This window comes from Pseudonocardia sp. DR1-2, assembly GCF_023717215.1.
GTDB lineage: Bacteria > Actinomycetota > Actinomycetes > Mycobacteriales > Pseudonocardiaceae > Pseudonocardia > Pseudonocardia alni.
Genome location: NZ_JAMQOF010000004.1, coordinates 398,736 through 455,958, shown reverse-complemented (window position 1 = coordinate 455,958; position 57,223 = coordinate 398,736). Strand labels below are relative to the sequence as shown.

The window sequence follows — 57,223 nt, the reverse complement described above, 5'->3', positions numbered from 1 at the left end:
GGCGGTCAACCAGTACCCGATCGTCGTCCTGACGAACACGAGGAACGCCGAGCTGGCGCAGAAGTGGGTGCAGTTCGTGAACGGCGACGAGGGCCGTCAGGTCCTCGGGGCGGCCGGCTTCGGCGCCCCCTGACCCCGGGTCAGGGCGCGGGGTCCGACACCCGTCCCACGAGCCAGGGGTAGGAGTCCGACAGCGCCTGGGAGAACAGGTCGAAGTCGTGCCCGCCCCCGGGCACGATCACCAGCCGGTTCTCGACACCGGCCCGGGTCGCCACCGCCGAGAGTGCGCGCGCGGCGGCGGCCGGGTCGGTGTCGGCGTCACCCGCCTCGAACCAGCCGGCGATCCCGGGGACCCGATTCGCGGCCAGCAGCGTCGCCGGGTCGTGTGCGGCGAACGCGGCCTGCGACCCGCCGAACAGCCCGGCGACGGTGTCCGGGACCCCGCCGTTCGAGTCCCCGACCCGCGGACCGAGCAGTCCGGCGTAGTCACCGAACGTGGCGAACACCGTGGGGTGGCGCAGCGCCAGCATCGCCGCGCAGCTGCCGCCCTCGGACAACCCCGCCACGGCCCACGACGGCCCCGGCGGCCGCGTCCCCAGCAGCCTGCTCACCACCCGGGGCACGTCGCGGGTCAGGTAGGTCTCGACCTTCGCGGTCGGGGTGTCGACGCACTCGGAGTCCGCGGTGTAGGTGCCGTTGACGTCGGGCATCACCAGGATCGGTGCCACCCCGTGGTGCTGGGCGGCCCAGGCGTTCGCGACGTCGGCGGCGCCCCCGGAGTCCACCCAGTCGACCGGACGGCCGGGGGTCCCGTGCAGCAGCACGATCACCGGCAGCTGCGGCCGGGGCCGCTCGTACCAGGCGGGCGGCACCCACACGACCGCGGGCCGGGCCGCGAAGTGCGACGCCGTGCCCGGGATCGGGATCTGCACGACCTGACCGGTGGCCGGGACCTTCCGGCTCAGCAGCAGCTGGGCGACCCCGATCCCCTCCACCGGCCCGGTCCCGGCCACGTCGCCGACGGTCCGCAGGTAGTCCAGCCCGGCGTTCACCCCGACCAGGACGTTCGCCGGCAGCACCACCGCGACGACACCCGTCGCGCCCAGCCGCGCGAGGATCCGCAGCGACCGGTGCCGGGACCGCCCGGCCCGCCGCACCCCCAGGACGGTCAGCACGAGGACCACCACACCGGCGAGGACGAACCCCGTCACGAACTGCCACGTGGTGATCGGGACCGCGTCGATCCCGGTGGTGCCGGCGTCCATGGACCGTTCTCCTCGTGTCGTGCCCGCGAGATCATCCCCTGCCGCTGTGAGGCCCGGGTGAGAACCCGGTGAGGATCTGCTGAGTTCACTGTCCGGAGGGGTGACGCCGGTCCTAGCGTCGCCGGTGTGGAGTCGACGATCGCCGGGCTGCCGGCGCACATCCTGCTGGTGCACGGCGTCGTGGTGCTGGTCCCGCTGACCGCCCTCGGGCTGGTGCTGGTCGCCGTCTGGCCCGCGGCGCGGGTGCGTCTGGTCTGGCCGACCGTGGTGCTCGCCGCGGTCACCCTGGCCCTGGTCCCGGTGACCACCGAGGCGGGGGAGTGGCTGGAGCACCGACTGCCGCGGACCCCGCTCATCCGGGCCCACACCGAGCTGGGCGACGGGCTGCTGCCGTGGGCCGCCGGGCTGGCCGTGGTCGCCGTCGTGGTCGCGGTGCGCCACGTCGTGGCGGTCCGGGCCGCGCGCCGCGTCCCCGCGACGGCCGGCGGCGGAGCCCCGGAGGTCCCGGCCGGGCCGGCGCCCGGCGGGACCGTCGCGACGGTGGTCGTGGCCGTGCTCGCCGTCGTCGTCGCGGTCGGGGCGGTGGTGACGACGGTGCGGATCGGGGACTCCGGGGCGCGTGCCGCGTGGACCGGTCAGGTCGCCGAGCAGCCGCTGGGCGGGTCGCAGGGGGAGACGGACCGCGGCTGACCGCCCGCGCCCATCGACGCCCCGGCACCGCCCTCAGCGCGGCGCGCCGTGCCAGCGCCACCGGACCGGCGCGGGCACACCGCGCCACGACGCCCGGCCGGTGTGGTGCAGCAGCGCCCCGGCCGGGTCGTCGCCCGCGTCGACGTCCGGCCACAGCCGGGCGAGCACGCCCCGGCACGGCGCCGCCGGCAACGTCCACGCCGGGTCGGTGGCCCGGGTGATGTCGTGGGTGTGCACCAGGACCTCGGTGACGCCCATCGCGGCGAACCCGGCGGCGTCGGCGTCGCCGTAGGGGTGCCAGCCGCGCACCCCCGCGGGTGCGGTCCGGACGGCGGCGGCGAGCATCGCCCCGCCGGTCGCGACGACCTGCAGCAGACCGGCGGTGCCGACGCCGCCGGGCACCACGACCTCGAACGGCGGGTAGTCGTCGGGCGGGGCGAGCGCCACCTGGGCGGCGTAGCCGAACAGGTCGTCCGCGACGTGCACCACGGTGTCGCGGCACGACCAGTCGAGCGGTCCGGCCGGGGCGGACCAGCCGTCGTCGGGCACCGTCCCCAGGGCTCCGACGATCATCGTCACCGCGTCCTCGACGTCCTCCGCGCGCATCGGTGCACCGTGCCCTGCGGGCGGGCGTCCGGGCCAGCGCATTAGGCTTCCGCGGTGGCCCACGAGGACGAACGCATCGCACTGCTGCTCGACTACGAGAATCTCGCGATCGGCGCCCGCGACGGGCTCGGGGTCGTCCCCTTCGACTTCGGCCCGGTGGCCGACGCGCTCGCCGAACGCGGGCGGGTCGTGGTCCGCCGCGCCTACGCCGACTGGTCCTCCTTCGACGAGGACCGCCGCCTAATGGCCCGCGCCCAGGTGGAGCTCATCGAGATCCCGCAGCGGATCGGCGGCTCCCGCAAGAACGCGGCCGACATCAAGCTCGCCGTCGACGCGATCGAGCTCGCCTACGAGCGGGAGTTCATCACCACCTTCGCCATCGGCACCGGCGACTCCGACTTCACCCCGCTCATGCACAAGCTGCGCGAGCTGGACAAACGCGTGATCGGGATCGGGGTGCAGTCCTCGACCTCGGCGCTGCTGCCGCCCGCCTGCGACGAGTTCCTGTTCTACGACCGGCTCCCGGGTGTCGAGCCGACCCAGGCGCCCGCGCCGCCGCGTCGTCGCCGGGGGAGTCCCCGCCCGGCCCCGGCCGTGGGACAGGTGTCGACGCCCGCCCCGGTCGCGGTCCCGGCGCCGGAGCCGGAACCGGCCCCGACCGTCCCGCCGGACCCGTTCGACGTGACCTTCTCCGACGGCAGCGACGACACCGCCACCACCGGCGCCGAGGAGCGCGACGTCGCGGGGCTCGTCGTCAGCACCCTGGGCGGTCTCGCCCGGCAGGCCGACGGCACCGTGCTGGCGTCGCGGCTCAAGCGCGCGATCCTGCGCAAGGACCCCACGTTCGACGAGGCCGACCACGGCTTCCGCGGTTTCGGCGAGCTGCTGCGCCACCTGCAGGACCGCGGTGCGGTCACGCTGACCACCGGTGCGGCGCAGGGCGACCCCGAGGTGGCGCTGCCCGACGACCCGGACGCCGACCACGACGCGTTCGCGCTGCTGGTCGACGTGGTGCGCGGGATCGCCGCGGCCGGGGACCCGCCGCAGCTGTCCGGGCTGAAGAACCAGCTCCGCAAGCGGGTGCCCGACTTCTCCGAGAAGCGCTACGGCTTCGGCAGCTTCCTGTCCTTCGCGAAGGCGGCCCGCGCCCGGGACCTCATCGCGATGGAGTGGAGCGACGACACCGGCGACTACGTGCTGCGCCCGACGTCCTGACCGCAGACGACCGCGCCCCCGCCGACGGGGTCGGCGGGGGCGCGGTCGCGGTACGACGGGGACTCAGCGGCCTGCGGCCTTGCGGGTCCCGCGCTGGAACAGCTTGCCCGCGCGCGAGGTGACCGCACCGGTCACCCCGAACGCGGTGGCGACCGCCCCGGCGGCGACGCGGCTGGTGAACCGGATCGGGTTCAGCGGCTTGTAGACGCGCAGGGCGAAGTCGTCCAGCTGCGAGGCGGCACGCTCGCCGTTCTCGTAGAGCCGGCGGGCCAGGCGGGCCCCGGTGTCGTCGAGGTCGTCCTCGACGCGGGCGCTCACGCGCGCGGCCCGGTCCGCGGTGCGCACCGCGGAGTCGGCACCCTGCTCGGCGACGGCCTTGACGGTGGCGGCGGACCGCTCCGCGGACGCCGACACCTCGCCGGCGACCTGCTTGCCGGTGCGCTGGGCGTTCCCGGCCAGCTGCTCGCCGGTGGCCTTCGCGGCCTCGGCGGCGGCCTTGCCCGCCTTCTTCGGGTCCTTGCCCTGGTCGTTGACCTTGCGGGCCTCGGCGGCGACCTTGTCGGCGCCCTTCTTGACGGTCTCGCCGGCCTTCGCCGCACTGTCACCGGTCTCGCCGGCGACCTTCTTGGCGGTGGTCCTCGTGTCGGCACCGATCTTGTCGGCGGCCTTGCCGGTGGTCTCGGCGGCCTTCGACGCGGTGTCGCCGGCCCCGGTGGCGGTGGCGCTCGCGACGGCCTTCGTGGCGGTGCCGCCGTCGGCGTCGGAGTCGATGGAGCGGCGTTCGCGCACCGAGCCGTCGGTGCCGTACACGACGAGGTTGCCGCCGCCGTCGTTGGCGATGATCTCCACCGCCCGGGTGATGGCCTCGGCCTGGGTGCTCGTACGGGCACTCGGGCGCTGGGCGTCTTCCTTCTCGACGGTCCAGCCGTCGTCGACCGGCTTGACGTGGCGGTCGGCCATGGCGGGTTCCTCCCCCTTGCGGGACTGACTCGGGCGAACCGGGGTATCCGGATCGGTCTTCTCTCCCTGGAGATGCCCGATGATCGCTGTGCGTAAACGCAGGTCAGCGAGGCGTGGCGAGCGTCTCGTTCCGTCGCGCGACCGCGATCACGGCGGCCAGGGCGCCCAGGACCAGCGGCGTGACGACCAGGGCCCCGCCGTGCAGGACGAATGCCTGGGTGAGCGCCGCACCGATCATCAGCAGGACGAGCCCGGAGGCGGCCGGGGCGGCGAGGCGCCGGGTGCACAGGCCGATCCCGCCGGCCAGCTCGAGGAACCCGACGACGTAGCGCAGCCACTGTCCGAGGCCGATCCCGTCGAAGATCGCGACGGCGAACGGGTCGCCCCAGAACTTCGGCAGCGCCGAGGCCAGGACGAAGAACAGGCCGAGCAGGATCTGCAGCACCCACAGCGCACGGTGTGCGGCGACCGGCATGCGACGGGTGGGGGAGGGGGCGGTCATGGTGGCCTCCGCGGGCACGGCCCCGGCGGTTCCGGGGCACTCACCGCCTATGACCGGCGGGCCCCGGAGAACTCATCGCCTCGCGCGGCGACCGGCGCGGGATACACCACCGGGCATCGGGCCCGCGGCGCGTGGCCGCGGTACCCGATGACCCGATGGTGCCCGGCATCGACAGGGGCTCCCGGTTCTGCAGATGCCGGTCACGGGGTTCAACGCCCGACCCGCCGTCGGGTTGTGGGTGCAGTGGCCCCTGTCTCGCCCGCCACCGTGAGCGGCATCGCCCCCGCGACGGGCGGGAGCGGATCGCGGTGTGCGTCCGGTGGGGAGCATTCCGTCACGATCGCCGGTAGAAGACCGGCGACGGACGGAGAGATCCGGGCCATACTCGTCGCATGCGCGGTGAGCGGTGGCGGGTCGAGGTCGGTACGGAGAACGCGACGTGGCTGGCGACGCAGTGCCGCACCGCCATGCTGGCCCGGGAGTACCGGCCGGTCGACGTGGGTGACGGCGTCGTGGAGTTCGACCGGCTCGCCCTCGGCGCGATCCGCGAGCTCGGCGAGGAGGAGGACGGCTACATCTCCGACGACGCCGAGGGCGTGCGGATCTGGATCGGCGACGACGCGTACGAGCTGGAACGCGTGGACTGACCCCGACACACGAGAGGGGCCCGGCCTGTGCGGCCGGGCCCCTCGTGCGCGTGTACGAGGTCAGGCGATCTGGCGGTCGCCCGGGTCGATCGGGCGGGGCAACACCGAGCGGCCGGTGAGCCACTCGTCCACACCGGCGGCCGCGGAGCGGCCTTCGGCGATGGCCCACACGATCAGCGACTGGCCGCGGCCGATGTCACCGGCGACGAACACACCGTCGACCGAGGACATGTAGCGGTCGTCGCGGGCGACGTTGCCGCGCTCGTCGAGGTCGACCTCGAGGTCGTTCAGCAGGGCGCCCTTCTCCGGGCCGACGAAGCCCATCGCGAGGAGCACCAGCTGGGCCGGGAGCTCCTTCTCGGTGCCCTCGACCGGCTCGAAGCCCTTCTCGCCGCGCGTGACCTCGACGATCCGGATGCCGGCGAGCTTGCCGTCGGCGTCCTTCACGAACTCGGTCGTGTTGACCGAGAACAGGCGTTCGCCGCCCTCCTCGTGGGCCGAGGAGACGCGGTAGACCATCGGGTAGGTCGGCCAGGGCATGCCGTCGGTGCGGTGCTCCGGCGGGGTCGGCATGATCTCCAGCTGGGTCACCGACTTCGCGCCCTGACGGTGCGAGGTGCCCAGGCAGTCGGCGCCGGTGTCACCGCCGCCGATGATCACGACGTCCTTGCCCTCGGCGGAGATGGGCGGCGCGTCCATGTCGCCCTGCTGCACGTGGTTGGCCCACGGCAGGAACTCCATCGCCTGGTAGACGCCCTCGGCGTCGCGGCCGTCGGCGGGCAGGTCGCGCCACGCCGTCGCGCCACCGGCGAGGACCACCGCGTCGAAGTCGGCCCGCAGCTGCTCGACGGTGATGTCGGTGCCGACGTCGACCGAGGCCCGGAAGTGGGTGCCCTCGGCGACCATCTGCTCCAGGCGCCGGTCCAGGCGCGCCTTCTCCATCTTGAACTCGGGGATGCCGTAGCGCAGCAGCCCGCCGATGCGGTCGGCCCGCTCGAACACGACGACGTCGTGCCCCACCCGGGTCAGCTGCTGGGCGGCGGCCAGCCCGGCCGGACCCGACCCGACGACGGCGACCTTCTTGCCGGTCTTCACCTCGGGCACCTGCGGGCCGACCCAGCCCTCGTCCCAGGCCTTGTCGATGATCTCGATCTCGACCTGCTTGATCGTGACCGCGTCGTCGTTGATGGCCAGCACGCACGCCGCCTCGCACGGGGCGGGGCACAGCGTCCCGGTGAACTCCGGGAAGTTGTTCGTGGCGTGCAGCCGCTCGATAGCCTCCCGCCAGTCGTGGCGGTAGACCAGGTCGTTCCACTCGGGGATGAGGTTCCCGAGCGGACAGCCCTGGTGGCAGAACGGGATGCCGCAGTTCATGCAGCGCCCGGCCTGGGACTCCAGGGTCGTGGTCGGGAAGTCCTCGTAGACCTCGCGCCAGTCCATCAGCCGCAGGTCCACCGGCCGCCGGGTGGGCGTCTGCCGAGGAGTGGTCATGAAGCCCTTGGGGTCACCCATGAGCAGCCTCCATGATCGCCTGGTTGACATCGCGGCCCTCGCGCTCGGCGTTCTCCGTCGCGAGCAGCACGCGCTTGTAGTCCTTGGGCATGACCTTGCCGAACCGCTCGACCGCGTTGTCCCAGTCGGTGAGCAGCGCGTGCGCCACCGCGGAGCCGGTCTCGGAGTGGTGCCGCTCGACGAGGTCGTGCACGATCGAGCGGTCCTCGTCCGACAGCGGGTCGAGGTCGACCATCTCCGGGTTGACCCGGTTCTTGTCGATGTCGAGCAGGTAGGCGACGCCACCGGACATGCCGGCCGCGAAGTTGCGCCCGGTCCGCCCGAGGACGACGACCCGGCCACCGGTCATGTACTCGCAACCGTGGTCACCGACGCCCTCGACGACGGCCACCGCGCCCGAGTTCCGGACGCAGAACCGCTCGCCGACGACACCGCGGATGAACATCTCGCCCGAGGTCGCGCCGTAGCCGATCACGTTGCCGGCGATGACGTTCTCCTCGGCGGCGAACGGCGACGACGGGTCCGGCCGCAGGGTCAGCCGGCCACCGGACAGGCCCTTGCCGAAGTAGTCGTTGGTGTCGCCGACCAGCCGCAGCGTGATGCCCTTGGGCACGAACGCACCGAAGCTCTGCCCGGCCGCGCCGGTGAACGTGATGTCGATCGTGTCGTCGGGCAGGCCCTTGCCACCGTGCGCCCGGGTCAGCTCGGACCCGAGCATGGTCCCGACCGTGCGGTTGACGTTGCGCACCGGCAGGTCCAGGCGGACCCGGTCACCGTTGCGCAGCGCGCCCTCGGCCAGCTGGATCATGGTGTTGTCCAGCGCCTTGTCCAGGCCGTGGTCCTGCTCGCGGGTCCGCTTGCGCGGCGCGTCGTCCGGCACGTCGGCGATCCGGAAGATCGGCGAGAGGTCCAGGTGCTTGGACTTCCAGTGCTGGGCGGCGGAGTCGACGTCGAGCACGTCGGCCCGGCCGATCGCCTCGTCGAGCGAGCGGAAGCCCAGCTCGGCGAGGATCTCGCGGACCTCCTGCGCCACGAACCTCATGAAGTTCACGACGTACTCGGCCTTGCCGTTGAACTTCTTGCGGAGCTCCGGGTTCTGCGTCGCGACGCCCACCGGACAGGTGTCCAGGTGGCAGACGCGCATCATGATGCAGCCCGAGACCACCAGCGGGGCGGTGGCGAAGCCGTACTCCTCGGCGCCGAGCAGCGCCGCGATGACGACGTCACGACCGGTCTTGAGCTGGCCGTCGGCCTGGACCGTGATCCGGTCGCGCAGCCCGTTGGCCATCAGCGTCTGCTGGGTCTCGGCCAGGCCGAGCTCCCAGGGACCACCCGCGTGCTTGATCGAGGACAGCGGCGAGGCGCCGGTGCCGCCGTCGTGGCCCGAGATGAGCACGACGTCGGAGTGCGCCTTGGACACGCCGGCCGCCACGGTCCCGACGCCGACCTGGGACACCAGCTTCACGTGGATGCGGGCCCGCGGGTTGGCGTTCTTCAGGTCGTGGATGAGCTGCTTGATGTCCTCGATCGAGTAGATGTCGTGGTGCGGCGGCGGCGAGATGAGGCCGACACCCGGCGTCGAGTACCGGGTGGTCGCGATCCACGGGTAGACCTTGCCGCCGGGCAGCTGACCGCCCTCACCGGGCTTGGCACCCTGGGCGATCTTGATCTGGATGTCGTCGGCGTTGACCAGGTACTCGCTGGTGACGCCGAACCGGCCGGACGCCGCCTGCTTGACCGCGCTGCGGCGCGAGTCCCCGTTCGGGTCCGGGGTGAAGCGGTCCGGGTCCTCGCCGCCCTCACCGGTGTTCGAGCGGCCGCCGATGCGGTTCATCGCGATCGCCAGGGTCTCGTGCATCTCCTGGGAGATGGAGCCGTAGGAGATCGCGCCGGTCGCGAACCGGGTCATGATCGACTCGACGGACTCGACCTCGTCGATCGAGACCGGCTCGCGCAGGCCGTCCTTGAACCGGAACAGGCCGCGCAGCGTCATCAGCCGCTTCGCCTGCTCGTCGACGGCCTTCGTGTACTCCTTGAAGACCTCGTACTTCCCGGCCCGCGTGGAGTGCTGCAGCTTGAAGACGGTCTGCGGGTTGAACAGGTGCAGCTCGCCCTCGCGGCGCCACTGGTACTCGCCGCCGACCGGCAGCGCCCGGTGCGAGGCACGGACGTCGTCGGCGGGGTAGGCGCGGCGGTGGTGGGCCAGGACCTCCTCGGCGAGGACGTCGAAGCCGACGCCGCCGATCCGCGACGCGGTGCCCCGGAAGGCCGCGTCGATGACCTCGGAGCCCAGCCCGACGGCCTCGAAGATCTGCGCGCCGGTGTAGGACGCGACCGTCGAGACACCCATCTTCGACATGGTCTTGCGGACGCCCTTGCCGAGCGCCTTGACCAGGTTCTTCGCCGCGGTCCGGCCGTCGACGCCGGGGACGTCGCCGCGCTCGGCGAGGTCCTCGACAGTGGCCATCGCCAGGTACGGGTTCACCGCGGAGGCGCCGTAGCCGAGCAGCAGCGCGATGTGGTGCACCTCGCGGGCGTCCGCGGACTCCACGACCAGCCCGACGCGGGTGCGCGAGCGCTCCCGGACGAGGTGGTGGTGCACGGTGCCGGTGAGCAGCAGCGACGGGATCGGCGCATGCTCGGCGTCCACCCCGCGCTGGGACAGCACGATCAGGCGGGCCCCGTTCTCGATCGCGCGGGACACCTCCTGCTTGATCTCGGCCAGCCGCGAGAGCATGCCCTTGCCGCCGTCGCGGGCGGTGAACGTGCCGCGGACGACGTGCGAGGCGAAGCCGGGGAACTCCCCGTCGTCGTTGATGTGGACGATCTTCGCCAGGTCGTCGTTGGTCAGCACCGGGAACGGCACGACGATCGTCCGGCAGTGCGCCGGCGTCGCGTCGAGCAGGTTCTGCTCCGGCCCGAGCTGGCTGAACAGCGAGGTGACGAGCTCCTCGCGGATCGCGTCCAGCGGCGGGTTGGTGACCTGGGCGAACAGCTGGATGAAGTAGTCGTAGAGCTGGCGCGGGCGCTCGGCGATCGCGGCGATCGGCGCGTCGTTGCCCATCGAGCCGATCGGCTCCGCCCCGGTGACCGCCATCGGGCGGAGCAGGACGTTGAGCTCCTCCTCGGTGTAGCCGAGGGCCTGCTGACGCAGGTTGAGCGTCTCGTGGGTCGGGGTCTCGCGGGTACGCGCGGGCAGGTCGTCGAGCCGGATCAGTCCGGCGTGCAGCCAGTCGGCGTACGGCTGCTCGGCGGCCAGCGCGCCCTTGACCTCGTCGTCGTCGACGATCTTGCCGCGCTCGGTGTCGATGAGGAACATGCGGCCCGGCTCGAGGCGGCCCTTGCGGACGACCTTGTCGGGCGCGACGTCCAGCACGCCGACCTCGGAGGCGAGCACGACCAGGCCGTCCTCGGTGACCCAGTAGCGGGCCGGGCGCAGACCGTTGCGGTCCAGCACCGCGCCGATCCGGGTGCCGTCGGTGAACGCCACCAGGGCCGGTCCGTCCCACGGCTCCATCAGCGTGGAGTGGTACTCGTAGAACGCCCGCCGGGCGGGGTCCATCTCGGTGTTGTGCTCCCAGGCCTCCGGGATCATCATCAGCACCGCGTGCGGCAGGCTGCGCCCGGACAGGTGCAGCAGCTCCAGGACCTCGTCGAAGGTGGCCGAGTCCGACGCGTCCGGGGTGACGATCGGGGTCAGCCGCGACAGGTCGCCGGGCAGGTTCGCGGACTCCAGCAGCGACTCGCGGGCCGCCATCCAGTTCCGGTTGCCGCGCAGCGTGTTGATCTCACCGTTGTGCGCCACGTAGCGGAACGGGTGCGCCAGCGGCCACGCCGGGAACGTGTTCGTGGAGAAGCGCGAGTGCACGATCGCGAGCGCCGAGGTGACGCGCTCGTCGTTCAGGTCCGGGTAGAACGCCGCGACCTGGGGCTCGGCGAGCATGCCCTTGTAGATGACGGTGCGCGGCGAGAGCGACGGGAAGTAGGTCTCGGTGTCGTGCTCGACCCGCTTGCGGAAGCAGAACGCCCGACGCTCCAGGTCGATGCCGGCCGGGGCGGTGCCGGGGGAGTCCCCGGCCAGCTCCACGCCGCCGACGAACAGCTGACGGAACCCGGGCATCGCGTCCCGGGCGATCGAGCCCAGGTCCGCGGCGTCGGGGTCGGTGGGCAGCTCGCGCCACCCCAGGACGGTGAGGTCCTCCTCGGCGGCGAGTTCGCCGATCCGCTCGATCGCCGCGGCGGCCTCGGCCTCGTCACGCGGCAGCATCGCGATGCCGGTGGCGTAGGCGCCCTCCGCGGGCAGGTCGAAGTCGGTGACCTCGCGGTAGAACGCGTCCGGGACCTGGATCAGGATCCCGGCACCGTCACCGGTGTTGTACTCGGCGCCACGCGCACCGCGGTGCTCCAGTCGCAGCAGGGCCTCGATGGCCTTCTGCACGATGGCATGGCTGCGCTTGCCGGTGACGTCGGCCAACATGGCCACACCGCAGGCGTCGTGCTCGTGATCGGCGGCGTACAGCCCACCGGGCGAGGGGCGACGCGTCTGGTCACTGATCGCGGCCAACTGCTCCTCCTGTCGTCTCGGTGCACCTGGAGTCACCCGCATCGGACGACCCGGACCGGGCAGCTCGCTGCGGTCCGAAGAAAGTTCTCAGGATACAGCGCGCAGCCCGAGTGGGACGTGCGACGAGGGCCGTTCAGGTGCACCGTGCCGCCGGGTGGGTGACCGGCGGACGGAATCTTCCTCCGGGCACGCCGAGCGGCCGGGCGCTGACTTCCAGTACCCGGCCATTCCTGCGGCACGGTTCGACCGCACACCCCGGCGAGTGCGGTCTGGCGAGTGCACAGAGTCGCACGTCGCCACCGGGGTGCGCTACTGAGAGCGGCCCACCGGTCCCGTGATGTGGATCGCTGACCATGCGAGCAGGTCAACGTTGCCGTCCCGTGTCCGGACGGTGAGCGAGGCGTGACCATCCGTCGGGACCGGCCTTCTACTGCATGGGATCGCCGGGGGCGTCCGGACCGTTACGCAGCGCGTCCCCGGGTCGGGCAGACTGGCCCCCCGTGAACGTGCCCCCGATCCGCGTCGCCACACCCGGGCGGCCGCCCGCTTCACCCGGGCGGGTGACCGACGGCCGGGTGGCGGAGGTCCTCGCCGACGTCGCGACGATCGGTCCCTGGTTCGCGGTGGCGACCCCCGCCGCCTCCGGGACCGTCCGGTGGGACGACCTCCACACCGCGCCGGTCCCCGGCGGCCCGGACCCGCTCGGCCGGCGGATCGACGAGGTCACCACCGCGCTCGGCGGGGACCGGCGGATCGGGGCCTCGGTGGCGGTGATGGGGCTCGCGGCGCGGATCGTGTCGATGCCCTTCGCGGCCGTGGCCCTGCACGGTGTGCTCCCGTCGCTCGGGGAGCTGCGCCGCGACCCCGGCGCCGACGACCCGTGGGCGCCGAGCCTGCCCGCCGGGTCCACCGGCGTCGCCACCCCGGACGTCGCCGACGACCCGGCCGGCGCCGCGGACCTGCTCGCCCGCGAGCTCGCCGCCACCCACCTCGATCCGCTGTACGCCGCCGTCGCGGCCCGGGCCGTGGTGTCGCCGCGGGTGCTGCGCGGCAACGTCGTGTCCTCGATCGGCGGGGCGGCACGGGTCATGGAGGCCGTGCGACGCCCGGACCGGCGCCGCTACCTGGCCCTGCTCGACGCGCTCGCCGACCACCCGGTGCTGCGCGGGCCGCTGCCGCCGGGTGCCACCGGCCGGCTGCTCCGCCTCGACGACACCGACCCGGACACCGAGTGGGCGTTCCGGCGCCGTTCCTGCTGCCTCTACGTCCGCGCCCCCGGCGGCGGGACCTGCGGCGACTGCGTGCTCGCCGGCCGGGCCTGACCCGCTCCCCGCGCGCGGGGAGAGAAGGGACCGCGGCTCAGGCCGGCAGCGCGATGTCGGCGACGGTCACCCGCACCCGGGCGTCGAGGCCGCACACCGTCGCGACCTCCTCGGTCACCTCCCGGCGCACCCGCTCGACCAGCTCGGCGCAGTTCGTGCCGAACCGCACCCCGACCGTCACCCGGATCTCGGCCTCGTGCCCGTGCACCGACGCGACCAGGCCCTGCACCCGCAGCTCCTCGGGGACCGGGTCGCGGGGCAGCCAGTCCGCGGCCAGCCCCAGCAGGGTCTGCGTGACGTCGCCCATCAGCGCCGCCACCCCCGGCACCCGCCGGACCCGCCGCGCCGCCACCCGTGCGACGGCCAGGTCGGAGACGGTGACCGTCGTACGCCCGCTCATGCCGGTTCCTCCCACAGGTCCTCGACCAGGATGTCGACCCCGGCGATCGGCACGCCGAGCGTGCGGTCCCCTGCCGAGATCATCATCTGCCGGACGCGCGCGGTGACCGAGGCGAGGTCGACCCCGAACCGGGCCGCGACGGTCACCCGCACCCACACCGCGGCCGGGCCGTCCCCGGAACCGTCCGGGGCGCGCAGCTGCTCGATCCGGCACCGGCGGGCCCGCAGCCCGTCCATCGTGTCCACGACGTGCCGCAGCGCCGCCTCCGCGGTCGGCCTGCCCAGCCAGGCGTCCGGCCCCAGGGCGAGCAGCTCGTGCGGGCGCAGGTCCGCGACGACCGCGCCCATCACCTGCTCCAGCACCGACGGCGGCGGCCGCAGCGGCTCGGCCGCCATCCGCGCCACCAGCCCGCCGAGCCGGTCGTGGTCCGCGTGCGCGCGCACGCAGTGCGGACAGGTCAGCTCGTGCTCGTCGAGCACACCCGCCTCCGCGTGGTCCCAGACGTCGGCGGCGTCCCGGCCGCAGGCCAGTGGCTCGACGCGCTCCGCCCCGCTCCTCTCTACCGCCATGCCCGCATCCTCTCCGCCAGTGCCCCGCGCGCCCGGTGGATCCGGCCGCGGACGGCGGTCTCACCCGCCCCGGTGATCTGCGAGATCTCGCTGTAGCCCAGCCCCTCCAGCTCCCGCAGCACCCAGGCCGTGCGCTGGTCCTCCGGCAGCGACGCGACGGCCCGCGACAGGGCCGCCATCTCCGCGTCGACCTCGGCCGCCCGCTCCGGGGTGGGGGAGCGGTCGTCGGCCGGGGCGCCCGGCCCGTCGTCGGTCGGGAGCGGGTCGGTCCGTCGCCGCCGCCGGACCAGCGCGGTGCAGCGGTGGGTGACGATGCGGTACATCCACGTGGAGAACGCCGCCTCGCCGCGGAAGCTGCCGATCCGCCGCCAGGCGTCGATGAGCGCGTCCTGCAGGGCGTCCTCGGCGTCGGTGGCGTCGCCGAGCACCCGGACCGCGACCCGGAACAGGGCGTTCTGGTGGCGGCGGGCCAGCTCCTCGAAGGCGCCGACGTCGCCGTCCTGGGCCCGGACGACCAGCGTGGTCTCGTCCAGCGCGGCCCGCGACGGCACCCGCGCCGGCCGTGCCGACGGCACGCCGGGGCCCGGGGGCCCGGCGGCCGGTGGGCCGCTGACCTGTGCGTTCGCCATGGACGCCCCGTCGGGGTGTGGGAAGTGGAGGGTGGGGGTAGTCCACCCCGTCAGCGACGGTAGCGACCGGCTCGCACCCCCGCCCGCCGGACACGCGATCAGGAAGCAGGTGAGCCCCATGGGTCTCGGAGACAAGATCAGCAACAAGGCCGAGGAGCTGGGTGGCAAGGCCAAGGAGGCCACCGGCAAGGCCACCGACGACAAGGACCTGCAGGCCGAGGGCAAGGCGGACCAGGCCACCGGCAACCTGAAGCAGGCCGGCGAGAAGCTCAAGGACACCTTCAAGAGCTGACCCGCGCACGACGACGGCGGCGGCACCCCGCAGCGGGGTGCCGCCGCCGTCGTGTGTGGCTAGGGTCCGACCCGTGACCGACCCCGCCGCAGGACCCGGCCCGCAGGCCGTCGCGGACGCCGTGCTCGCCCACCCGTCGGTGCTGCGGCTCGACGGCGGCCCGTTCGGCTCGATCGCGTCGTACCTGCCCGGGCACCGGGTCCAGGGTGTGCGGCTGGCCGACCCGGTGGAGATCGCCGTCGTCCTCCGGCTGGGCAGGCCGTTCGCGGTGGTCGCCGACGAGGTCGCCGACCGGGTCCGTGCCGTCCTCGGTGACGACACCCTGGCCGTCGACGTGACCGTCGCCGACGTCGGTGCGGGCGGGGCCGTCGCACCCTGACCCGCGCCCGGGCCGTCGCACGGTGACCGGGCTCGCCTAGACTCGCGCGAGCCCCGCCGTCACCGGGCGCGTCCCACGTACCCGGCGGCCGGTGGCACGGGACGCCCGGCGCAGAGCCGGGATCGTCCGGCGCCGGCGGGCGGGGCCACCGACCGGGGGCCGCGCGAGCCGCGGCCCGTTGCAGCACTCGTACCGCCCAAGGAGTTCCACCGTGAAGAGCACCGTCGAGCACCTCAGCCCGACGCGCGTCCGGATCAACGTCGAGGTGCCGTTCGACGAGCTCAAGCCCGACTTCGACCGCGCGTACAAGAAGATCGCCCAGCAGGTCCGCATCCCCGGCTTCCGCCCGGGCAAGGCGCCGGCCCGCATCCTGGAGGCCCGGATCGGCCGTGGCCCCGTCCTGGACGAGGTCGTGAACGCCGCGATCCCGGTGAAGTACCAGGAGGCCGTGGTGACGTCCGAGGACGTCAAGCCGATCGGCCGGCCCGACATCGAGGTCACCGAGATCGCCGACGGCGAGCGCATCGCGTTCACCGCCGAGGTCGACATCCGCCCCGAGATCACCCTCCCCGACCTGGACGGCCTGACCGTCGAGGTCGACGAGACCGAGGTGACCGAGGACGAGGTCACCGAGCAGCTCGACCAGCTGCGCGCCCGGTTCGGCACCCTGGCCGGTGTCGAGCGTCCCGCGCAGTCCGGTGACTACGTCCAGATCGACCTCTCCGCCGCCGTCGACGGCACGGAGATCGAGGAGGCCACCACCACCGGCTTCTCCTACGAGGTCGGCCAGGGCGGTCTCATCGACGGTATCGACGAGGCCCTCGAGGGCATGTCGGCCGGCGAGGAGAAGACCTTCACCTCGAAGCTGGTCGCCGGTGAGCACGCCGACAAGGACGCGGAGATCACCGTCAAGGTGACCACCGTGAAGGAGCGTCACCTCCCCGACGCCGACGACGAGTTCGCCCAGCTGGCCTCGGAGTTCGACACGCTCGACGAGCTGACCGAGAACCTGCGCGAGCGTCTGGGCCGGTCCAAGCGGATGGAGCAGGCCGCGCAGGCCCGTGACCGTCTCCTGGACAAGCTCGTCGAGGACACCGAGGTGCCGCTGCCGGAGTCGGTCGTCGCCGCCGAGGTCGAGACCCGCACCCACGACGCGGTGCACGCCTTCGACCACGACGAGGACAAGTTCGGCGAGTTCCTCTCCTCGCAGGACAAGACCCGCGAGCAGTTCGACACCGAGACGCGCGAGGAGGCCGAGAAGGCCGTCCGCTACCGCCTCGTGCTCGACACCCTGGCCGACCGCGAGGAGATCTCGGTCGGGGACCAGGAGCTCACCGAGCGGATCGTCTACCAGGCGCAGCAGTACGGCATGGCCCCGGAGCAGTTCGTCCAGCAGATCCAGCAGGCCGGCCAGCTCGGCGTGATCTACCAGGACGTCCGCCGCTCCAAGGCGCTGATCACCGCGGTGCGCTCCGCCACCGTCACCCTGCCGGGTGGCGAGGCCGTCGACCTGTCCGACCTGCTCGGGCCGGACGAGGACGAGACCACCGTCGAGGAGATCCCCGCGACCGACGTGGACGGTGCCGACGACACCGCCGACGACGCCGCGGACACCACCGCCGACGAGGTCTCCGACAAGGCCGACGCGAAGGCCTGATCGGCGGTCGTCGCGGGGTCCCGCACGACTCGTCGTGCGCTGTCGGCGAACATCGGGCGTCGTTCCCTACGCGGGGCATCCGCTCCGCGTAGGGTCGGCTCCGAACCGGTCCCCAACCGGACCGTGAACGGGTTCGCAAGACCCGACACCGGAGAACCGAGAGCGATCCAGAGGAAGACTCCGGGACCCTCTCCCGCGGCGTCCGCGCCACGGGGGCGGGCCCGACTTCGGAAAGCAGGGTGAAGTGAGCCAGCAGGACACCGGCCCGTCCGCGGGCCGCGGCACCGGGCCGCAGATGCGGTCCGGCATCAGCGCGATGTCGCTGTCCGACTCCGTGTACGACCGCCTGCTCCAGCAGCGCATCATCGTGCTCGGTCAGCAGGTGGACGCGGAGATCTCGAACCGCATCGCGGCGCAGATGCTGCTGCTCGCGGCCGAGGACCCGGACAAGGACATCGAGCTCTACATCAACTCGCCCGGTGGCTCGGTCACCGACGGCATGGCCATCTTCGACACGATGAACCTGATCCCGTGCGACGTGGCGACCACGGCGATGGGCATGGCCGCGTCGATGGGGCAGTTCCTGCTGTCGGCGGGCACCCCGGGCAAGCGCTCGGCGCTGCCGCACGCACGGATCATGATGCACCAGCCGTCCGCGGGCGTCGGTGGCACCGAAGCCGACATCACCATCCAGGCCGAGCAGTTCCGCCGCACCAAGCGGGAGATGGCGGAGCTGATCGCCCAGCACACCGGTCAGTCGGTCGAGACCATCGAGCGGGACTCCGACCGTGACCGCTGGTTCTCCGCGCCGGAGGCCAAGGACTACGGCTTCGTCGACCACGTCGTGACGCACGCCGGGCGGATCGGCGAGCAGAACGGGAGCGACAAGTGAGCACCTTCGACCCTCGCCACCCGGAGTCGATGACCGACCTGCGCGGCCCCGGCGGCTGGGCGCCGGACCCGGCCCGCTCCCGGTACGTGCTCCCGTCCTACGTGGAGCGCACCAGCTACGGGGTCAAGGAGTCGAACCCGTACAACAAGCTCTTCGAGGAGCGCATCATCTTCCTCGGTGAGCAGATCAACGACACCTCGGCGAACGACACCATGGCGCAGCTGCTGGTGCTCGAGTCGCTCGACCCGGACCGCGAGATCTCGCTGTACATCAACTCGCCGGGCGGGTCGTTCACGTCGCTGATGGCGATCTACGACACCATGCAGTTCATCCGTCCCGACATCCAGACCGTCTGCCTCGGGCAGGCGGCGTCGGCCGCGGCGGTGCTGCTGTGCGCGGGCACCCCGGGCCGCCGCATGGCGGTCGAGAACGCCCGCATCCTGATCCACCAGCCGGCCACGCAGGGCGTGTACGGCCAGGTGTCGGACCTGGAGATCCAGGCGGCGGAGATCTCCCGCATCCGCAAGCGGATGGAGGAGGTCATCGCGCGGCACTCGAACCGTTCCGCGGACCAGGTGCGCGAGGACATCGACCGGGACAAGATCCTGACGGCCGAGGAGGCCAAGGAGTACGGCCTGGTCGACGAGATCGTGCAGAGCCGCAAGCTGTCCGGTACCGCCGGCGGCAAGTGACACCCGGGTCACCGGCGGCCGGTTCCGGCCGCCGGTGACCGCCCGGCGACCCGCCGGGGAACCGGACACCGCTTCCGGTCCCCGTGCGGGCCGCGGGCAGGTACCGTCAACCCGCACGGGGCGACGGGCGCGACGCGAGAACGCCGGACCAGGACTGGGGATCGACACCTATGGCACGCATCGGCGACGGCGGGGACCTGCTCAAGTGCTCGTTCTGCGGGAAGAGCCAGAAGCAGGTCAAGAAGCTCATCGCCGGCCCCGGCGTCTACATCTGCGACGAGTGCATCGATCTCTGCAACGAGATCATCGAGGAGGAGCTGGCCGAGGCCGGTGAGGTCAAGCTCGACGAGCTGCCCAAGCCCACCGAGATCCACGAGTTCCTCGACCAGTACGTCGTCGGTCAGGCCACCACCAAGCGCACGCTGTCGGTGGCGGTCTACAACCACTACAAGCGCATCCAGGCGGGCGAGCGCAGCCGTGCCGCGGGCGGCGACGCCTCCGACGGCATCGAGATCGCCAAGTCGAACATCCTGATGCTCGGCCCCACCGGGTGCGGCAAGACCTACCTGGCGCAGACGCTGGCCAAGATGCTCAACGTCCCGTTCGCCATCGCCGACGCGACCGCCCTCACCGAGGCCGGCTACGTGGGCGAGGACGTCGAGAACATCCTGCTCAAGCTCATCCAGGCCGCCGACTACGACGTGAAGCGCGCCGAGACCGGCATCATCTACATCGACGAGGTCGACAAGATCGCGCGGAAGTCGGAGAACCCGTCGATCACCCGCGACGTGTCCGGCGAGGGTGTGCAGCAGGCGCTGCTGAAGATCCTCGAGGGCACCACCGCGAGCGTCCCGCCGCAGGGCGGCCGCAAGCACCCGCACCAGGAGTTCATCCAGATCGACACGACGAACGTCCTGTTCATCGTGGCCGGCGCCTTCGCCGGGCTGGAGCGGATCATCGGCGAGCGGGTCGGCCAGTCCGGTATCGGCTTCGGCGCCGACATCCGCTCGAAGAAGGACCTGGACTCCGCGGAGCGCTTCGCCGAGACGCTCCCCGAGGACCTGATCAAGTTCGGCCTGATCCCCGAGTTCATCGGCCGGCTGCCGATCGTCGCCTCGGTGACCTCGCTCGACAAGGACGCCCTGGTCAAGATCCTGACCGAGCCGCGGAACGCCCTGGTGAAGCAGTACCGCAAGCTGTTCGAGATGGACGGCGTGGAGCTGGAGTTCGCCGAGGACGCCCTCGACGCCGTCGCCGACCAGGCGATCCTGCGCGGCACCGGCGCCCGTGGCCTGCGGGCGATCATGGAGGAGGTGCTCCTCCCGGTCATGTACGACATCCCCAGCCGCGACGACGTGGCGAAGGTCGTGGTGACGGCACAGACGGTGAAGGACAACGTCAACCCGACGATCGTCCCGCGCCAGCCGCAGCGCCGGGAGCGGCGCGACCGCTCGGCCTGAGCCCGCCGCGAGATCCGACCCGACGCCGGTCCCACCTGCAGGTGGGACCGGCGTTGTCGTTTCGAGACCCGCTCGGGTTGCTGCACCCTTCCGCACTACTTAGCGTTGCTCCGTCAACTACGACGGAGGGCGCCATGTCCGGATTTCTCACGCGGGAGCGCATCGTTGCTCCACCCGGATGGAGCCGTTGGCTCGTCCCACCGGCCGCGCTGTCCATCCACCTGGCCATCGGCCAGGTCTACGCCTGGAGCGTCTTCAAGACCCCGCTGGCGAACGCGCTCGACCTGTCGGGCGTCGCCACTGCGCTGCCCTTCACGCTCGGCATCATCATGCTGGGCCTGTCCTCGGCGCTGTTCGGCACGAAGGTCGACAGCAACGGCCCGCGCTGGGCGATGGTCGTCGCGTCGAGCTGTTTCGTCGCCGGGTTCCTGATCTCGGGTCTCGGCCTCTACGCCGAGCAGTACTGGCTGGTCGTGCTGGGCTACGGCTTCGTCGGCGGCATCGGCCTGGGCATCGGCTACATCTCGCCGGTCTCCACACTGATCAAGTGGTTCCCGGACCGACCGGGCCTGTCCACCGGCCTGGCGATCATGGGCTTCGGTGGCGGCGCGCTCATCGCGACCCCGCTCACGAACTCGCTGCTGTCGGCGTTCGGCGGGTCCGGTGACGGGGCCACCTCGGCCGGCATCGGGTCCACGTTCCTCACGATGGGCCTGATCTACCTCGTCTTCATGTCGGTCGGCTGGATCCTCATCCGGGTGCCCGCCGAGGGCTGGACGCCGCCGGGCTGGGACCCGTCGACGGCCAAGAAGAGCGGGATGATCTCGACCGGCAACGTCTCGGCGAACAACGCGATCCGCACGCCGCAGTTCTGGCTGCTGTGGGTCGTGCTGTGCTTCAACGTCACCGCGGGCATCGGCATCCTGGAACGGGCCTCGCCGATCTTCCAGGACTTCTTCGCGGAGAACGGGGCCACGGCCACCCTCGCCGCGGCGGCGGGCGGGTTCGTCGCGATCCTGTCGCTGGCGAACTCGGCCGGGCGCATCGCCTGGTCGTCGCTGTCGGACGTGCTGGGTCGCAAGAACATGTACCGCATCTACCTGGGCGTCGGCGCGCTGCTGTACCTGCTGATCACGCTGATCCCGAACCAGTCGCGGGCGCTGTTCATCGTCGCCGCGGTGCTGATCCTGTCGTTCTACGGCGCCGGGTTCGCCACCGTCCCGGCGTACCTGCGGGACCTGTTCGGCACCTACCAGGTCGGCGCGATCCACGGCCGCCTGCTGACGGCGTGGTCCACCGCGGGCGTCCTCGGTCCGCTGATCGTCAACGCGATCGCCGACGCGCGGATCGACGCCGGTGTCGAGGGACCGGCCCGCTACACGACCGCGTTCATCATCATGATCGTGTTGCTGGTCATCGCGTTCGTCTGCAACGAGCTGATCCGCCCGGTCGACCGGAAGTTCCACGAGCCCACCGCTGCGGCGGCCGCGCCGGGCTCGGCACAGCAGAAGGAGACCGCGTGAGCAGCGTTGCCGAGACCGGCGGGTCGTCGACCTGGGGGCCGGTGCAGTGGATCGGGGCCGTCCTGGCCTGGGTGTGGGTCGGCGTCCCGTTCGCCTACGGGCTGTACGAGCTCGTCCTGAAGATCCCCGCCCTGTTCGGCTGAGTCTTCGCCCGCCGTTCACCCGTACGGTCCGGTTCATGGTCACTCGTCCGGGTTAGAACGGCGGGCGTGGCTCTCTCCCGACGCTCCCTGTTCCGCACCGCGGCCGCCGGCGGTCTCGCCGGCGCCGCGGCACTGGCCCTGCCCGGCACCGCACCGGCCGCGCCCGCACTCGTCCGCTCGGGGCGGCCCGTCCTCACCCACGGGGTGCAGGCCGGGGACGTCCGGCCGGGGTCGGGGCTGGTGTGGACGCGCGCCGACCGGCCGTCGCGGATGGTCGTGGAGGTCGCGGGCTCGCCGGACTTCCGGCGGGCGCTGCGGGTCCCCGGCCCGGTGCTGACCCCGGACACCGACCTCACCGGGAAGCTGCGGGTCCCGGCGACGCGGGGGCGGGTGCACTACCGCGTCGTCGCCGAGCCGCTCGACGGCGGTCCCGCGAGCGCGCCGCTGACCGGCTCCTTCCGGGCGGTCCCGGGGCGCGGCGAGCCGGTGCGGATCCAGTGGTCCGGCGACGTCGTCGGGCAGGGCTGGGGCATCGACCGCGCCACCGGCGGCATGCGGATCTTCTCCGCGATGGCCGACCGCGACCCCGACCTGTTCCTGCACTCCGGCGACACCGTCTACGCCGACGGCCCGCTCACCGAGACCGTCACGCTGCCCGACGGCCGGGTGTGGCGCAACGAGATGACGCCCGAGAAGGCGAAGGTCGCCGAGACCCTGACCGAGTTCCGCGGCCAGTTCGCCTACAACCTGCGCGACGACAACCTGCGCCGGTTCGCCGCCTCGGTCGGTCAGATCGTGCAGTGGGACGACCACGAGGTCACCAACAACTGGTACCCGGGGGAGATCCTCACCGGCGAGGTGGGGGAGCGCTACACCGAGAAGCGGGTGGACGTGCTCGCGGCCCGCGGGTTCCGCGCGTTCCACGAGTGGCAGCCGGTCGACCCACGCACCGCCGTCGACGGACGGGTGTACCGGCGGGTGCCGTTCGGCCCGCACGTCGAGGTGTTCGTGCTGGACATGCGCACCTATCGCAGCGCGAACTCCGCCAACACCGGCCGCGGCGAGCGGATCCTGGGGGAGGCCCAGGCCCGCTGGCTCGTCGACGCGCTCGCGTCGTCGCGGGCGACCTGGAAGATCGTCGCCTCGGACATGCCGATCGGCGTGCTGGTGCCCGACGGCGACACCGCCTGGGAGGCCGTGGCCAACGGGGTGCCCGGTCCGCCGAGCGGACGCGAGTCCGAGATCGCCGGGGTGCTGGCCGGGATTCGCCGGCGGAGGGTCCGCAACGTGGTCTGGGTGACCGCGGACGTGCACTACACCGCCGCCCACCACTACGCCCCGGAGCGCGCCGCGTTCACCGACTTCGACCCGTTCTGGGAGTTCGTGTCCGGCCCGCTGCACGCCGGTGCCTTCGGTCCGAACGAGCTCGACCCGACCTTCGGTCCGCGGGCGGAGTTCGTGCGCGGACCGTCCCGGCAGGGCGCGAGCCCGCTGGAGGGGTTCCAGCACTTCGGGGAGCTCGACGTCGCCCCCGACGGGACGACCCTGGAGGTCCACCTGCGCGACCAGGCCGGCGCCTCCCTCTGGACCACCACCCTGTGCCGGACCTGACGACCGCGTCCGCGGCCCCCGCGCCCGGAGCCCCCGTGGCGGTCACCGGCGGCCCGCCGCACCCCTGCGGGGGTCGTCGCACCCTCCGCGGCGGGTGCGACGACCCCGGCCGGGGTGCGACAGCTCCTCCGGCCGCGCCCACACCCTCCGGTGGGCACCCACACCTGTCGCGACGGGTGTGGGAGCCCGCCAGGGGGTGTGGATCCAGGGGACGGCCGGGTGCCCATGCCCGGGTCAGCGCCGGGGTGCGGAGTCCGGCTCCGCGGGGAGCCGGGCGGCGGTGCCCGGTCCGGGGACGGGGGTGGTGGTCACGGCCACGGCGGCCTCCGCGGCGGGGGTGACGGACCCGGTGGGCGCGGTCGCGTAGGCGGCGGACAGGCGACGGTAGGGGCGGCTCGCCAGGGCGGCCAGGGTCAGCACCACGCCCAGGGCGCCGCAGACCACGAACACCAGGGCGATCGCGCGGGCGGTGCCGGTGCCGAACCAGGAGCCGATCGCGGCCGCACCGGCGCCGCCGTCGCTCATGTAGGGAACCACCACCAGCTCGGTGAACGGGGCCAGCAGGAACGCGGTCAGCGGCGACGCGGCCTGCTCCACGCTCTGCGCGAACCCGAAGACCCGGCCCTGCCGCCCGTAGGGCACGACCCGCTGCAGCACGGTCTGCTCGGCGGCCTCGGCGAACGGCATGAGCAGCATGAACACCGCCATGCCGAGCGTGAGCAGCAGGATCGAGGCCTGCAGCGGGAACAGCATCGTCGAGGCCCAGAGCACGGCGTTGACCAGCAGCAACGACCGGACCGGGCGGCTGCCCAGCCCGATCCGGGCGACGAGGAGCCCGCCGACGATCACCCCGGCGGACAGCACGCCCCACAGCAGCCCCCAGGCCGCGACCGACATCATCGACAGGCCGTAGGGGTCCATCAGCGCCATGAACGCCCCGCCGAGCAGGTTGTTCACACAGGAGAACACGATCAGTGCGGGCAGCCCCGGCACACCCGCGACGAGCCGGACGGTGCCGCGCAGGTCGAGGCCGCCCCGCTCCTCGACGGTCACGGGGACGGCCGGGCCGGCCGGTGCGGGCGCGGCCGGGATCCGGACCCGTGCCAGGTGCACCAGCGACACGACCAGCACGACGAGGGCGGCGACGAGCACCGACCGCATCCCGTCCACCGCGACGAGCAGCCCGGACGCGACCGAGGTGACCAGGAAGCTCACCCCGGTCGCGGTCCCGACCAGTCCGTTGGCGCGGTCCCGGACCGCGGCCGGGACGAGCAGGGTGACCAGCGTCGGCAGCGCGATCGTGCGCAGGTTCCCGGCGATCACCCCCAGCATCAGCGCGACGACCAGCGTCCACAGCAACGGGCCCGTCGGGTCGCGGAACGCCCCGTCGGGGGCGAGCAGCAGCAGGGCCAGGCACAGCGCGTAGACCACGGCGGACACCGCCGCCGAGACCTGCATGACCGCGCGCTTGCCGAACCGGTCCACGACCCCGCCGAACGGGATCCCGGTCAGCGCCGTCGCCACCAGGAAGATCCCGGCGATGATGCCGGTCGCCGCGACCGACCCCGTCTCCAGGAACACCCAGAACGTCACGGCGAACCACACCGTGAAGTTCACGACCGACACGACCAGGGTGCTCACCAGCAGGTGCGCGAAGACCCGTTGCGTGCCGTGCCGGAGGTCGAGCTGCGTCATGGTCCACCGTCCTCTCGGGGTGATGGACCGACGCCGACGGCCGAACTCATCGCCCGCCGCGACGGTGGAGGATGAACCGGACTTCAGGTCAACCGATCACGCCGTCATGTCGAGGTGGGCGACCACCTTCGTCGGGCGGATCCGGACGACGAGCTCGCCGGGCACGCCGTTGCGCCGGCCGAACTCCTCGGCCCGGTCGGCGCCCATGTAGCGGCCTCCGAGCGCGGTCGCGGTGCGCAGGAGCTCCTCGGGGTCCGTGCTGATCTCGGCGACACCCTGCACCTGCACGAAGGCGTACGGCGGTGCGGGCAGGTCGGCGGTGAGCACGACCCGCGGGTCGCGGACGATCGCCCGTCCCTTCGCGGTGTCCGCCCCGGTGTCGAAGACGATCGTGTCGTCCTCGACGAGGAACCAGACCGGCGCGACGAGCGGGCGCCCGTCCTTCGCCGTCCAGCCGAGCATTCCGGTACGGGTGCCGTGGTTCAGGAACTCGACGACCTCGGGTGAGAGAACGGGCATGTCGCCGAGCCTAGGCCGGGAACCCGCCCGACCACCCGGGCGACACCGGGTCGTGTCCGCCCGGACCGGCCGTGACCACACGCGCCCACCGCCGGGCCGTGCCGGCAGGCAGCCGTAGCCGCCGCCCGGCGGTCCCGCGGACCCGCCCGGGGGTGCCGCGCCGCGCGCCGCCGGGGGAGGGTGTCCGCCATGGACGAGCTCACACCCGGCACCCTGCTCGGCCGCCAGGTCGACGGTGTCACGTGCGGACCCTCGGTGCTGGTGGTGACCGCGGTGCTGGCCGGCTCGGGGTGGCCCGGCGTGGTGGCGGACCGGTTCGCCGCCGCCCAGCGGACCGCGCACCGCCAGGCCAACCGGCTCTGGCCGCGCGCCCTGGGGACGACGCCGTGGGGGATGCGGGCGTGGCTGCGCCGGCACGCACCCGCCGCGGGACCGTTCCGGATCCGCCCGGCGACCCGCGACGCGCTCGCCGCGGTGCCCGCCGCCGTCGGCCCGGTTCCGCTGCTGGTCGGGTCCCGGTGGCTGCCGCGGCACTGGGTGCTGGTCCTGGGCGTCGACGCCGACGGCCGGTGGCGCGTCTACGAGCCCGGCTCCGGCCGGGTGCGGGCGTTCGACCCGGCGTTGCTCCGGCGGGGCGACCCGGCGGCCGTCGGCGGGGTGCTGGGGTGGCCGCGGCCGTGGTGCCTGCTGCTGCCCGCGGGCCGGGCGTAAACGAGCGGTGATCCGGACGTAACGGACGCGGGTGAGGGTGGGGACATGGCTCCCCCCGATCCCCGCCCGCTGCTCGCCGCGCTCGGCCGGCGCGACTTCCTCCGCGCGGCCGCCGCCGTCACCGCGGCCGGAGGGCTGGCCGGCTGCGGCACGTCCGCCGCCCCCGGGTCCGTCGCGGCGGCGCTGCCGGACGGTCCGCTGCAGCCCGGTGCGGGCGACATCCCCGGCGACCACTACCTCGGGTCCGACCCGGCCGACGTGCGCTGGGGTTACGTCCCGGCGATCGGGGCCGCGCCGGTGCTGACGATGCGGTCGGGGCAGACGGTCACCATCGACACCGTCTCCCACGAGGGCATCCTGGAGGACCAGGGCCGGGACCCGGTCGCCTGGTTCGGGCGCCACGGGGTGGCGGCCGACGGTGTGCTCTCCGACGCCGTCGCGGTCGCCCGGGACTACCGGCGCACGCCGCGCGACTTCGACGCCGACGGCCCGCACGTCATCACCGGGCCGGTGTTCGTCGAGGGGGCGCGCCCCGGCGACGTCCTGAAGGTCGAGACCCTGTCCGCGGTGCCCCGGGTGCCCTACGGCGTCGTCTCCAGCAGGCACGGGAAGGGGGCGCTCGGGCGCACCGCGTCCGGCGCGCCGCCCGCCGGGATCGCCCTCGACGAGGTCATGCCGCCGCCGGCCACCGACGGGCGTGCCACCGGTGACCCCGGGCGCTACGGCAACGTCTCGGTCTTCACCCCGGTCCGCGACGGGGCGGACGGCCCCGAGGCCCACCTGGCGTTCGGCGAGGGGCAGGAGGTGTCGTTCGGGCTGCGGCCCTTCATGGGCACCATGGGGGTGGCCCACGTCGCGGCGGACGCCGAGAACGCCGCCGAGCTGAACTCGATCCCGCCGACCCTGGGCGGTGGCAACATCGACATCCGCCTGCTCGGCCCGGACTCGGCGTTCTACCTGCCCGTCCGCGCGGAGGGGGCGCTGTTCCACGTCGGCGACCCGCACCTGGCGATGGGCGACGGGGAGGTCGCCCTGACCGCGCTGGAGGGCTCCCTGCGCGCCACGTTCCGGCTCACCGTGTGCCGGCCGGGGGAGGGCACGGCGCCGTCGGTGGCCTTCGGCTACCCCTTCGGCGAGACCCCGGACGCCTGGGTGCCGATCGGGCTCTCCGACCCGGACGGGAGCATCGGCGGCCAGGGGACCGACCTCGACGTCGCGATGCGCCGGGCCGTGGTCAACGCACTCGACTTCCTGCAGGAGGACCGGGGGATGGACCGGGCGACGGCCTACGCCTACCTCTCCGCGGCGGCGGACTTCGCGGTCTCCCAGGTGGTGGACCGGACCGTCGGGGTGCACGGGGTCATCCCCAAGGCGCACTTCCGGTCCTGAGCGCACGGGTCCGGGGCCCGGGAATCGTGTCGGTGTCGACTCGTAGACTTGACATGTGACCGAGACCCTGCCAGCGCGTACCGCCGACCTGCCCGCCAAGTGGACCCCGGGCGAGGTAGAGGGCGACATGTACCGCCGCTGGGTCGACGCCGGGTACTTCCGGGCCGACCCGTCGTCGGACGCCGACCCGTTCTGCATCGTCATCCCGCCGCCGAACGTCACCGGCAGCCTGCACCTGGGCCACGCGATGGACCACACGCTCATCGACGTGCTGACCCGGCGCGCCCGCATGCAGGGCCGTGACGCGCTGTGGCTGCCCGGCATGGACCACGCCGGGATCGCGACCCAGTCGGTCGTGGAGCGGCGGATGGCCGCCGCGGGCGAGCCCGACCGGCACGCGATCGGCCGCGCGGCGTTCGTGGAGAAGGTCTGGGAGTGGAAGGCCGAGTCCGGCGGCTCGATCCTCGGGCAGATGGAGCGCCTGGGCGACGGCGTCGACTGGTCCCGCGAGCGCTTCACCCTCGACGAGGGCCTGTCCCGGGCCGTCGCCACCGTCTTCAAGAAGATGTTCGACGACGGACTGATCTACCGGGCCGAGCGCCTGGTCAACTGGTCCCCGGCGCTGCGCTCGGCGATCTCCGACATCGAGGTCGACCACATCGAGACCGAGGGCGAGCTGGTCTCGATGCGCTACGGCGACGGGGACGCCTCGCTCGTCGTCGCGACCACCCGGGTCGAGACGATGCTCGGTGACACCGCGGTCGCCGTCCACCCCGACGACGAGCGGTACGCGCACCTGGTCGGCACCGAGATCGAGATGCCGATCACCGGCCGTCGGATCCCGGTCGTCGCCGACGACTACGTCGACCCCGAGTTCGGCTCGGGCGCCGTCAAGATCACCCCGGCGCACGACCCGAACGACTTCGAGCTGGGCCGCCGCCACGACCTGCCGATGCCGACGATCATGGACGAGGCCGGCACCATCGCCGGGACCGGCACCCGCTTCGACGGCATGGACCGCTTCGAGGCGCGCGTCGCGATCCGCGAGGAGCTGCGCGCGCAGGGCCGGATCGTCGCCGAGAAGCGCCCCTACCTGCACTCGGTCGGGCACGACTCGCGCACCGGCGTCCCGATCGAGCCGCGGCTGAGCCTGCAGTGGTTCGTCAAGGTCGAGCCGCTCGCCCGGTCCGCGGGCGACGCCGTCCGCTCCGGCGAGACCGTCCTGCACCCGAAGGAGCAGGCCAAGCGGTATTTCGACTGGGTCGACAACATGCACGACTGGACCATCAGCCGTCAGCTCTGGTGGGGGCACCGCATCCCGGTCTGGTACGGCCCGGACGGCGAGGTCGTCTGCGTCGGACCGGACGAGCAGCCGCCGTCGGGGGAGGGCTGGCGTCAGGACCCCGACGTCCTCGACACCTGGTTCTCCTCCGGGCTGTGGCCGTTCTCCACGCTCGGCTGGCCGGACGAGACCCCGGACCTGGAGCGCTACTACCCGAACTCGGTCCTGGTCACCGGCTACGACATCCTGTTCTTCTGGGTCGTCCGGATGATGATGTTCGGGACCTACGTGATGGGGAAGGCCCCGTTCCGCGACGTCTACCTGCACGGGCTCATCCGCGACGAGCACGGCAAGAAGATGTCGAAGTCCAAGGGCAACGTCATCGACCCGTTGGCGCTGATCGACTCCTACGGCGCGGACGCGCTCCGGTTCACCATCGCCCGCGGCTCCAACCCCGGCACCGACATGTCGCTGTCGGAGGAGTGGGTCGCCGGGTCCCGGAACTTCACCACGAAGCTCTGGAACATCACCCGGTTCGCCCTGGCCAAGGGCGCGGACGCGAGCCTGCCGCTGCCCGCGGACGCCGACCGGACCGACGCCGACCGCTGGATCCTGGGCCGGCTCGCGGAGGTCCGCGCGCAGACCGACGAGTTGCTCGACGGCTACCAGTTCGCCAAGGCGACCGAGGGGCTCTACCACTTCGCCTGGGACGAGCTGGCCGACTGGTACGTCGAGCTCTGCAAGACCCAGCTCGACGACCCGGCCACCGAGCCGGGCACCCGGGCCGTCCTCGGGCACGTCCTCGACGCGCTGCTGCGGATGCTGCACCCGATCGCGCCGTTCGTCACCGAGGCGCTGTGGACCGCGCTGACCGGCGGCGAGACCGTCGTGACCGCGGCCTGGCCGACGGCCGAGGGCACCGGCGCGCCGGTCGACGCGGCCGCCACGGCCCGGGTCACCGACGCGCAGAAGGTCATCACCGAGGTCCGCCGGTTCCGCACCGAGCAGGGGCTGCCCGACCGCAAGGCCGTCGCCGCCCGCCTCACCGGCCTCGACGCCGCCGGGCTGGCCGCGCACGAGCGCGCGCTGCGCTTCCTCAACCGGCTCGACCCGGCCGGTGACGACTTCGCCGCCACCGCGAGCTTCGAGGTCGCCACCTCCGGCGGTCCGGTCACCGTCGAGCTGGACACCTCGGGGGCGATCGACGTCGCCGCCGAGCGGGCCCGGCTCGGTAAGGACCTCGCCGTCGCCGAGAAGGAGCGCGACCAGGCGGACAAGAAGCTGACCAACCCCAAGTTCACCGAGAAGGCACCGGCCGAGGTCGTCGACGGGATCCGTGCCCGGCACGCGACCGCCGTCGCCGACATCGACCGCATCACCGCGCGGCTCGCCGCGCTCCCGGAGGCCTGATCCCGCCGTGGCGAAGGAGTACGACGAGTTCGACGACTTCACCGAGGCCGACTCGCCGACCTACGGCGGCGACCGGTGGGCCGAGGGCGGGTTCGGCGACTCGCCCGACGGTGAGCCGTCCGGCGGCGACGCCGAACAGCAGCAGGACGACGAGCCCGGTGGCGAGGACCGCTCCGAGGACCCCGAGGCGTCCGCCGCGGCACCGGAGGACACCCAGGAGGCCCTGATCGCGGCCGTCCTGGACGAGATCCGCGGCGGGGGAGACCCCGACGTCGTCCCGGCCCAGTCCACGGTGACCGGCTACGCCGAGTTCCTCGCCGTCGACGCGGCGCTGGACCGGCGCTGGCCGGAGTCGGTGATGGAGCCGTCGCTGGAGCGCATGCAGGCGCTGTGCGACGCGCTGGGCGACCCGCAGCGCGGCTACCCGGTCGTGCACCTGACCGGCACCAACGGCAAGACCTCCACCTCCCGGATGGTCGACGCGCTGCTCACCGAGATCGGGCTGCGGACCGGGCGCTACACCAGCCCGCACCTGCAGCGCGCCACCGAGCGGATCAACCTGGACAACCGCCCGGTCACCCCCGAGCGCTACGTCGCGGCCTACCGCGAGGTCGAGCCGCTGGTCGAGCTCGTCGACGCCGAGCGCGGCGACGCGCCCGCGCTGAGCAAGTTCGAGGTGCTCACCGCGATGGCCTTCGCGGCGTTCTCCGACGCCCCGGTCGAGGCCGCGGTCGTCGAGGTCGGGCTCGGCGGGCGCTGGGACGCCACGAACGTCGCCGACGGGAACGTGGCGGTGGTCCTGCCGGTCGGGCTCGACCACGCCGAGTACCTCGGTGACGACATCACCGACATCGCCCGCGAGAAGGCCGGGATCATCAAGGAGGGGTCGGTCGCCGTCCTCGCGGCCCAGGACAAGCGGGTCGCCGAGGTCCTCCTGGAGCGCTGCGCCGAGGTCGGCGCACAGGTCGCCCGGGAGGGCGCCGAGTTCGGCGTCGTGGAGCGGGAGCTCGCCGTCGGCGGGCAGCGCCTGGAGCTGCAGGGCCTGTCCGGCCGCTACGACGAGATCTTCCTGCCGCTGCACGGCGAGCACCAGGCGTCGAACGCGGCGGTCGCACTGGCCGCGGCCGAGGCACTCGTCGGCGCCGGCACCGCGCAGCCCCTCGACCCCGACGCGGTCCGCGCCGCGTTCGCCTCGGTCCGCTCACCCGGGCGGCTCGAGCCCGTCGAGGGCGGGCCGGACCGGCCGACCGTGCTGCTCGACGCCGCGCACAACCCGGCCGGCGCCACCGCACTCGCGGGCGCGCTGGGCTCGGAGTTCCGCTTCACCCGGCTCGTCGGCGTGATCGGGGTGCTGCAGGGCAAGGACGCCCGCGGCATCCTGGAGGGGCTGCAGCCGGCGCTGCACGAGGTCGTCGTCACCACCAACTCCTCGCCCCGCGCGATGGACCCCGACGAGCTCGGCGCGCTCGCCGCCGAGGTGTTCGGCTCCGAGCGGGTCAGTGTCGAGCCGTCGCTGGCCGAGGCCGTCGAGCAGGCCCGTGAGATCGCCGAGGAGGCGGGCGGGTCCGGGGTCGGCGTCGTCGTCACCGGGTCGGTCGTCACCGTCGGCGAGGCGCGGGCGCTGTTCGGGAAGGAACCGGAGTGAGCGACGTGCCGGGTGTGCCGGAGGGTGTGCGGCCGCCGCCCACCGACCCCATGAAGGGTGCCCGCGGTGTGTTCGCCGCGACGCTGATCTTGGAGGCGATCGTCGTCCTCCTGGCGCTGCTGGTGCTCCCGCGCTTCGGCACCGGGTCGACCGCGCTCGGCTTCGGGGTGGTGGCGGGCATCGCCGTCGCCATGATCCTGGCGTCCGGGGTGCAGCGGCGGCCGTGGGGGCTCACCGCGGCGCTGGTGCTGCAGGGGGCGCTGCTCGTCGCGGCGCTGGTGTTCCTGTCCTCGCTGGTCGTGGTCGCGGTGGTGTTCATCCTCGTGTGGGCGGTCCTGGTCTGGATGCGGCGCGAGGTGGCCCGCCGGATGGCGGCGGGGACGCTGCCGTCGCAGCAGCAGGACTGACACACGGCGGTCCGGGCGCACTCGTGACGGTGGGTGCCGGACCCCCGGTGGGTCGTCGCTACCCTGTCGCGCGTGACTGAACGCACTCTCGTCCTGGTCAAGCCCGACGGCGTCGCGCGCAAGCTCGTCGGTGAGGTCGTCTCGCGCATCGAGCGCAAGGGCCTCGGCCTGGTGGCCCTCGACCTGCGCACGGTGGACCGTGAGCTGGCCGCCCAGCACTACGCCGAGCACGACGGCAAGCCCTTCTTCGAGGAGCTGCTGTCGTTCATCACCTCCGGCCCGGTCCTGGCCGCGGTCGTCGAGGGCCCCCGCGCCATCGCCGCCTGGCGGCAGATCGCCGGCGGCACCGACCCGGTGGAGAAGGCCACCCCCGGCAGCATCCGTGGCGACCTCGCCCTGGAGACCGGTTCCAACCTGGTGCACGGCTCGGACTCCCCGGAGTCGGCCGACCGGGAGATCAAGCTCTGGTTCCCGAACCTGTGACCGCAGGCGTCCCGGCCGTCCGCCGGGTCGTCGACCCCCACCCCGGCGCCGCCGCCGCGCTCGGTGATCTCTGGATCGCCGTGACCGAGGCCGGCGGCGCCGTGGACTTCGTGCCCGGCGCCGACCCGGACGAGGTCCGCGCGCTGGCGGTCGAGACCGTCGACGCCGCCCGGTCCGGCGCGTCCCTGATGTTCGTGCTGGGGGAGGACACCGCCCCGCTGGGCACGGTCTTCCTGGTCCCGGGCACCGGCATCGCCGCGCACCGCGCCGACGTGCAGCGCCTCATGGTCCGTCCGGACCTGCAGGGACGTGGTCTCGGTACGGTCCTGCTCGACGCCGCCGTCGCCCACGCCCGGGAGACGGGCCTGGCGATGCTGACCCTCGGCGCCCGCGGCGGCACCCCGCTGCCCGCGTTCTACGCCGCCCGCGGCTTCGTCGAGTACGGCAGGCTGCCCGGCGGGGTGCTGCTCTCCCCGGAGGACGCGCGCGACGTCCACCTGTTCTTCCTGCCGCTCGGCTGACCCCCGGCCCGCGGGAAGATCGATTCCCCCCGACGGCCGGATGGCAGAGGCCGTCCCCGCGGTCCACCATGTGGGCCATGACCGTGCTCACCCCGCGCCCGACGACCGCGGACCTGGTCCGTGGAGTCGTCGTGGCGGTCCTGGCGATCCTGCAGGTGCTCGTGTCGGCGTTCGGGGGGTCGGGGATCGGCGCCGTCGCGCGCGACTACGACACCCCGCTGCTGGCCGCGGGCTGGGCGTTCTCGATCTGGGGGCTGATCTACCTGGGCGTGCTGGTCTACGCCGGCTACGCCCTGATGCCCGGCCAGCGCGGCCGCGAGGTGCACCGCCGCGTCGGCTGGTGGGTCGCGGCGACCGCCGTGCTCAACCCGCTGTGGATCGCGGCCTTCTCGAACCGCTGGGTGGTCACCGCCGAGGTGCTGCTGGTCCTGCTCGTCGTCGCGCTCGGTGTCGTCTACGGCCGGCTGTCCCGCGGCGTCGCCGACGGCTGGGCGGAACGGCTGGCGATGCGGCTGCCGCTGGCCATCTACCTCGGCTGGTCCTCGGCGGCGCTGGTGCTGGGTCTGATGGCGGCCGGCGTCGCGGTCGGGCTGCCGTCCGACGGGGTGCTCCCGCAGGTCGCGGCCATCCTGCTGCTCGTGATCCTCACCGCGGTCGTGCTGTCGGTCGTCGGTTCCACCGCCGGGTTCGCGGGCTTCGCCGGAGCGCTGTGCTGGGCGCTGATCGGCATCGTGGCGGGCGACCGGCCGATCGCCGTCACCCTCGTCGCGACGGTCGCGGCCGGGGCGATCGCGGTGCAGGCGGTGCGCCGGATCACGCGGTCGGTCCAGCCCGCCCGGCTGGCCCTGGGCTGAGCCGGCGGCTGAGAGGAAACCCGCACCGGGACGTCGGTCCCGCTTGCTACGGTCGCACCGGCAGGAGCAGCGGTACCAGGGAGGCCCGGCATGATCACCGGAAGCATCGTCGCGATCGTGACCCCGATGCACGACAGCGGCGAGGTCGACCACACGGCCCTCGGCGAGCTCGTCGAGCGGCAGGTCGACGCGGGCACCGCGGCGATCGTCTCGGTCGGCACGACCGGCGAGTCGTCCACGCTGTCGGTGCTCGAGCACACCGAGGTCATGCGGCGCACCATCGAGGTCGCGAACGGCCGGGTCCCGGTCATCGCCGGCACCGGGGCGAACTCCACCGACGAGGCGATCCACCTGACCCGCGCCGCGCGGGCGGCCGGCGCCGACGGCGCGCTGCTCGTGACGCCGTACTACAACAAGCCCCCGCAGGAGGGCCTCTACCAGCACTTCAAGCGGATCGCCGAGACCGTCGACATCCCGCAGTACCTCTACAACGTCCCGGGCCGCACGGCCTGCGACATGCTGCCGTCGACGGTGGCCCGGCTGGCGGAGATCCCGAACATCGTCGGTCTCAAGGAGGCCAAGGGCGACCTGGACCGGGTCCGCGAGCTCGTCGCGCTGGGCCTGGACGACTTCGCGCTGTACTCCGGTGACGACGGCACCGCCCGCGCGTCGATGCTCGCCGGGTTCCACGGCGACATCTCGGTGACCGCGAACGTCGCCCCCGAGACGATGGCCCGGATGTGCAAGGCCGCCGTCGCCGGTGACGCCGAGACCGCCTCCGCGCTCGACGCCGACCTCGCGGGCCTGCACGCGGCGCTGTTCTCCGAGCCGAACCCGATCCCGGTGAAGTGGGCACTGGCCGAGCTGGGGCTCATGCCCGGCGGGATCCGGCTGCCGCTGGTGCCGCTGGACGAGTGGCACCACGAGGACGTCCGCGCCGCGCTGCGGGCCGCGGGCCTGCTGTCCTGAGCCCCGCGCTCCCCGGGGCGCTGCTCGTCGCCAACCGCGCCGAGATCGCGGTCCGGATCATGGAGACGGCGTCGGCGCTGGGCGTGCGCACGGTCGCCGTGCACGCGGCCGACGACGCCGCCTGCGCGCACGTCGCCCGCGCCGACGCCGCCGTCGCGCTGCCCGGCACCGGCGCCGCCGCCTATCTCGACGTCGACGCGCTGGTGCGGGCCGCCGTCGACGGCGGGGCCGGTGCGCTGCACCCCGGCTACGGGTTCGCCTCCGAGAGCCCGGCGCTGGCCCGGGCCTGCGCGGACGCCGGCGTGGTGTTCGTCGGGCCGTCGCCGCGCACGCTGGAGCTGTTCGGGGACAAGGCCGCCGCCCGCGACCACGCGGGCGCGCTCGGCGTACCGGTCCTGGAGGCCGTCGAACCCGCCGACGGCGCCGCGCTGCTGTCCCGCCTCGGCCCCGGCGGCGCCGTCATGGTCAAGGCCCGCTCCGGCGGCGGCGGGCGCGGGATGCGCCCGGTCACCGACCCGGCCGACCTCGACGACGCCGTCCGCCGCTGCTCGTCCGAGGCGCTCGCCGCGTTCGGCGACGGCGCGGTGCAGGTCGAACGCCTCCTGCCGGCCGCCCGGCACGTCGAGGTGCAGGTCCTCGGTGACGGCACCGGCGCCGTCGTGCTGGGGGACCGGGACTGCTCCGCGCAGCGCCGACGGCAGAAGCTCGTCGAGATCGCGCCCGCCCCCGCCGTGCCCGCCCCGGTGCGCACACGGCTGCACGAGGCCGCGCTGCGCCTGTGCGACGGCTACCGCGGCCTCGCCACCGTCGAGTTCCTGCTCGCCGGGCAGGAGATCGCTTTCCTGGAGGTCAACCCGCGGATCCAGGTCGAGCACACCGTCACCGAGGAGACCACCGGCCTCGACCTCGTCGAGCTGGGGCTGCGGGTCGCCTACGGCGCCCGGCTCGCCGACCTCGGCCTCGTCGCCCCGCCCGCGCCGCGCGGGGCCGCGGTGCAGGCCCGGGTGACGACCGAGACCGTCGGGCAGGACGGGACCCTCGTCCCGGCCGCCGGGACCCTGACCCGCTTCCAGCCGCCCGCCGGGCGCGGGGTCCGCGTCGACACCCACGGCTACGCCGGGTACCGGGTCGGGCCGCGCTACGACCCGCTGCTGGCCAAGGTCGTCGCCCGCGGGGCGACGCCGGAGGCCGCGGCCGCCGCCACCCGGCGTGCCCTCGCCGGGTTCGACGTGGCCGGCGTCGCGGTCACCCTGGGGCTGCTGCAGGCCGTCCTCGCCCGCCCCGAGCTGGTCGACGGGACCCTGGACACCACCTTCGTCGACCGGCACCTGGCCGAGCTGGCCGCGGCGCCCCGCGAGACCGTGCTTCCCGCGACCGGTGCGCCGGCGCCCGGTGCGCCCGCGGCCGGTGACGCCGCCGGGAACGGATCGGCGCCGGGCCCGGCGGTCGAGGTCCCCGCGGACCGGACCGCCGTGCGCGCGTCCCGGCCCGGCGTCGTCGTGGCGCTGCCCACCCCGGCCGGGCAGGTCGTCGCCGCGGGCGGCGAGGTCGTCGTCCTCGAGTCGATGAAGATGGAGCACCCGGTCACCGCGGAGCGGCCGGCCCGGGTGGAGACGGTCGTCGTCGCCGTCGGCGACGCGGTCGAGGCGGGGGAGCTGCTCGCCGTCCTCGCCGACGCCGACGCCGCGGACGCCCCCGGCCGTACCGAGGACCTCGACCCCGACCGGATCCGGCCCGACCTGGCCGAGGTCCGCGACCGCCGCCACGGCGGGCTCGACGCCGGCCGGCCCGCCGCCGTCGCACGCCGGCGGTCGGCGGGGCGGCGCACCGCCCGGGAGAACGTCGCCGACCTGCTCGACCCCGACAGCCTCGTCGAGTACGGCGCGCTGACCCTGGCGGCGCAGCGGGCCCGTCGCAGCACCGCCGAGCTCGTCGCCCGCACCCCCGCCGACGGGATCGTCACCGGCACCGGGACCGTCGGCGGACGCCCGGTCGCCGTGCTGGCCTACGACTACACCGTGCTCGCCGGCACCCAGGGCGTGCTCAACCACCGCAAGACCGACCGGCTCCTCGAGCTCGCCGAACGCGACCGGCTGCCGGTCGTCGTGTTCGCCGAGGGCGGCGGCGGCCGGCCGGGGGACACCGACACCTCCGCCGTCACCCAGCTCGACGTGCCGACCTTCCGGCTGTTCGCCCGCCTGCGCGACCGGGTCCCGACCGTCGCGGTCGTCGCCGGCTACTGCTTCGCCGGCAACGCGGCCCTGGCCGGGGCCTGCGAGCTGATCGTCGCGACCGAGGGCAGCAGCCTGGGCATGGGCGGCCCGGCGATGATCGAGGGCGGCGGGCTCGGCGTCGTCGCACCCGGTGACGTCGGACCGATGCCGGTGCAGTGGGCGAACGGCGTGGTCGACCTGCTCGTGCCCGACGACCGGGCCGCGGCCGCCGCGGCCCGCCGGTACCTGCGTCACGTCGCCGGGGACCCGGTGGCCGGCGGGCACGCCGACCAGCGGATGCTGCGCCACCTCGTCCCGGAGAACCGGCTGCGCGCCTACGACGTCCGCCGCGTCGTCGACACCCTGTGCGACACCGGCTCCGTCGTCGAGCTGCGTGGCGGGTTCGGCGCGGGGATGGTCACCGCACTGGCCCGGCTCGACGGCCGCGCCGTCGGCGTGATCGCCAACGACCCCGAGCACCTCGGTGGCGCGATCGACGGCGACGCCGCGGACAAGGCCACCGCGTTCCTGACGCTGTGCCAGGCCCGCGGGCTGCCGGTCGTGTCGCTGTGCGACACCCCGGGGTTCATGGTCGGCCCGGACGCCGAGCGCACCGCGACCGTCCGCCGGTTCGGGGCGATGTTCGTCGCCGGCGCACGGCTGACGGTGCCGCTGGTGACGGTCGTGCTGCGCAAGGGCTACGGCCTCGGCGCGATGGCGATGGCCGGCGGTGACCTGCACGCACCGGTGCTGACCGTGGCCTGGCCCACCGGCGAGTTCGGCGGGATGGGGCTGGAGGGCGCGGTCCGCCTCGGCTTCCGCGACGAGCTGGCCGCGATCACCGACGAGACCGCGCGGCGGGCCCGCTACGACGAGCTCGTCGCCGGGTACTACGAGCGCGGCAAGGCGCTCGGCGTGGCGACCGTGTTCGAGATCGACGACGTCATCGACCCCGCCGACACCCGGGCCGTCGTCTCCCGCGCGCTGCGCGGGCGCTGACCGGCGCCGGTGGTCAGGACGGCTCCGCCCCGTCCGCGGACGGCCCCGCGGCGTCGGGTGCGACCGTGGGGCCCGCGCTCGTGGTCTTCACGTTGCGCACGATGTCGCGGCCGAAGGTGACGTCGACCCGCTCGGCCACGGCCAGCTCCAGCACGGCGATCATGACCTCGCCGGAGATGCGGCGCATCCGCTCGATCGTCTCGTAGACGCGCGGCCACTGGTCGTCGGGACGGCCCTCGGCGTCGAAGGGCTGCCAGATCTCGCCGAGGAACAGGTCGACGTAGAGCCGGGCGACGGCGTCGGCGTGCTTGCGCAGCTGCTCCACGACGTCGAGCGAGCGGGTGATCGGGATGCCGAGACCGGTCAGCTCGGCGGCGGCGTTCATCAGCCGCGGGCTGATCTCCTCGTAGGTGTCGTCGCCCAGCTCGCGCAGCAGGCCCATCTTGACCCCGCGCTTGGCGACGCCGACGTCGGTGCTCTCGTACCGTTCGGCGAGCTCGGCGAGGTGCACGATCTGCCGGTCCTCGGGCGCGAACAGCGCGCGGACGGTCCGGATGAACTGCACGACCTGCTCGGTGGAACCACCGGTGGTGTCGAGCAGCTTCTTGATCGTGTCGAGTTTGACGCCCTCGTCCTGCAGGTCCTGGATCAGCTCCAGACGCGCCGCGTGACCGGGTCCGTAGTAGCCCGTCCGGGCCTTGACCTGCGGCGGGGGCAGCAGCCCCCGGGACTGGTAGGCGCGGATGTTGCGCACCGTGACACCGCTGGACCGCGCCAGCTCGTCGATGGTGCGCCAGTCCGCCGACTCCGGGTCCTCGACCATGACACGGAGAATAACAGGCGGGCATGTGACACAGGATCCAGGCGACCCCGGTTGCTATGTGACATCGGACCGTGCACAGTTGATGTCATGTTCCGATCCGCTCCAGGCACGACCACGCGCCGCCGGGGCCTGCTGGCCGCCGCGAGCGCCCTCACGACCCCGCTGCTGCCCGAGGACTTCCTGACGCTGGTCGACCCGCTCTGGTCGACCACGTCGCTGCGCGGCCGGGTCGTCGCCCGTCGCCGCGAGACCGGCCGTGCGGTCTCGGTGACCATCGAGCCCGGGCGCGCCTGGGCCGGGCACCGCGCCGGCCAGTACGTCGGCATCGGCGTCGAGGTCGACGGCGTCCGGCTCACCCGGAGCTACTCGCTGACCTCCCCCGAGGGCGCGGAGCACCTCACCGTGACCGTGCAGGAGGTCGACGGCGGCGCCGTGTCGCCGACCCTGGTCCGCGACCTGCCGATCGGCACGATCGTCGAGCTCGACCCGGCGGCGGGCGGTTTCGTCCTGCCCGACCCGCTCCCGGAGAAGCTGCTGTTCGTCACCGCGGGCAGCGGCATCACCCCGGTGATGGGCATGCTGCGCACGCTCGACCGCGCCGGGACGATGCCCGACGTCGTGCTCGTGCACGGCGCCCGCACGCCGGAGGACACGATCTTCCGCGCCGAGCTGGCCGGCCTCGCCGCGCGGCACCCGTCGCTGCGGGTCGTGCTGCGCCACAGCGCCGTCTCCGGGCGGCTCGACCCCGCGACCCTCGACGCCGCCGTCGCCGACCGGGCCGACCGGGCCGTGTACGCCTGCGGCCCCGACGGCCTGCTCGACGCGCTGGAGGACGCCTGGGACGGCGTCACCGCCGAGCGCTTCACCCCGCCGGCCCGCGCCACCGAGGGCACCGGCGGCACCGTCGACCTCGGCGGCGACGACGTCGTCGTCGAGTCCGGCCAGAGCCTCCTCGAGGCGGGGGAGGCCGCCGGGAAGCTCATGCCCAGCGGCTGCCGGATGGGCATCTGCTTCGGCTGCGTGCTGCCGCTGCGCGAGGGCCGGGTGCGCGACCTGCGCACCGGCGAGGCGCACGGCGAGCCCGGCGACCTGGTCCAGACCTGCATCAACTCCGCGTGCGGGCCCGCCCGCATCGACCTTCCCTGACACACCCGCTCCGACCGAAGGAGGTCCTCATGACCGCCGTCCTGGAGAACCCCACGCACGCCGAGCCCGGCCCCGAGGAGACCGGCCGCGAGCAGCACCCGCAGCGCCCGGTGCTGGAGCTCGTGCCGTCGTCGCGCCGCGAGGACGTGGCCGCGACCACCGACCTGACCGCCGAGCAGATCGAGGAGCTCGGCCGTCGCCTCGACGCGATCCGTGACCGGGTCCTCGCCGAGCGCGGCGCCTCGGACGCCGAGTACATCCGCGGCGTCATCCGCAAGCAGCGGGCGCTGGAGATCGGCGGCCGCGCGCTGCTGTTCGCCGGTGTCCTGCCCCCGGCCTGGATCGCCGGGACCGCCATGCTCTCGATCGCCAAGATCCTCGAGAACATGGAGATCGGGCACAACGTCATGCACGGCCAGTGGGACTGGATGCGTGACCCGAAGATCCACTCGTCGACCTGGGAGTGGGACAACGTCTCGTCCTCGGCGGAGTGGAAGCACTCGCACAACTACATGCACCACACCTACACCAACGTCGTCGGCAAGGACCGCGACGTGGGCTACGGGATCCTGCGGCTGTCCGAGGAGCAGCGGTGGACGCCGTACTACCTGGGCAACCCGCTGTACAACCTCCTGCTCAGCCTGTTCTTCGAGTACGGCGTCGCGCTGCACGACCTCGAGGTCGAGAAGGTCGTGGCGGGGGAGAAGCCGCTGAGCCGGGTGTGGCAGCAGGTCAAGTCGATCGGTCGCAAGACCGGGCGCCAGATCCTGAAGGACTACGTCGCGTTCCCCGCGCTGGCCGGGCCGTTCTTCCTGCCGGTGCTCGCGGGCAACCTCACCGCGAACCTGGTGCGCAACGTCTGGTCGCACGCGGTCATCTTCTGCGGGCACTTCCCGACCGGCGCGGTGCAGTTCACCGAGGAGCAGCTGGAGGACGAGAGCCGCGGCGAGTGGTACGTCCGTCAGCTGCTGGGCTCGGCCAACCTCGAGGGCGGCCGGTTCTTCCATCTGATGACCGGCCAGCTGTCCTTCCAGATCGAGCACCACCTGTTCCCCGACCTGCCCAGCAACCGCTACGCCGAGATCGCGCCCGAGGTGCGGGAGCTGTGCCGGGAGTACGGGCTGGAGTACACGACCGGGCCGCTGTGGAAGCAGTACATGCAGGTCCTGGGCACGATCAACCGACTGGCCCTGCCGAACGGGAAGCGCTGATAGCTTCCGTTCCGTCCGATCCGTCCGGGTCGGCGGAGGGGGCGGTCGTGCGGCACCTGGTGGGGATCCTGGTCGGGCTCGTCGGGACGGCGGTGGCGCTGGTCGTCGCCGGTGCGGGGATGGGCACCGCCTACGAGTCGATGATGCGGATGGACCTCGACCGGGTCCCCGCGGGCTCGGGCCTGCTGCTCGTCGGCGGGCTGCTCCTGGGCGCGGTGGTGCTCGCCGCGCGCCTGTCCCCGGGCGCACCGCTGACCGGGGCCGTACTGCTCCTGGCCGGCTCGGCGTGGACGCTGTTCGACCCGCAGGCGCCGTTCGTGCTGGGCCGGGGGCTCGGCTACCTCCTGAGCCTGCAGTACGGGATGCTCCTGGCCGGGCTGCTGGCCGTGGCCGCGTTCGCCGTCCCGCGGCGGCGGGCCGAACCCGGCCCGCCGCCGTCCTGGGCGCACGGCCCGTCGTCGGGGCCGGTCGTCCACTGACCGGCCCGGCCCGTTACAGGGCGGGGACGACGTCGAGGAAGCCGTGCACCTGCGCGATCCGGCCGTCGCCGTCGGTCACGATGACGTCGAACCCGACCACCGGAGGCTCGGCGCCCGCCGCGAAGACCTCCGGCGGCGCCGCCTGCCAGCGGAACCGCGCCCGGTCGTGGTGCGCGTCGACCTCGCCGTGCAGCCGGAACTCGAACCCGGCCAGCTTCTCCCGGGCCGCGTCCAGGAACCCGGCGACGCCGTCGTGCCCGGTGACGTCGGCGAGCGGGTCGGTGTAGCGGACGTCGGTGGTGAACAGCTCGGCGACGCGGGCCTTCCGCGCCGTCGGGTCGGCCTCGTCGAACGCCGCGACGTAGCGCTCGGCGAGGGCGGTGAAGTCGGTCATCCCTACCTCCTGGGTGGTGCGGTTCGGACCTCACCGAGCCTGCTGCCACCGCCGCCGCGGCGCGATGACCTGCGGGGTAACCGGATCCGCCTACTCCGCAGGTAGTCGTCGCGACGCCCGGGCCCGGCTAGCGTCGGCCCGGTGAACGACACCGATGTCCGTCCGGCCCGCACCGCGGGACCGGGGGAGATGCTGCGGTTCTGGCGGGGCCGCCGCCGGCGCAGCCAGCTCGACCTGGCGCTCGCGGCGGGGGTCTCGGCGCGGCACCTCAGCTTCGTCGAGACCGGCCGTTCGGGCGCGAGCAGGGAGTTGCTGGGCGCGCTCGCCGACGCGCTGGAGATCCCGCTGCGGGAGCGGAACGCGCTGTTCCTGGCCGCCGGCTACGCCCCCGCCTACACCGAACGGTCGCTCGACGACCCGGACCTCGCACCCGTGCGGGAGGCGCTGGCGCGGCTCGTCGCCGCGCACGACCCGTACCCGGCCCTCGTCGTGGACCGGTGGGGCGACGTCCGGCTCGCCAACGCCGCGGCCTCGGCGCTGCTGAGCGGCCTCGACCCGGCGGTGCTCGGGCCGCCGCCGAACGTGCACCGGGTCTGCCTGCACCCCGCCGGGCTCGCGCCGCGCATCCGCAACCTCGCCCAGTGGCGGGGGCACCTGCTGCACCGGCTCGAACGGCAGGTGCGGATGACCGCGGACCGGCGGCTCGTCGCGCTGCTCGCCGAGTGCCGGGACCACCCCGCACCCGAGGAGACCGCGCTGCCGTCGCCGGGCTCGGACGTGCTGCTGCCGCTGGTCCTCGACACCGACGACGGCACGCTGAGGTTCCACTCGGTGGTCTCGACCTTCGGCGCACCGCACGACGTCACCCTCGCCGAGCTGGCGCTGGAGACCTTCCTGCCTGCCGACGACGCCACGCGCGCCGCCCTCACCGCCCGCGCCGGCCGGTGAGCCCCGCTCAGCCCGCGACGCCCGGGGACAGCGACAGCACCGGCACCGTCCCGTTCAGCGCGAAGGCCCCGACCACCTGCTGCTTGTAGACGATCGGGTTGTGCACGGCGAGGGTGCGCGCGTTGCGCCAGTGCCGGTCCAGCGCCCGGTCGACGTCGACGGTGGACGCGCCGCCGACCTCGAACAGCTCCGAGGTCGCGTCCAGCACCAGCTGCGGCACCGTCGACTGGGCCCGGTACACGTCGAGCTCGGCGGCCGGGCCGTGGCCGGGCTCGGACAACGCCCGCTCCAGCGAGGCGGCCGCGGCGTCGACGACGGCGGCGACGGTGAACGCGGCCGCGTCGACCTTCCCGACGACCTGCTGCACCAGCGGGTCGTCCCGGGGCAGGTCGGCGTTGCCGTAGGGCCAGTTGCGGCGCCGGTCGCGGACGTAGGCGGCGGCGTCGTCGGCGGCGCGGCGGGCGATCCCGGCCAGCGCCGCCAGCTGCACCAGCTGCAGGAACCCCTGCCGGACCGGCTGGTGGGCATCGGTCGGCGCGGGCCGGACCTGGGCCGGGTCGACCTCGACCGCGGTGAACCGGGTCGTGCCGCTGGCGGTCAGCTTCTGCCCGAACCCGCGCCAGTCGTCGACCCGCTCGACACCGGGCGCGGAGGTCTCCACCAGCACGCTCACCCGGCTGCCGTCCTCGTCGAGCGCGACGACGTCGACGAGGTCGGCGTAGAGCGTGCCGGTGCAGTAGAACTTCTCGCCCTCGAGCAGCAGCCTGTCCCCGTCGCGGCGCAGCACCGTGGTGGAGGAGTTGCGCACGACGCCGCCGCGCTCGGAGATGGCGTTGCCGACGAGCCGGCCGGCCGCGACCTGCTCCAGCCGACCGCGCAGCACCGGGTCGTCGGCGGCACCGGCCGACCACAGCTCGGCGAACAGCAGGTGCGTCCGCAGCGCCTGCGGGATGTTCGAGTCCGCCGCGCCCAGCTCGACGAGCAGCGCGAAGAGCTGGCGCAGCGAGGCCCCCGCGCCGCCGGCCTCGACCGGCAGCCGGACCGCGCCGAACCCGGCGTCGCGCAGGGCGGCGATCTCCTCGACGGGCAGCCTGCGGCTCAGCTCGCGCTCCACCGCGCCGGCGGCGATCTTCTCGAACAGCGGGCGGAACCGGGCGTGCAGCTCGGCGTCGGTCACGGGCACGGGGGTCTCCTGGGAGTTCGGGGACGCGCGTGGGGAGCAGGTCGGCGCCAGCGTAGGTGCCCGGCCCGCCGGTCCGCCGTGACCCGTGCCTCAGCGGGCGTGCGCCCGGGCGGCGGTCCGCACGATCCCCTCGACGAGCTCCGGCCAGACCCACCGCGGCAGGTCGTGGCCCATCCCCGGCACCTCCACCAGCTCGGCGCCCGGGACGGCCGCGGCGGTCGCACGGCCCCCGTCGGGGCGGATGACCCGGTCCTCGCACCCGTGCAGCACCAGCGCCGGGCAGGTCAGCGCCCGCAGGTCCGCGGTCCGGTCCCGCTCGGCGACGATCGCCGCCAGCTGCCTGCCGGCCCCGCTGCCGTCGCCGGTCTCGCGGGCCTGCGCCCGCCGGAACGTGACGCGGACGTCCTCGTCGTCCACGGCGGTCCGGTCGTGGGAGCCGATCCGGCGGAACGACCGGACCATGCCCTCGACCGGGTCCGCGGGCGGCGGGCGCAGGAACTCCGGCAGCATCCGCGGCGCGGTCCGCCCGGTGCCGTCGCCGGGGCGGCCCATCACCGAGGTCAGCGACCGGACCAGGCCGGGGTGGCGGATCGCGGTCTCCTGGGCGACCGAGGCCCCCAGCGAGGCACCGACCACGTGCGCCCCGGACGGCGCGACCCGGGCGATCAGCCCGCCGGTGTCGTCGGCCATGTCGGCCAGGGTGTAGACCGGCCGGGCCCGGCGGGTCAGGAACCCCCACGCCGAGATCCCGGGGCCGGACAGGTGCGTCGAGCGGCCGACGTCGCGGTTGTCGAACCGCACCACCCGGAACCCGCGGCCGGCCAGGGCGGTGCAGAGGTCCTCGCGCCACCAGTCCAGCGACAGACCCAGGCCCATCACCAGGACCACCACCGGGTCGGCCGGGTCGCCGAAGGACTGGTGGCACAGCCGGACCGCGCCGACGTCGGTGTACTGCTCGGGTTCCACACCCCGCGTTCGGTCGGGCGCGACCCGCCGGTTCGTCCCGAACGGACGTGGCTACCCTGGTGCAGCGTGGCACCCACCTCCGTATTCCCCGCCCTGGAGCCGATCCTGCCCCGCGTCGCCAAGCCGGTGCAGTACGTCGGCGGTGAGGGGAACTCGCAGGTCAAGCCGTGGGACTCCGCGGCCGTCCGCTGGGCACTGCTCTATCCGGACGCCTACGAGGTCGGCCTGCCCAACCAGGGCGTCCAGATCCTGTACGAGGTCCTCAACGAGCGCGCCGACGCACTGGCCGAGCGCTGCTACGCGGTCTGGCCCGATCTCGAGGCCCTGATGCGCGAGTCGGGGGTGCCGTCGTTCACCGTCGACGCCCACCACGCGGTCGGTGACTTCGACGTCCTCGGCGTCTCGTTCTCCACCGAGCTCGGATACACCAACCTGCTCACCACGCTCGACCTGGCGGGGATCCCGCTGCACGCCCGGGACCGCGACGAGAGCCACCCGGTCGTCGTCGCCGGTGGGCACGCGGCGTTCAACCCGGAGCCGGTCGCGGACTTCGTCGACGTCGCCGCGCTCGGTGACGGCGAGGAGGTCGTCGGCGACATCACCGACGTCGTGCGGGACTGGAAGGAGCAGGGACGCCCGGGCGGGCGCCGGGAGCTGCTGCTGCGGCTGTCGTCGACGCCGGGCTGCTACGTGCCGTCCCTCTACGACGTGACCTACGCCGACGACGGTCACATCGCCGCCGTCACCCCGGCCGACGAGCGGGTCCCCGCGAGCGTGCAGAAGCGCACCACGATCGAGCTGGACGACTGGCCGTACCCGAAGAAGCCGCTGGTCCCGCTGGCCGAGACCGTGCACGAGCGGGCCAGCGTCGAGATCTTCCGCGGCTGCACCCGCGGCTGCCGGTTCTGCCAGGCCGGGATGATCACCCGCCCGGTGCGGGAGCGGTCGCTGCAGGGCGTCGGCGAGATGGTCGACGCCGCCGTGCGGGCCTCGGGCTTCGACGAGGTCGGTCTGCTGTCGCTGTCGAGCGCCGACCACTCCGAGATCGCCGAGATCACCAAGGGTCTCGCCGACCGCTACGAGGGCACCAACACCTCGCTGTCGCTGCCGAGCACCCGGGTCGACGCGTTCAACATCGACCTGGCCAACGAGATCTCGCGCAATGGCCGTCGCTCGGGGCTGACCTTCGCCCCCGAGGGCGGCTCCGAGCGCATCCGCCGCGTGATCAACAAGATGGTCTCCGAGGACGACCTCATCCGGACCTGCGCCGAGGCGTTCTCCCAGGGCTGGAGGCAGGTCAAGCTGTACTTCATGTGCGGGCTGCCCACCGAGACCGACGAGGACGTCCTGGAGATCGCCGGGATGGCCTACCGGGTGATCGAGGCCGGGCGGAGGGCGTCGGGGCGCAACGACGTCCGCTGCACCATCTCCATCGGCGGGTTCGTCCCGAAGCCGCACACCCCGTTCCAGTGGGCCGCGCAGTGCCACCCCGAGGTCGTCGACTCCCGGCTGCGCAAGCTGCGCGAGGCGGTCAACGCCGACCGGAAGATCGGCCGCAACATCGGCATGCGCTACCACGACGGCGAGCCCTCGCTGATCGAGGGACTGCTCGCCCGTGGCGACCGCCGGGTCGGCGCCGTCATCGAGAAGGTCTGGCGCGACGGCGGCCGGTTCGACGGCTGGTCCGAGCACTTCTCCTACCGCCGCTGGGTCGACTCCGCCGCCGAGGCCCTGGAGCCGCAGGGGGTGTCGCTGGACTGGTTCACCACCCGCGAGCGCGACGCCGACGAGATCCTGCCCTGGGACCACCTCGACTCCGGCCTGGAGCGCGACTGGCTCTGGGAGGACTGGCAGGACGCGCTCGACGGCCGCGAGCAGGACGACTGCCGCTGGACGCCGTGCTTCGACTGCGGCGTCTGCCCGTCCACCGGTACCGACATCGAGGTCGGACCCAGCGGGACCACCCTGCTGCCGCTGACCGTGGTCAACCCGACGGCCTCGGCCGCGGGGTCGCTCGGGGGCGCACACCCGGGTGACTGAGAACGGACTGTCCTCGATCCCGGACCCGGCCGTCGCCGACGCCGACGGATCCTCCTGGGAGTACGGCGGAAGGCGCCTGCGGGTCCGGGTCGCCGACGAGCGTGACGTCGCCGCGCTCGCCCGGCTGCGCCGCCTCTGGCTGGAGGAGCGCGCCGGGCGACCGGTCGAGGACCCGTCGTTCGCCGAGTCGTTCGCCGCCTGGTGGCGGGTCGAGCAGCCGCGGCGGGCGTTCTGGGTGGCCGAGGCGGGCAGTGACCGCGCCGGGTGGACACCGGTCGGGTCGATCAACGTGCTGGAGACCGTGCAGATGCCCCGCCCCGGGGGCCGTGGCACGCGCAGCGGGCAGGTCGGCAACGCCTTCGTCCTCGCCGCGTTCACCGAGGCGGGGGTGCCGCGGGTGCTGCTCGCGGCGGTCGTCGCGCACGCCAGGGCCCGCGGGTACCGGCGGCTGATGCTCGCCCCGACCGCGGGGAGCGCCGCGTTCTACCGGCGTGCCGGGTTCCGGCCCGCCGGCGACGCGCTGCTGGTGCTGGAGCAGTAGACCTCCTGCAGCCGCTGCCCGGCGCGGGACAGGTCGAGCCGGCGGCCGTGCAGCCAGGCGGCGAACTCCGGCACGTCCGGCTCGCAGCCCTCCAGCAGCGGCAGCGTCGCCTCGGCGACCGGCCAGTACCGCGGCCGTCGCCCGGCCAGCACGTCGAGCACGTCGACGACCGTCCCCTCGGCCGGCTCGACGCGCAGCGGGTCACCACCGAGCCGTAGCGCGTTCCCGGTGGCCCGCCGCGCCCGGCTGAGCGTCCAGCGCAGCGCGGCCCCCGGGTCCTCGGCACCGGGGAACAGGAGCCCGACGGCGCGGCAGCGCGGGACCGGGCCGCTGCTGCACAGCACGAGCGCCAGCAGCGCCCACGGCTTGCGGCCCCGGACCGGTTCCGCGGCGCCCGCGCGGGGCGGGCCGAGCAGCCGGACGACGGTCACACGGCACCTCCCTGCCCGCAGGGGGAGGATGACACCGCAGCCGGGCCGCGGGAACCGGCCGTTCGGCCCCTCCTCTCAGAGGCGAACGGCCGTGACCAGCAGGTACTCGGAGTCCCAGTGGTCGCCGGTGCGGGCGGCGGTCAGGTGGTGGAGGAACGCGGCGTCCAGCTCGGCGGTCCGTTCCGGGTCGTCGGCGATGCGGGCGTAGGTGGTGACGATCGGCCCGTAGCGCTGCTTCCACCAGTCGCGGAACGCGGCCGGGGAGTCGGTGACCGCGAACCGGGCGGACCCCAGCGAGGTGTGCAGGTCCCGCACCCCGTCCCCGAGCAGCGTGCGGACGTGTGCCTCGTCCCCCCAGCGGACCGGCGGTGCCGAGCCGGGCGGCGGGGCGGGCACGAACGGGCGCAGCGTGGCGAGCAGCCCACCGACGAACCCGCCCGGCGTCCAGGAGAGCAGCCCGATCCGGCCGCCCGGACGGCAGACCCGCAGCAGCTCGGCCGCCGCCCGCTCGTGGAACGGGGCGAACATCACGCCCACGCAGGACAGCACGACGTCGAACGCGGCGTCGGGGAAGGGCAGCGCCTGGGCGTCGGCCTCGACCCACTCGAGCGCGGCCCCCCGGTCCGCGGCGAGCCGGGCGCCGACGGTCAGCAGCTCCGGGGTCAGGTCCGCGGCGACGACCGTGGCGCCGCGCAGCGCGGCCGGGATCGCCGCGTTGCCGGTGCCCGCGGCGATGTCGAGGACCCGGTCACCGGGGCCGACGGTCACCGCGTCGACGACGACCTCGCCCAGGCCGGGTATGAGTTCGGCCGCGACGGCCGGGTAGTCGCCGGAGGCCCACACGGCGCGGTGGGCCGCGCCGAGCGTGCCGAGGTCGGGAACGATGGTCATGGTGGGGTGCTCCTCCCGAGCGGCTGGTCGCCCCGCGAGGATCGGCGCGGACCGTGTGCCCGACCGTGTGCACACCCCTCCTAGACTCGGGTGCATGGCGCGCGTGAAGGCAGGAGCGGCGGCGAACCCGGCACCCCCGACGGTGCAGCGGGTCCGCCTGCGCTTCGCCAAGCGCGGACGGCTGCGGTTCCTCTCGCACCGCGACGTGGCCCGCAGCTTCGAACGCGCGGTCCGCCGGGCCGGTGTCCCGGTCTCGCACTCGCACGGCTTCAGCCCGCACCCGCGGCTGTCCTGGGTCGGCGCCGCCCCGACCGGGGCGGCCAGCGAGGCCGAGTACGTCGAGATGGGGCTGACCCGCGAGGTCGACCCGGAGCTGGTCCGGGAGGCCATGGACCGGGCGCTGCCCGACGGGCTCGACGTCGTCGCGGCGGCGGTCGCGACGCCGCCCGCGCTGGCCGACCGGATCGACGCCGCCCGCTGGCGGCTCGAGATCCGCGGGCTCGACCCCGCCGAGGTGCGGTCCGCGGTCGAGCGGTTCCTCGCCGAGACCTCGGTCGTGGTGACCCGGGTGACCCCGTCCGGGCGCAAGGAGATCGACGTGCGCGCCGCCGTCGTGACTCTGTCGGTCGAACCGCAGGTGAACGGCACACCGGCCGATCATGACCCGTCCGGGGCGGCGGGTTCCCCGGGTTCGGTCACCGACTGTGCGATACTGACGGCGGTCGTACGGCTGACGACACCGACCGTCCGACCCGATGACGTACTGGGCGCGCTCACCGTCGTCGCAGACCTGGCGCCGCCGGTACCGGTGACGGCCACCCGGTTGGCGCAGGGCCTGCTCGACGACGGGGGCGACCTGGTGGATCCGCTCGGTGCGGTCCCGGCGACCCGGGCCCGGCCGGACGGTTCCTGACACGGACGGCACTTCCCGCCTCCGGTCCGGCGTCGAGCACCATCCCCGAAGACCGGGGAGCGACACCAGATGTGCCGTACCGCGCAACCCGCGCGAGCTGCGGAACGTACGCGCAAGGTCCCTGAGCGGCCGCCTCCGACGTGAGGCGCCCGGGGGCGAAGGAGCTGAATGTCCGTGAACGACGCGCCCGCCGGTAGCACCGGCGGGCTCTCCGAGCTGCCGGAGAAGATGCGGGTCCACGCCCTGGCCAAGCTGCTGGGCACGGCGAGCCGCGATGTCCTGGCGACCCTGGTCGGTCTGGGCCAGGAGGTCCGTAGCGCCCAGTCCAGCATCACCCGTGCGACGGCCGAGCAGGTCGTCGCGGCGCTGCGCCCGGTCACGGACGCCGCCGGGGCCACCTCCCCGGACCCCGCCGACGGTGCCGAGCCCGCCGCGGCGGAGCCCGCCCCCGCGGCCGGCGCGCCGGACGCCGCCCTCGCCGAGGCCGCGGCCGTACTCGACATCGGCCCCGCCGACGCCGGGGACGCGACCACCGAGGTCCCGGCGAACCCGTTCGACACCGGTTCCGGTGCCTCCCGGGGCGGGTCCGCGCCCGCACTGGCGCCGGTCTTCGCCGTCCCGATGTTCCAGGCCCCCACCGCCCAGGGCACCGCGCAGACCGCCCCGGCGGCGGCCGAGCCCGCCGGCGACGACGCGGCCGAGCAGCCCGGTGGCGAGGACGGCACCGACGGCGGCCCCCGCCGCGGCCGCAAGAGCCGCCGCCGCAAGGACCGCGACACCGACACCACCGCGGCGCCGGCCGCGGACACCGGGGCCACCACCCCGGCCGCCGACGACGCCGACGCCGACGGGACCACCGACGCCGACGACCGGGGCGACGGCTCCGACGACGACGGCGAGGACGAGAACGGCAACCGTCGCCGCCGCCGCCGGGGCCGTCGTGGCCGCGGCCGCGGCAAGGGCGGCGAGGACTCCGGCGAGGACGGTGACGACTCGGAGGACTCCGACGAGTCCGGTTCCGAGGACCCCGGTTCCACCGGGGCCGACTCCGAGGACTCCGACGACGCCGACGACGACTCCGACGAGCAGTCCTCGGGCGGCTCGCGCCGGCGGCGGCGCCGTCGTCGTCGCGGGGGGTCCGACGTCGAGGACCGTTCCGAGGACGACCCGCCCAACACCGTCACCCGGGTCCGCGAGGCCCGGAGCGAGTCCCGCCAGGACTCCGGGTCGTCCTCCGACGACCAGGTCCAGGGCGTGCGCGGCTCCACCCGGCTCGAGGCCAAGCGCCAGCGCCGGCGGGACGGCCGTGACGCGGGCCGCCGCCGTCCGCCGATCCTGTCCGAGTCGGAGTTCCTGGCCCGGCGCGAGTCGGTCGACCGCCAGATGGTGATCCGCCAGCGCTCCGACCGCACCGAGATCGGCGTGCTCGAGGACGACATCCTCGTCGAGCACTTCATCACCGGCGGCAACTCCGGCAGCTCGATGGTCGGCAACGTCTACCTCGGCCGCGTGCAGAACGTGCTGCCCTCGATGGAGGCGGCCTTCGTCGACATCGGGCGCGGCCGCAACGCCGTGCTCTACGCCGGTGAGGTCGACTGGGACGCCGCCGGCCTCAACGGCAAGGCGCGCAAGATCGAGCAGGCGCTGTCCTCCGGCGACCAGGTGCTGGTGCAGGTCACGAAGGACCCGGTCGGCCACAAGGGCGCCCGGCTGACCACGCAGATCTCCCTCGCCGGCCGCTTCCTGGTCTACGTGCCCTCCGGCGGCGCCGCGGGGATCTCCCGCAAGCTGCCCGACACCGAGCGCAAGCGCCTCAAGGAGATGCTGAAGGAGATCGTCCCGGCCGACGCCGGTGTGATCATCCGGACCGCCTCCGAGGGTGTCTCGCACGAGGCCCTCGAGCGCGACGTCCGCCGCCTGCAGGCGCAGTGGGAGGTCGTCAAGGAGAAGGCGAACAAGACCGGCCCGGGTGCGCCCAAGGCCCCGACGCTCCTCTACGAGGAGCCGGACATGCTGGTCAAGGTCGTCCGCGACCAGTTCAACGAGGACTTCTCGAAGCTGATCGTGTCCGGCGCCGACGCCTGGGACACCGTGTCCGGCTACGTCGGGCACGTCGCGCCCGAGCTCACCGACCGGATGCACCGCCACACCGGCCCGTCCGACGTCTTCACCGAGTACCGGATCGACGAGCAGCTGCTCAAGGCGCTGGACCGCAAGGTCTGGCTACCCTCGGGCGGCACCCTGGTGATCGACCGGACCGAGGCGATGACCGTCGTCGACGTCAACACCGGCAAGTTCACCGGCTCCGGCGGCAACCTCGAGGAGACCGTCACCCGCAACAACCTGGAGGCGGCCGAGGAGGTCGTCCGCCAGCTGCGGCTGCGTGACATCGGCGGGATCATCGTCGTCGACTTCATCGACATGGTGCTCGAGGCGAACCGGGACCTGGTCCTGCGCCGCCTCACCGAGTGCCTCGCCCGGGACCGCACCCGCCACCAGGTCGCCGAGGTGACCTCGCTCGGCCTGGTCCAGATGACCCGCAAGCGGGTCGGCGGCGGGCTGCTGGAGCACTTCTCCACCACCTGCGAGCACTGCCGCGGGCGGGGCGTGATCGTCTCGACCGACACCGGGCCGGACCACCAGCACGGCCGTTCCGGCAACGGCGCGCAGCACGGGAACGGCTCCGGCAACGGGAACGGCAACGGCGGCGGCTCCGGCAACGGGTCCGGCTCCGGGAACGCCGGCAACGGCGACTCCGACGGCGGCGGGCGTCGCCGTCGTCGCCGCGGCGGCAACGGCAACGGCGAGTCCGGCAACGGCGAGTCCGGCCACGGCGCCTCCGGGAACGGGGACGCCGACCGCCACGACGCCGACCGCCACGCGCCCGACCGCAACGGCTCCGGGCACCGCAACGGTGCCGACCGTGCCGAGGACCGGGACGGCTCCGGCGACACCGGGCGCGTCGACGCCGCCGCGGGTGCCGCGGCCGTCGCCGCGGGCAGCACCCCGAAGGGCGACGACGGCGCGGCCGCCGGGTCCACCGGGGTCTCCGTGCCGGCCACGGCCGACACCACCGTCACCGACGCCGCACCCGCACCGGCCCCGGCCGACGACGAGACCGTCGTCGCCGAGCCGCGCGGTGAGCTCACCGGTTCGGCCACCCCGGTGGTCGCCGAGCCCACCGGGGCCCCGCAGGCCGCGACACCGGCCCAGGACGTGGCCCCTGCCCAGGACGTGGCCCCGGAGCCGGCGGGGACGACCCCCGCCGCCCCGGAGCCCGACGCACCCGCACCGCGCCGCCGCCGGGTCAGCCGCTCCGCCGGCGCCCCGGTCCGCGGTGGTGAGGCGGTGGTCATCACGACCGCCTCGACGCCGGAGGAGTCCGCTCCGCCGGCGGCCACGGCGGCACCGGCCGACGCGGGAACGGCGGCCGCTCCGGCCGTCGCCGCGCAGCCGGAGCCCGCCGCGGCCGTCACCCGTACCCGCCGTCCACGCCGGGCGGCCTCCCGTCCGGCGGGTCCGCCCCAGGACGGAGGGTGACGGCGACCCCGGCGGAGAGCACTCCGACGGGGTCGCGTAACCTTGACCGACAGAAGCCACGCCTCTGCACACGACAGTGTTCGGCACGGGGGCCGTGGTGTGCGCGCCGGGGACCGGCGCGAGCTGTGAAAGCCCGAGCGCACCAGATGCGCCCCCGATGTTCAGGAGTCGTGCGTCAGCGATGTACGCGATCGTCAAGACCGGCGGCAAGCAGTACAAGGTGGCCGTCGACGACGTGGTCACCGTCGAGAAGCTCGACGGTGAGCCCGGCGCCGAGATCATTCTGCCCGCCGTGCTGCTCGTCGACGGCGACCAGGTGACCACCGACGCCAGCGGCCTCACCTCCGCGGTGACGGCCACCGTCGTCGAGCACACCAAGGGTCCGAAGATCCGGATCCACAAGTTCAAGAACAAGACCGGGTACCACAAGCGTCAGGGGCACCGTCAGCCCCTGACGAAGGTCCAGGTCACCGCGATCGGCAAGTAAGGAGCCCGCGTCATGGCACACAAGAAGGGTGCGTCCAGCTCCCGTAACGGTCGCGACTCCAACGCCCAGTACCTGGGTGTGAAGCGTTTCGGCGGCCAGTCGGTCAAGGCCGGCGAGATCCTCATCCGTCAGCGCGGCACCGCCACCCACCCGGGTGTCAACGTCGGGCGCGGCAAGGACGACACGCTGTTCGCCCTCGCCGCCGGGACCGTCGAGTTCGGTTCCAAGCGCGGCCGCAAGACCGTGAACATCGTGCCGGCCGAGGTCTGAGCGACCCGCCAGCACAGCGACGCCGACGGCGGGTCACCCCGGTAACGGGGGGCCCGCCGTTCGTCGTGTCACCACCCACCGCGGCCCCGCCGCGGAACGACAACGACAGGAGCACCGTCATGTCCCGGTTCGTGGACCGCGTCGTGCTGCACGCGACCGCGGGTGCCGGGGGCAACGGCTGCGCCTCGGTACACCGCGAGAAGTTCAAGCCGCTCGGCGGCCCCGACGGCGGCAACGGCGGCCGGGGCGGCTCGGTCGTGCTCGTCGTCGACGCGGGTGTGCACACCCTGCTCGACTACCACCACCGCCCCCGCGCGGAGGCGAAGAACGGCACCCAGGGGCAGGGCGCGTTCAAGCAGGGCGCGAACGCCCCGGACCTGGAGCTGCGGGTGCCCGACGGCACCGTCGTGCTCGACGCCGGCGGCGAGGTCGTCGCCGACCTGGTCGGTGTCGGCACCCGGTTCGTCGCCGCCGAGGGCGGACGGGGCGGGCTCGGCAACGCCGCGCTGTCCTCCGCCGCCCGCAAGGCCCCCGGCTTCGCGCTGCTCGGTGAGCCCGGCGACGAGGTCGAGCTGACCCTGGAGCTGCGCAGCCTCGCCGACGTCGGCCTCGTCGGGTTCCCCAGCGCGGGCAAGTCCTCGCTGGTGGCGGCCCTGTCCGCGGCCCGCCCGAAGATCGCCGACTACCCGTTCACCACCCTCGTGCCCCAGCTCGGCGTGGTCAGCGCGGGGGACGACACCTTCACCGTCGCCGACGTCCCCGGCCTGATCCCGGGCGCCGCCGACGGCCGCGGCCTCGGCCTCGAGTTCCTGCGCCACATCGAGCGCTGCTCGGTGCTGGTGCACGTCGTGGACTGCGCGACCTTCGAGACCGAGCGCGACCCGGTGTCCGACATCGAGGCGCTGGAGACCGAGCTGGCGCATTACGCCGAGGCCCTCGGCACCAGCGCGCTGGGGGAGCGGATCGACCAGCGCCCGCGCCTGGTCGCGCTCAACAAGATCGACGTCCCGGACGCCGCGGACCTGGTCGACATGGTCCGCGAGGACCTGACCGAGCGCTTCGGCTGGCCGGTGTTCGCGATCTCCACCGCGTCCCGGGCCGGGCTGCGGGAGCTGAGCTTCGCGATGGCCGAGCGGGTCGCCGCGGCCCGTGCCGCGCGCCCGGACGCCGAGCCGAGCCGGATCGTGCTGCGCCCGCGCGCCGTCGACGACACCGGCTTCACCATCACGCCCGACCCGGAGCTCGACGGCGGGTTCGTCGTGCGCGGGGAGCGCCCCGAGCGGTGGATCCGCCAGACCGCGTTCGAGAACGACGAGGCCGTCGGCTACCTCGCCGACCGGCTCGCCCGGCTCGGCGTGGAGGAGGCGCTCGCCAAGGCCGGAGCCGTCCCCGGCTGCCCGGTCACCATCGGCCAGGTCACCTTCGACTGGGAGCCGTCCACCCCGGCCGGCGTCGCCGCCCTGCTCACCGGGCGCGGCACCGACATCCGGCTGGAGGGCAACGACCGGGTCGGCGCCGCCGAGCGCAAGCGCGCCCGGGTCGCGCGCCGGAACCACCTGTCCGACGCCGAGCTCGCCGCGGGCGCCCGCTACTCGTCGGACCACGAGATCGAGGAGTGAGACCCGCGTGAGCACGCGCGCCGCACTGGGTGCGGCGAAGCGGATCGTGGTGAAGGTCGGGTCGTCGTCACTGACGAGCCTGACCGGTGGTCTCGACCCGGCCCGGCTCGACGCCCTGGTCGACGCCCTGGTGGGGCGCCGCGCCGCCGGTGCGCAGGTCGTGCTCGTCTCCTCGGGGGCGATCGCGGCCGGCCTCGCGCCGTTGCAGCTGCGCCGCCGGCCGCGGGACCTGGCGACCCAGCAGGCCGCCGCGTCGGTCGGGCAGCTGCTGCTCGCCCACGCCTACTCGGCGTCGTTCGCCCGGCACGGGCAGGGCATCGGGCAGGTGCTGCTCACCGCCGACGACATGATCCGCCGCTCGAACTACCGCAACGCCCAGCGCACCCTCGAGCGGCTGCTGCAGCTCGGGTCGCTGCCGGTGGTCAACGAGAACGACACCGTCGCCACCGCCGAGATCCGGGTGGGCGACAACGACCGGCTCGCCGCGCTCGTCGCGCACATCGTCGGCGCCGACGCGCTCGTGCTGCTCTCCGACGTCGACGGCCTCTACGACGGCCACCCGCGCGACCCCGGGACGTCGCTGATCACCGAGGTCGACGACCCGGCCGAGCTCGCCGGGGTCAGCGTCACCCGCCCCGGGTCGGGACTGGGCACCGGCGGCATGGCCACCAAGGTCGAGGCGGCCGCGATGGCGTCGGCGGCCGGGATCCCGGT

General features: G+C 73.9%; 53 protein-coding genes (2 of these 53 only partly in view). 36 read left to right on the top strand and 17 right to left on the bottom strand.

All coding sequences use genetic code 11. The features are described 5' to 3' along the window. On the top strand, positions 1-133 hold the 3' portion of the coding sequence (gene modA / locus ND486_RS14425) for a molybdate ABC transporter substrate-binding protein (RefSeq protein ID WP_251784759.1). 665 nt of this gene lie to the left of the window's left edge; 133 of the gene's 798 nt are visible here — the last part of the coding sequence; its start codon lies off the left edge, out of view; it ends in the stop codon at positions 131-133. A 7-nt stretch (positions 134-140) separates the two neighbouring features. Here modA and ND486_RS14420 read toward each other — a convergent pair whose 3' ends face one another. Further along, complete coding sequence (locus ND486_RS14420) at positions 141-1,265, bottom strand: alpha/beta hydrolase family protein (RefSeq protein WP_251784758.1); 1,125 nt, start codon at positions 1,263-1,265, stop codon at positions 141-143. 126 nt (positions 1,266-1,391) lie between these two features. On the opposite strand from ND486_RS14420, the gene ND486_RS14415 reads away from it, so the two are divergent. Further along, complete coding sequence (locus tag ND486_RS14415; RefSeq protein ID WP_251784757.1) at positions 1,392-1,955, top strand: DUF2231 domain-containing protein; 564 nt, start codon at positions 1,392-1,394, stop codon at positions 1,953-1,955. Positions 1,956-1,988: 33 nt separating this feature from the next. On the opposite strand, the gene ND486_RS14410 is transcribed toward ND486_RS14415, so the two are convergent. Continuing rightward, positions 1,989-2,561, bottom strand: coding sequence for a maleylpyruvate isomerase N-terminal domain-containing protein (locus ND486_RS14410; protein ID WP_251784756.1), 573 nt, complete (start codon positions 2,559-2,561; stop codon positions 1,989-1,991). Positions 2,562-2,615: 54 nt separating this feature from the next. Between ND486_RS14410 and ND486_RS14405 the strand changes: the two genes are divergently transcribed. Continuing rightward, positions 2,616-3,776: a PIN domain-containing protein gene (locus tag ND486_RS14405; protein WP_251784755.1), complete on the top strand. Its 1,161-nt coding sequence runs from the start codon at positions 2,616-2,618 to the stop codon at positions 3,774-3,776. Positions 3,777-3,839: 63 nt separating this feature from the next. Here ND486_RS14405 and ND486_RS14400 read toward each other — a convergent pair whose 3' ends face one another. Both ND486_RS14400 and ND486_RS14395 read right to left on the bottom strand, forming a co-directional pair. Then, the gene (locus ND486_RS14400) at positions 3,840-4,736 is read right to left on the bottom strand and encodes a DUF2188 domain-containing protein (protein ID WP_208819436.1); all 897 of its coding nucleotides are present in this window, start codon (positions 4,734-4,736) and stop codon (positions 3,840-3,842) included. A 103-nt stretch (positions 4,737-4,839) separates the two neighbouring features. After that, complete coding sequence (locus ND486_RS14395) at positions 4,840-5,238, bottom strand: DoxX family protein (RefSeq protein ID WP_251784754.1); 399 nt, start codon at positions 5,236-5,238, stop codon at positions 4,840-4,842. A 392-nt stretch (positions 5,239-5,630) separates the two neighbouring features. Between ND486_RS14395 and ND486_RS14390 the strand changes: the two genes are divergently transcribed. Beyond that, positions 5,631-5,885, top strand: a complete 255-nt coding sequence (locus ND486_RS14390; RefSeq protein WP_208819431.1) for a hypothetical protein — start codon at positions 5,631-5,633, stop codon at positions 5,883-5,885. Positions 5,886-5,945: 60 nt separating this feature from the next. Here ND486_RS14390 and ND486_RS14385 read toward each other — a convergent pair whose 3' ends face one another. Together ND486_RS14385 and gltB are read right to left on the bottom strand one after the other, a co-directional pair. After that, positions 5,946-7,397: a glutamate synthase subunit beta gene (locus ND486_RS14385; RefSeq protein WP_251784753.1), complete on the bottom strand. Its 1,452-nt coding sequence runs from the start codon at positions 7,395-7,397 to the stop codon at positions 5,946-5,948. Then, positions 7,390-11,874, bottom strand: coding sequence for a glutamate synthase large subunit (gltB, locus tag ND486_RS14380; protein WP_374231417.1), 4,485 nt, complete (start codon positions 11,872-11,874; stop codon positions 7,390-7,392). The genes ND486_RS14385 and gltB overlap by 8 nt, the downstream gene beginning before the upstream one ends. 587 nt (positions 11,875-12,461) lie before the next feature. Between gltB and ND486_RS14375 the strand changes: the two genes are divergently transcribed. Next, on the top strand, positions 12,462-13,283 hold the full coding sequence (locus ND486_RS14375; protein WP_251784751.1) for a (2Fe-2S)-binding protein: 822 nt from the start codon (positions 12,462-12,464) through the stop codon (positions 13,281-13,283). Between the two features lie 37 nt (positions 13,284-13,320). Here the strand turns inward: ND486_RS14375 and ND486_RS14370 are convergent, their stop codons facing one another. From ND486_RS14370 to ND486_RS14360, 3 genes are read right to left on the bottom strand one after another with little or no spacing between them, the layout of a single operon-like run. Further along, the gene (locus tag ND486_RS14370) at positions 13,321-13,683 is read right to left on the bottom strand and encodes an Asp23/Gls24 family envelope stress response protein (RefSeq protein ID WP_251784750.1); all 363 of its coding nucleotides are present in this window, start codon (positions 13,681-13,683) and stop codon (positions 13,321-13,323) included. Continuing rightward, complete coding sequence (locus ND486_RS14365) at positions 13,680-14,252, bottom strand: hypothetical protein (protein WP_062401258.1); 573 nt, start codon at positions 14,250-14,252, stop codon at positions 13,680-13,682. Before ND486_RS14365 ends, ND486_RS14370 begins: the two co-directional genes overlap by 4 nt. Continuing rightward, complete coding sequence (locus ND486_RS14360; protein ID WP_251784749.1) at positions 14,243-14,881, bottom strand: RNA polymerase sigma factor; 639 nt, start codon at positions 14,879-14,881, stop codon at positions 14,243-14,245. The genes ND486_RS14365 and ND486_RS14360 overlap by 10 nt, the downstream gene beginning before the upstream one ends. Before the next feature lie 118 nt (positions 14,882-14,999). On the opposite strand from ND486_RS14360, the gene ND486_RS14355 reads away from it, so the two are divergent. The 9 genes from ND486_RS14355 to ND486_RS14315 all read left to right on the top strand — a co-directional run bounded on the left by ND486_RS14355 (position 15,000) and on the right by ND486_RS14315 (position 23,530). Then, positions 15,000-15,173 (top strand): CsbD family protein, encoded by a 174-nt coding sequence (locus ND486_RS14355; protein WP_062401261.1) that lies wholly within the window; start codon positions 15,000-15,002, stop codon positions 15,171-15,173. 73 nt (positions 15,174-15,246) lie between these two features. Beyond that, complete coding sequence (locus ND486_RS14350) at positions 15,247-15,552, top strand: hypothetical protein (protein WP_224403143.1); 306 nt, start codon at positions 15,247-15,249, stop codon at positions 15,550-15,552. Positions 15,553-15,763: 211 nt separating this feature from the next. Beyond that, positions 15,764-17,209, top strand: coding sequence for a trigger factor (gene tig, locus ND486_RS14345; RefSeq protein WP_251784748.1), 1,446 nt, complete (start codon positions 15,764-15,766; stop codon positions 17,207-17,209). A gap of 295 nt (positions 17,210-17,504) precedes the next feature. Then, positions 17,505-18,101: an ATP-dependent Clp protease proteolytic subunit gene (locus ND486_RS14340; protein ID WP_062404398.1), complete on the top strand. Its 597-nt coding sequence runs from the start codon at positions 17,505-17,507 to the stop codon at positions 18,099-18,101. 29 nt (positions 18,102-18,130) lie between these two features. After that, the gene (locus tag ND486_RS14335; protein ID WP_062404399.1) at positions 18,131-18,793 is read left to right on the top strand and encodes an ATP-dependent Clp protease proteolytic subunit; all 663 of its coding nucleotides are present in this window, start codon (positions 18,131-18,133) and stop codon (positions 18,791-18,793) included. Between the two features lie 170 nt (positions 18,794-18,963). Continuing rightward, entirely contained in the window at positions 18,964-20,253 is a 1,290-nt protein-coding gene (clpX, locus tag ND486_RS14330; RefSeq protein WP_020625701.1) for an ATP-dependent Clp protease ATP-binding subunit ClpX, read from the top strand. Between the two features lie 134 nt (positions 20,254-20,387). Beyond that, positions 20,388-21,776, top strand: coding sequence for an OFA family MFS transporter (locus tag ND486_RS14325; RefSeq protein WP_251784747.1), 1,389 nt, complete (start codon positions 20,388-20,390; stop codon positions 21,774-21,776). Then, on the top strand, positions 21,773-21,919 hold the full coding sequence (locus tag ND486_RS14320) for a hypothetical protein (protein WP_157818505.1): 147 nt from the start codon (positions 21,773-21,775) through the stop codon (positions 21,917-21,919). Before ND486_RS14325 ends, ND486_RS14320 begins: the two co-directional genes overlap by 4 nt. Positions 21,920-21,985: 66 nt before the next feature. After that, positions 21,986-23,530 carry an alkaline phosphatase gene (locus ND486_RS14315; protein WP_251784746.1) on the top strand — a complete coding sequence of 515 codons (1,545 nt, stop codon included), beginning with the start codon at positions 21,986-21,988 and terminating at the stop codon, positions 23,528-23,530. Between the two features lie 234 nt (positions 23,531-23,764). Here the strand turns inward: ND486_RS14315 and ND486_RS14310 are convergent, their stop codons facing one another. Beyond that, positions 23,765-25,225, bottom strand: coding sequence for an MFS transporter (locus ND486_RS14310; protein WP_251784745.1), 1,461 nt, complete (start codon positions 25,223-25,225; stop codon positions 23,765-23,767). Between the two features lie 96 nt (positions 25,226-25,321). After that, entirely contained in the window at positions 25,322-25,744 is a 423-nt protein-coding gene (locus tag ND486_RS14305; protein WP_251784744.1) for a PPOX class F420-dependent oxidoreductase, read from the bottom strand. Between the two features lie 189 nt (positions 25,745-25,933). Between ND486_RS14305 and ND486_RS14300 the strand changes: the two genes are divergently transcribed. From ND486_RS14300 to ND486_RS14255, 10 genes are all read left to right on the top strand, one after another. Continuing rightward, on the top strand, positions 25,934-26,455 hold the full coding sequence (locus ND486_RS14300) for a hypothetical protein (protein WP_251784743.1): 522 nt from the start codon (positions 25,934-25,936) through the stop codon (positions 26,453-26,455). Positions 26,456-26,500: 45 nt separating this feature from the next. Then, entirely contained in the window at positions 26,501-27,844 is a 1,344-nt protein-coding gene (locus tag ND486_RS14295) for an acetamidase/formamidase family protein (RefSeq protein WP_251784742.1), read from the top strand. A gap of 55 nt (positions 27,845-27,899) precedes the next feature. Further along, on the top strand, positions 27,900-30,536 hold the full coding sequence (locus tag ND486_RS14290) for a valine--tRNA ligase (RefSeq protein WP_251784741.1): 2,637 nt from the start codon (positions 27,900-27,902) through the stop codon (positions 30,534-30,536). A gap of 7 nt (positions 30,537-30,543) precedes the next feature. Then, a complete protein-coding gene (locus tag ND486_RS14285) occupies positions 30,544-32,181 on the top strand; it encodes a folylpolyglutamate synthase/dihydrofolate synthase family protein (RefSeq protein WP_374231410.1) in 1,638 nt (545 codons plus the stop codon). Further along, positions 32,178-32,588, top strand: coding sequence for a DUF4233 domain-containing protein (locus ND486_RS14280; RefSeq protein WP_307799092.1), 411 nt, complete (start codon positions 32,178-32,180; stop codon positions 32,586-32,588). The genes ND486_RS14285 and ND486_RS14280 overlap by 4 nt, the downstream gene beginning before the upstream one ends. 72 nt (positions 32,589-32,660) lie before the next feature. Beyond that, positions 32,661-33,071 (top strand): nucleoside-diphosphate kinase, encoded by a 411-nt coding sequence (ndk, locus tag ND486_RS14275; RefSeq protein ID WP_062404405.1) that lies wholly within the window; start codon positions 32,661-32,663, stop codon positions 33,069-33,071. Further along, on the top strand, positions 33,068-33,592 hold the full coding sequence (locus ND486_RS29760; RefSeq protein ID WP_251784740.1) for a GNAT family N-acetyltransferase: 525 nt from the start codon (positions 33,068-33,070) through the stop codon (positions 33,590-33,592). The genes ndk and ND486_RS29760 overlap by 4 nt, the downstream gene beginning before the upstream one ends. 77 nt (positions 33,593-33,669) lie before the next feature. After that, complete coding sequence (locus ND486_RS14265; protein ID WP_251784739.1) at positions 33,670-34,446, top strand: hypothetical protein; 777 nt, start codon at positions 33,670-33,672, stop codon at positions 34,444-34,446. Between the two features lie 90 nt (positions 34,447-34,536). Then, positions 34,537-35,415 carry a 4-hydroxy-tetrahydrodipicolinate synthase gene (dapA, locus tag ND486_RS14260; RefSeq protein WP_062401273.1) on the top strand — a complete coding sequence of 293 codons (879 nt, stop codon included), beginning with the start codon at positions 34,537-34,539 and terminating at the stop codon, positions 35,413-35,415. Beyond that, entirely contained in the window at positions 35,412-38,627 is a 3,216-nt protein-coding gene (locus ND486_RS14255) for a carboxyl transferase domain-containing protein (RefSeq protein WP_285898756.1), read from the top strand. The genes dapA and ND486_RS14255 overlap by 4 nt, the downstream gene beginning before the upstream one ends. A gap of 13 nt (positions 38,628-38,640) precedes the next feature. Here ND486_RS14255 and ND486_RS14250 read toward each other — a convergent pair whose 3' ends face one another. Beyond that, the gene (locus ND486_RS14250; protein ID WP_208819397.1) at positions 38,641-39,450 is read right to left on the bottom strand and encodes a MerR family transcriptional regulator; all 810 of its coding nucleotides are present in this window, start codon (positions 39,448-39,450) and stop codon (positions 38,641-38,643) included. Positions 39,451-39,537: 87 nt separating this feature from the next. Between ND486_RS14250 and ND486_RS14245 the strand changes: the two genes are divergently transcribed. Genes ND486_RS14245 through ND486_RS14235 form a run of 3 tightly spaced genes read left to right on the top strand, consistent with a single transcriptional unit; the run spans position 39,538 to position 42,286 of the window. Next, positions 39,538-40,596, top strand: coding sequence for a ferredoxin reductase (locus ND486_RS14245; RefSeq protein ID WP_251784738.1), 1,059 nt, complete (start codon positions 39,538-39,540; stop codon positions 40,594-40,596). A 29-nt stretch (positions 40,597-40,625) separates the two neighbouring features. Continuing rightward, the gene (locus ND486_RS14240; protein WP_224403115.1) at positions 40,626-41,807 is read left to right on the top strand and encodes an acyl-CoA desaturase; all 1,182 of its coding nucleotides are present in this window, start codon (positions 40,626-40,628) and stop codon (positions 41,805-41,807) included. Between the two features lie 47 nt (positions 41,808-41,854). Then, a complete protein-coding gene (locus ND486_RS14235) occupies positions 41,855-42,286 on the top strand; it encodes a hypothetical protein (protein WP_251784737.1) in 432 nt (143 codons plus the stop codon). 13 nt (positions 42,287-42,299) lie between these two features. On the opposite strand, the gene ND486_RS14230 is transcribed toward ND486_RS14235, so the two are convergent. Continuing rightward, complete coding sequence (locus tag ND486_RS14230; RefSeq protein WP_251784736.1) at positions 42,300-42,680, bottom strand: nuclear transport factor 2 family protein; 381 nt, start codon at positions 42,678-42,680, stop codon at positions 42,300-42,302. 141 nt (positions 42,681-42,821) lie between these two features. Between ND486_RS14230 and ND486_RS14225 the strand changes: the two genes are divergently transcribed. After that, positions 42,822-43,628, top strand: a complete 807-nt coding sequence (locus ND486_RS14225) for a helix-turn-helix domain-containing protein (RefSeq protein ID WP_308016734.1) — start codon at positions 42,822-42,824, stop codon at positions 43,626-43,628. A gap of 7 nt (positions 43,629-43,635) precedes the next feature. On the opposite strand, the gene ND486_RS14220 is transcribed toward ND486_RS14225, so the two are convergent. Next, positions 43,636-44,811 carry an acyl-CoA dehydrogenase family protein gene (locus tag ND486_RS14220; RefSeq protein WP_226365887.1) on the bottom strand — a complete coding sequence of 392 codons (1,176 nt, stop codon included), beginning with the start codon at positions 44,809-44,811 and terminating at the stop codon, positions 43,636-43,638. A gap of 90 nt (positions 44,812-44,901) precedes the next feature. Next, positions 44,902-45,777, bottom strand: coding sequence for an alpha/beta fold hydrolase (locus ND486_RS14215; RefSeq protein ID WP_251784735.1), 876 nt, complete (start codon positions 45,775-45,777; stop codon positions 44,902-44,904). A 66-nt stretch (positions 45,778-45,843) separates the two neighbouring features. On the opposite strand from ND486_RS14215, the gene ND486_RS14210 reads away from it, so the two are divergent. Both ND486_RS14210 and ND486_RS14205 read left to right on the top strand, forming a co-directional pair. Further along, positions 45,844-47,817: a TIGR03960 family B12-binding radical SAM protein gene (locus ND486_RS14210; protein WP_251784734.1), complete on the top strand. Its 1,974-nt coding sequence runs from the start codon at positions 45,844-45,846 to the stop codon at positions 47,815-47,817. Continuing rightward, complete coding sequence (locus tag ND486_RS14205) at positions 47,810-48,358, top strand: GNAT family N-acetyltransferase (protein WP_208819388.1); 549 nt, start codon at positions 47,810-47,812, stop codon at positions 48,356-48,358. Before ND486_RS14210 ends, ND486_RS14205 begins: the two co-directional genes overlap by 8 nt. Here ND486_RS14205 and ND486_RS14200 read toward each other — a convergent pair. Together ND486_RS14200 and ND486_RS14195 are read right to left on the bottom strand one after the other, a co-directional pair. Then, positions 48,301-48,789, bottom strand: a complete 489-nt coding sequence (locus tag ND486_RS14200; protein WP_251784733.1) for a hypothetical protein — start codon at positions 48,787-48,789, stop codon at positions 48,301-48,303. The two genes, ND486_RS14205 and ND486_RS14200, sit on opposite strands and share 58 nt — an antisense overlap. 75 nt (positions 48,790-48,864) lie before the next feature. Beyond that, complete coding sequence (locus ND486_RS14195) at positions 48,865-49,680, bottom strand: class I SAM-dependent methyltransferase (RefSeq protein WP_251784732.1); 816 nt, start codon at positions 49,678-49,680, stop codon at positions 48,865-48,867. A 94-nt stretch (positions 49,681-49,774) separates the two neighbouring features. Here ND486_RS14195 and ND486_RS14190 point away from each other — a divergent pair, with 94 nt between their 5' ends. The 6 genes from ND486_RS14190 to proB all read left to right on the top strand — a co-directional run. Continuing rightward, positions 49,775-50,593 (top strand): TIGR03936 family radical SAM-associated protein, encoded by an 819-nt coding sequence (locus tag ND486_RS14190; protein ID WP_179760648.1) that lies wholly within the window; start codon positions 49,775-49,777, stop codon positions 50,591-50,593. Between the two features lie 168 nt (positions 50,594-50,761). Beyond that, positions 50,762-54,133, top strand: coding sequence for a translation initiation factor IF-2 N-terminal domain-containing protein (locus ND486_RS14185; protein WP_251784731.1), 3,372 nt, complete (start codon positions 50,762-50,764; stop codon positions 54,131-54,133). Between the two features lie 181 nt (positions 54,134-54,314). Continuing rightward, positions 54,315-54,620, top strand: coding sequence for a 50S ribosomal protein L21 (gene rplU, locus ND486_RS14180; RefSeq protein WP_020624746.1), 306 nt, complete (start codon positions 54,315-54,317; stop codon positions 54,618-54,620). A gap of 12 nt (positions 54,621-54,632) precedes the next feature. After that, positions 54,633-54,890: a 50S ribosomal protein L27 gene (gene rpmA / locus ND486_RS14175; RefSeq protein WP_020624745.1), complete on the top strand. Its 258-nt coding sequence runs from the start codon at positions 54,633-54,635 to the stop codon at positions 54,888-54,890. A gap of 119 nt (positions 54,891-55,009) precedes the next feature. Further along, complete coding sequence (gene obgE / locus ND486_RS14170; RefSeq protein ID WP_251784730.1) at positions 55,010-56,509, top strand: GTPase ObgE; 1,500 nt, start codon at positions 55,010-55,012, stop codon at positions 56,507-56,509. Between the two features lie 7 nt (positions 56,510-56,516). Further along, on the top strand, positions 56,517-57,223 hold the 5' portion of the coding sequence (gene proB, locus ND486_RS14165; protein ID WP_251784729.1) for a glutamate 5-kinase. It continues 406 nt past the right edge of the window; only the first 707 of its 1,113 coding nucleotides appear in the window; its start codon is at positions 56,517-56,519; its stop codon lies off the right edge, out of view.

Excerpts from the sequence above, each read along its gene's own strand:
- ND486_RS14245 (WP_251784738.1), top strand. The coding sequence starts at position 39,538 with ATGTTCCGATCCGCTCCAGGCACGACCACGCGCCGCCGGGGCCTGCTG.
- rpmA (WP_020624745.1), top strand. The coding sequence starts at position 54,633 with ATGGCACACAAGAAGGGTGCGTCCAGCTCCCGTAACGGTCGCGACTCC.
- ND486_RS14185 (WP_251784731.1), top strand. The coding sequence starts at position 50,762 with ATGTCCGTGAACGACGCGCCCGCCGGTAGCACCGGCGGGCTCTCCGAG.
- ND486_RS14250 (WP_208819397.1), bottom strand. The coding sequence starts at position 39,450 with ATGGTCGAGGACCCGGAGTCGGCGGACTGGCGCACCATCGACGAGCTG.
- gltB (WP_374231417.1), bottom strand. The coding sequence starts at position 11,874 with ATGTTGGCCGACGTCACCGGCAAGCGCAGCCATGCCATCGTGCAGAAG.
- rplU (WP_020624746.1), top strand. The coding sequence starts at position 54,315 with ATGTACGCGATCGTCAAGACCGGCGGCAAGCAGTACAAGGTGGCCGTC.
- obgE (WP_251784730.1), top strand. The coding sequence starts at position 55,010 with ATGTCCCGGTTCGTGGACCGCGTCGTGCTGCACGCGACCGCGGGTGCC.
- clpX (WP_020625701.1), top strand. The coding sequence starts at position 18,964 with ATGGCACGCATCGGCGACGGCGGGGACCTGCTCAAGTGCTCGTTCTGC.
- ND486_RS14335 (WP_062404399.1), top strand. The coding sequence starts at position 18,131 with ATGACCGACCTGCGCGGCCCCGGCGGCTGGGCGCCGGACCCGGCCCGC.
- ND486_RS14265 (WP_251784739.1), top strand. The coding sequence starts at position 33,670 with ATGACCGTGCTCACCCCGCGCCCGACGACCGCGGACCTGGTCCGTGGA.
- ND486_RS14370 (WP_251784750.1), bottom strand. The coding sequence starts at position 13,683 with ATGAGCGGGCGTACGACGGTCACCGTCTCCGACCTGGCCGTCGCACGG.
- ND486_RS14295 (WP_251784742.1), top strand. The coding sequence starts at position 26,501 with ATGGCTCCCCCCGATCCCCGCCCGCTGCTCGCCGCGCTCGGCCGGCGC.
- ND486_RS14420 (WP_251784758.1), bottom strand. The coding sequence starts at position 1,265 with ATGGACGCCGGCACCACCGGGATCGACGCGGTCCCGATCACCACGTGG.
- ND486_RS14300 (WP_251784743.1), top strand. The coding sequence starts at position 25,934 with ATGGACGAGCTCACACCCGGCACCCTGCTCGGCCGCCAGGTCGACGGT.
- ND486_RS14355 (WP_062401261.1), top strand. The coding sequence starts at position 15,000 with ATGGGTCTCGGAGACAAGATCAGCAACAAGGCCGAGGAGCTGGGTGGC.
- dapA (WP_062401273.1), top strand. The coding sequence starts at position 34,537 with ATGATCACCGGAAGCATCGTCGCGATCGTGACCCCGATGCACGACAGC.
- ND486_RS14410 (WP_251784756.1), bottom strand. The coding sequence starts at position 2,561 with ATGCGCGCGGAGGACGTCGAGGACGCGGTGACGATGATCGTCGGAGCC.
- ND486_RS14395 (WP_251784754.1), bottom strand. The coding sequence starts at position 5,238 with ATGACCGCCCCCTCCCCCACCCGTCGCATGCCGGTCGCCGCACACCGT.
- ND486_RS14340 (WP_062404398.1), top strand. The coding sequence starts at position 17,505 with ATGCGGTCCGGCATCAGCGCGATGTCGCTGTCCGACTCCGTGTACGAC.
- ND486_RS14305 (WP_251784744.1), bottom strand. The coding sequence starts at position 25,744 with ATGCCCGTTCTCTCACCCGAGGTCGTCGAGTTCCTGAACCACGGCACC.
- ND486_RS14190 (WP_179760648.1), top strand. The coding sequence starts at position 49,775 with ATGGCGCGCGTGAAGGCAGGAGCGGCGGCGAACCCGGCACCCCCGACG.
- ND486_RS14195 (WP_251784732.1), bottom strand. The coding sequence starts at position 49,680 with ATGACCATCGTTCCCGACCTCGGCACGCTCGGCGCGGCCCACCGCGCC.
- ND486_RS14390 (WP_208819431.1), top strand. The coding sequence starts at position 5,631 with ATGCGCGGTGAGCGGTGGCGGGTCGAGGTCGGTACGGAGAACGCGACG.
- ND486_RS14325 (WP_251784747.1), top strand. The coding sequence starts at position 20,388 with ATGTCCGGATTTCTCACGCGGGAGCGCATCGTTGCTCCACCCGGATGG.
- ND486_RS14230 (WP_251784736.1), bottom strand. The coding sequence starts at position 42,680 with ATGACCGACTTCACCGCCCTCGCCGAGCGCTACGTCGCGGCGTTCGAC.
- ND486_RS14400 (WP_208819436.1), bottom strand. The coding sequence starts at position 4,736 with ATGGCCGACCGCCACGTCAAGCCGGTCGACGACGGCTGGACCGTCGAG.
- ND486_RS14310 (WP_251784745.1), bottom strand. The coding sequence starts at position 25,225 with ATGACGCAGCTCGACCTCCGGCACGGCACGCAACGGGTCTTCGCGCAC.
- ND486_RS14385 (WP_251784753.1), bottom strand. The coding sequence starts at position 7,397 with ATGGGTGACCCCAAGGGCTTCATGACCACTCCTCGGCAGACGCCCACC.
- ND486_RS14240 (WP_224403115.1), top strand. The coding sequence starts at position 40,626 with ATGACCGCCGTCCTGGAGAACCCCACGCACGCCGAGCCCGGCCCCGAG.
- ND486_RS14360 (WP_251784749.1), bottom strand. The coding sequence starts at position 14,881 with ATGGCGAACGCACAGGTCAGCGGCCCACCGGCCGCCGGGCCCCCGGGC.
- ND486_RS14365 (WP_062401258.1), bottom strand. The coding sequence starts at position 14,252 with ATGGCGGTAGAGAGGAGCGGGGCGGAGCGCGTCGAGCCACTGGCCTGC.